The 57276-nt window shown below is 68.8% G+C and carries 49 protein-coding genes (2 of these 49 running past the window's edge); 29 read left to right on the top strand and 20 right to left on the bottom strand.

The annotated features are described in order from the left end of the window. From hisH to GGR64_RS16430, 5 genes are all read left to right on the top strand, one after another. Window positions 1-100, top strand: partial view of an imidazole glycerol phosphate synthase subunit HisH gene (gene hisH, locus GGR64_RS16450; protein WP_160969015.1) — the end only. 503 nt of this gene lie to the left of the window's left edge; only the last 100 of its 603 coding nucleotides appear in the window; its start codon lies beyond the left edge, outside the window; it ends in the stop codon at window positions 98-100. After that, window positions 97-831 carry a 1-(5-phosphoribosyl)-5-[(5-phosphoribosylamino)methylideneamino]imidazole-4-carboxamide isomerase gene (hisA, locus tag GGR64_RS16445; RefSeq protein ID WP_184448030.1) on the top strand — a complete coding sequence of 245 codons (735 nt, stop codon included), beginning with the start codon at window positions 97-99 and terminating at the stop codon, window positions 829-831. The genes hisH and hisA overlap by 4 nt, the downstream gene beginning before the upstream one ends. Continuing rightward, window positions 825-1601, top strand: a complete 777-nt coding sequence (gene hisF / locus GGR64_RS16440) for an imidazole glycerol phosphate synthase subunit HisF (protein WP_184448029.1) — start codon at window positions 825-827, stop codon at window positions 1599-1601. Before hisA ends, hisF begins: the two co-directional genes overlap by 7 nt. Next, window positions 1591-2214, top strand: a complete 624-nt coding sequence (hisIE, locus tag GGR64_RS16435) for a bifunctional phosphoribosyl-AMP cyclohydrolase/phosphoribosyl-ATP diphosphatase HisIE (RefSeq protein ID WP_184647157.1) — start codon at window positions 1591-1593, stop codon at window positions 2212-2214. Before hisF ends, hisIE begins: the two co-directional genes overlap by 11 nt. A 68-nt stretch (window positions 2215-2282) precedes the next feature. Beyond that, window positions 2283-3875: a calcineurin-like phosphoesterase family protein gene (locus GGR64_RS16430; RefSeq protein WP_184647155.1), complete on the top strand. Its 1593-nt coding sequence runs from the start codon at window positions 2283-2285 to the stop codon at window positions 3873-3875. A gap of 562 nt (window positions 3876-4437) precedes the next feature. Here GGR64_RS16430 and GGR64_RS16425 read toward each other — a convergent pair. From GGR64_RS16425 to GGR64_RS16400, 6 genes are all read right to left on the bottom strand, one after another. Beyond that, on the bottom strand, window positions 4438-5541 hold the full coding sequence (locus tag GGR64_RS16425; protein WP_221236257.1) for a C13 family peptidase: 1104 nt from the start codon (window positions 5539-5541) through the stop codon (window positions 4438-4440). A gap of 8 nt (window positions 5542-5549) precedes the next feature. Continuing rightward, entirely contained in the window at window positions 5550-6248 is a 699-nt protein-coding gene (mtnC, locus tag GGR64_RS16420; protein WP_184647153.1) for an acireductone synthase, read from the bottom strand. 3 nt (window positions 6249-6251) lie between these two features. Continuing rightward, window positions 6252-6818 carry an acireductone dioxygenase gene (locus tag GGR64_RS16415; protein ID WP_184647151.1) on the bottom strand — a complete coding sequence of 189 codons (567 nt, stop codon included), beginning with the start codon at window positions 6816-6818 and terminating at the stop codon, window positions 6252-6254. Window positions 6819-6911: 93 nt separating this feature from the next. Continuing rightward, the gene (locus tag GGR64_RS16410; RefSeq protein ID WP_184647149.1) at window positions 6912-7553 is read right to left on the bottom strand and encodes a methylthioribulose 1-phosphate dehydratase; all 642 of its coding nucleotides are present in this window, start codon (window positions 7551-7553) and stop codon (window positions 6912-6914) included. Between the two features lie 409 nt (window positions 7554-7962). Beyond that, window positions 7963-9399 (bottom strand): amino acid permease, encoded by a 1437-nt coding sequence (locus GGR64_RS16405; protein ID WP_160969031.1) that lies wholly within the window; start codon window positions 9397-9399, stop codon window positions 7963-7965. An 85-nt stretch (window positions 9400-9484) separates the two neighbouring features. Then, window positions 9485-10957, bottom strand: coding sequence for an amino acid permease (locus GGR64_RS16400; protein WP_184647147.1), 1473 nt, complete (start codon window positions 10955-10957; stop codon window positions 9485-9487). A gap of 169 nt (window positions 10958-11126) precedes the next feature. On the opposite strand from GGR64_RS16400, the gene GGR64_RS16395 reads away from it, so the two are divergent. Continuing rightward, entirely contained in the window at window positions 11127-11702 is a 576-nt protein-coding gene (locus GGR64_RS16395; RefSeq protein WP_184647145.1) for an NUDIX hydrolase, read from the top strand. A gap of 371 nt (window positions 11703-12073) precedes the next feature. Here the strand turns inward: GGR64_RS16395 and serA are convergent, their stop codons facing one another. Next, window positions 12074-13315, bottom strand: coding sequence for a phosphoglycerate dehydrogenase (gene serA, locus GGR64_RS16390; protein WP_167087637.1), 1242 nt, complete (start codon window positions 13313-13315; stop codon window positions 12074-12076). Window positions 13316-13575: 260 nt separating this feature from the next. Here serA and GGR64_RS16385 point away from each other — a divergent pair, with 260 nt between their 5' ends. From GGR64_RS16385 to GGR64_RS16375, 3 genes are all read left to right on the top strand, one after another. Further along, window positions 13576-14964 (top strand): FAD-binding oxidoreductase, encoded by a 1389-nt coding sequence (locus tag GGR64_RS16385; protein ID WP_184647143.1) that lies wholly within the window; start codon window positions 13576-13578, stop codon window positions 14962-14964. A 116-nt stretch (window positions 14965-15080) separates the two neighbouring features. Then, window positions 15081-15398 carry a DUF2388 domain-containing protein gene (locus GGR64_RS16380; RefSeq protein ID WP_160971071.1) on the top strand — a complete coding sequence of 106 codons (318 nt, stop codon included), beginning with the start codon at window positions 15081-15083 and terminating at the stop codon, window positions 15396-15398. 137 nt (window positions 15399-15535) lie between these two features. Beyond that, a complete protein-coding gene (locus GGR64_RS16375) occupies window positions 15536-17317 on the top strand; it encodes a DUF4105 domain-containing protein (RefSeq protein WP_326520361.1) in 1782 nt (593 codons plus the stop codon). A 443-nt stretch (window positions 17318-17760) separates the two neighbouring features. On the opposite strand, the gene GGR64_RS16370 is transcribed toward GGR64_RS16375, so the two are convergent. From GGR64_RS16370 to GGR64_RS16345, 6 genes are all read right to left on the bottom strand, one after another. Further along, window positions 17761-18192, bottom strand: a complete 432-nt coding sequence (locus GGR64_RS16370; protein WP_184647139.1) for a hypothetical protein — start codon at window positions 18190-18192, stop codon at window positions 17761-17763. A gap of 4 nt (window positions 18193-18196) precedes the next feature. Next, on the bottom strand, window positions 18197-18763 hold the full coding sequence (gene yeiP / locus GGR64_RS16365) for an elongation factor P-like protein YeiP (protein ID WP_184647137.1): 567 nt from the start codon (window positions 18761-18763) through the stop codon (window positions 18197-18199). A 116-nt stretch (window positions 18764-18879) separates the two neighbouring features. After that, window positions 18880-19650 (bottom strand): SDR family oxidoreductase, encoded by a 771-nt coding sequence (locus tag GGR64_RS16360; RefSeq protein ID WP_184647135.1) that lies wholly within the window; start codon window positions 19648-19650, stop codon window positions 18880-18882. A 112-nt stretch (window positions 19651-19762) separates the two neighbouring features. Next, entirely contained in the window at window positions 19763-20659 is an 897-nt protein-coding gene (locus GGR64_RS16355) for a hydroxymethylglutaryl-CoA lyase (protein ID WP_184647133.1), read from the bottom strand. A 144-nt stretch (window positions 20660-20803) separates the two neighbouring features. Then, window positions 20804-21208 carry a VOC family protein gene (locus GGR64_RS16350; protein WP_184647131.1) on the bottom strand — a complete coding sequence of 135 codons (405 nt, stop codon included), beginning with the start codon at window positions 21206-21208 and terminating at the stop codon, window positions 20804-20806. Then, the gene (locus tag GGR64_RS16345) at window positions 21205-21993 is read right to left on the bottom strand and encodes an enoyl-CoA hydratase-related protein (protein WP_184647129.1); all 789 of its coding nucleotides are present in this window, start codon (window positions 21991-21993) and stop codon (window positions 21205-21207) included. The genes GGR64_RS16350 and GGR64_RS16345 overlap by 4 nt, the downstream gene beginning before the upstream one ends. A 124-nt stretch (window positions 21994-22117) precedes the next feature. Between GGR64_RS16345 and GGR64_RS16340 the strand changes: the two genes are divergently transcribed. The 17 genes from GGR64_RS16340 to GGR64_RS16260 all read left to right on the top strand — a co-directional run bounded on the left by GGR64_RS16340 (window position 22118) and on the right by GGR64_RS16260 (window position 43197). Then, window positions 22118-22369: a FeoA family protein gene (locus tag GGR64_RS16340; RefSeq protein ID WP_184448016.1), complete on the top strand. Its 252-nt coding sequence runs from the start codon at window positions 22118-22120 to the stop codon at window positions 22367-22369. Further along, the gene (locus tag GGR64_RS16335; protein ID WP_184647127.1) at window positions 22366-24225 is read left to right on the top strand and encodes a ferrous iron transporter B; all 1860 of its coding nucleotides are present in this window, start codon (window positions 22366-22368) and stop codon (window positions 24223-24225) included. The genes GGR64_RS16340 and GGR64_RS16335 overlap by 4 nt, the downstream gene beginning before the upstream one ends. A 1-nt stretch (window position 24226) precedes the next feature. Next, a complete protein-coding gene (locus GGR64_RS16330) occupies window positions 24227-24481 on the top strand; it encodes a DUF6587 family protein (RefSeq protein ID WP_184647125.1) in 255 nt (84 codons plus the stop codon). Between the two features lie 73 nt (window positions 24482-24554). Next, on the top strand, window positions 24555-25763 hold the full coding sequence (locus tag GGR64_RS16325) for a PLP-dependent aminotransferase family protein (protein WP_160967739.1): 1209 nt from the start codon (window positions 24555-24557) through the stop codon (window positions 25761-25763). A gap of 20 nt (window positions 25764-25783) precedes the next feature. Further along, entirely contained in the window at window positions 25784-26497 is a 714-nt protein-coding gene (locus GGR64_RS16320) for an MOSC domain-containing protein (RefSeq protein WP_184647123.1), read from the top strand. 285 nt (window positions 26498-26782) lie between these two features. Continuing rightward, window positions 26783-27499, top strand: coding sequence for a 4-hydroxy-tetrahydrodipicolinate reductase (gene dapB / locus GGR64_RS16315; protein ID WP_184647121.1), 717 nt, complete (start codon window positions 26783-26785; stop codon window positions 27497-27499). Between the two features lie 162 nt (window positions 27500-27661). Further along, complete coding sequence (gene carA, locus GGR64_RS16310; protein WP_184448010.1) at window positions 27662-28786, top strand: glutamine-hydrolyzing carbamoyl-phosphate synthase small subunit; 1125 nt, start codon at window positions 27662-27664, stop codon at window positions 28784-28786. Continuing rightward, window positions 28786-29229 (top strand): hypothetical protein, encoded by a 444-nt coding sequence (locus GGR64_RS16305; protein WP_184647119.1) that lies wholly within the window; start codon window positions 28786-28788, stop codon window positions 29227-29229. Before carA ends, GGR64_RS16305 begins: the two co-directional genes overlap by 1 nt. 8 nt (window positions 29230-29237) lie before the next feature. Further along, window positions 29238-32480, top strand: a complete 3243-nt coding sequence (gene carB / locus GGR64_RS16300; RefSeq protein ID WP_184647117.1) for a carbamoyl-phosphate synthase large subunit — start codon at window positions 29238-29240, stop codon at window positions 32478-32480. 8 nt (window positions 32481-32488) lie between these two features. Then, the gene (gene greA / locus GGR64_RS16295) at window positions 32489-32953 is read left to right on the top strand and encodes a transcription elongation factor GreA (RefSeq protein ID WP_026143501.1); all 465 of its coding nucleotides are present in this window, start codon (window positions 32489-32491) and stop codon (window positions 32951-32953) included. Window positions 32954-32957: 4 nt separating this feature from the next. After that, entirely contained in the window at window positions 32958-33878 is a 921-nt protein-coding gene (locus GGR64_RS16290; protein WP_184647115.1) for a phosphoglycerate mutase, read from the top strand. Then, window positions 33875-35608: a single-stranded-DNA-specific exonuclease RecJ gene (gene recJ, locus GGR64_RS16285; RefSeq protein WP_184647113.1), complete on the top strand. Its 1734-nt coding sequence runs from the start codon at window positions 33875-33877 to the stop codon at window positions 35606-35608. Before GGR64_RS16290 ends, recJ begins: the two co-directional genes overlap by 4 nt. A gap of 426 nt (window positions 35609-36034) precedes the next feature. After that, window positions 36035-36931 carry a LytTR family DNA-binding domain-containing protein gene (locus GGR64_RS16280; protein WP_260303053.1) on the top strand — a complete coding sequence of 299 codons (897 nt, stop codon included), beginning with the start codon at window positions 36035-36037 and terminating at the stop codon, window positions 36929-36931. Window positions 36932-37000: 69 nt separating this feature from the next. Then, window positions 37001-38126 (top strand): peptide chain release factor 2 gene (prfB, locus tag GGR64_RS16275; RefSeq protein WP_160967761.1). Its coding sequence is split into 2 segments (ribosomal slippage): window positions 37001-37075 and window positions 37077-38126, totalling 1125 coding nucleotides; the frame shifts between segments, so codons are not numbered across the junction. A 94-nt stretch (window positions 38127-38220) separates the two neighbouring features. After that, window positions 38221-39738, top strand: coding sequence for a lysine--tRNA ligase (gene lysS, locus GGR64_RS16270; RefSeq protein WP_184647109.1), 1518 nt, complete (start codon window positions 38221-38223; stop codon window positions 39736-39738). 140 nt (window positions 39739-39878) lie between these two features. Next, a complete protein-coding gene (locus GGR64_RS16265) occupies window positions 39879-41015 on the top strand; it encodes a two-component system response regulator (RefSeq protein WP_043086876.1) in 1137 nt (378 codons plus the stop codon). A 1-nt stretch (window position 41016) separates the two neighbouring features. Next, entirely contained in the window at window positions 41017-43197 is a 2181-nt protein-coding gene (locus tag GGR64_RS16260; protein WP_184647107.1) for an ATP-binding protein, read from the top strand. A gap of 59 nt (window positions 43198-43256) precedes the next feature. Here the strand turns inward: GGR64_RS16260 and GGR64_RS16255 are convergent, their stop codons facing one another. The 3 genes from GGR64_RS16255 to acnA form a co-directional block, all read right to left on the bottom strand. Further along, the gene (locus GGR64_RS16255; protein ID WP_184647105.1) at window positions 43257-44126 is read right to left on the bottom strand and encodes a crotonase/enoyl-CoA hydratase family protein; all 870 of its coding nucleotides are present in this window, start codon (window positions 44124-44126) and stop codon (window positions 43257-43259) included. 149 nt (window positions 44127-44275) lie between these two features. Further along, window positions 44276-45961: a long-chain fatty acid--CoA ligase gene (locus GGR64_RS16250; RefSeq protein ID WP_160967769.1), complete on the bottom strand. Its 1686-nt coding sequence runs from the start codon at window positions 45959-45961 to the stop codon at window positions 44276-44278. A 520-nt stretch (window positions 45962-46481) separates the two neighbouring features. Continuing rightward, window positions 46482-49241, bottom strand: coding sequence for an aconitate hydratase AcnA (acnA, locus tag GGR64_RS16245; RefSeq protein ID WP_184647103.1), 2760 nt, complete (start codon window positions 49239-49241; stop codon window positions 46482-46484). 149 nt (window positions 49242-49390) lie between these two features. Between acnA and GGR64_RS16240 the strand changes: the two genes are divergently transcribed. The 3 genes from GGR64_RS16240 to acnB are packed head-to-tail and all read left to right on the top strand — an operon-like array spanning window position 49391 to window position 52702. Then, window positions 49391-49654, top strand: coding sequence for an AbrB/MazE/SpoVT family DNA-binding domain-containing protein (locus tag GGR64_RS16240; protein ID WP_010343322.1), 264 nt, complete (start codon window positions 49391-49393; stop codon window positions 49652-49654). Continuing rightward, entirely contained in the window at window positions 49651-50058 is a 408-nt protein-coding gene (locus tag GGR64_RS16235) for a type II toxin-antitoxin system VapC family toxin (RefSeq protein ID WP_019798091.1), read from the top strand. Before GGR64_RS16240 ends, GGR64_RS16235 begins: the two co-directional genes overlap by 4 nt. Window positions 50059-50110: 52 nt before the next feature. After that, window positions 50111-52702 carry a bifunctional aconitate hydratase 2/2-methylisocitrate dehydratase gene (gene acnB / locus GGR64_RS16230; RefSeq protein ID WP_184647101.1) on the top strand — a complete coding sequence of 864 codons (2592 nt, stop codon included), beginning with the start codon at window positions 50111-50113 and terminating at the stop codon, window positions 52700-52702. A 136-nt stretch (window positions 52703-52838) separates the two neighbouring features. Here the strand turns inward: acnB and GGR64_RS16225 are convergent, their stop codons facing one another. The 4 genes in view from GGR64_RS16225 to GGR64_RS16210 are tightly spaced (at most 4 nt apart) and all read right to left on the bottom strand, a layout consistent with a single transcriptional unit that may run on beyond the window. Continuing rightward, entirely contained in the window at window positions 52839-55436 is a 2598-nt protein-coding gene (locus GGR64_RS16225) for an EAL domain-containing protein (protein ID WP_184647099.1), read from the bottom strand. 4 nt (window positions 55437-55440) lie between these two features. Next, window positions 55441-56514 (bottom strand): chemotaxis response regulator protein-glutamate methylesterase, encoded by a 1074-nt coding sequence (locus GGR64_RS16220; protein WP_184447997.1) that lies wholly within the window; start codon window positions 56512-56514, stop codon window positions 55441-55443. Continuing rightward, window positions 56511-57113: a chemoreceptor glutamine deamidase CheD gene (gene cheD / locus GGR64_RS16215; protein ID WP_160958665.1), complete on the bottom strand. Its 603-nt coding sequence runs from the start codon at window positions 57111-57113 to the stop codon at window positions 56511-56513. Before cheD ends, GGR64_RS16220 begins: the two co-directional genes overlap by 4 nt. Then, a protein-coding gene (locus GGR64_RS16210) for a CheR family methyltransferase (RefSeq protein WP_160967778.1) crosses the window boundary here: on the bottom strand, window positions 57110-57276 show its final stretch. 700 nt of this gene lie beyond the right edge of the window; only the last 167 of its 867 coding nucleotides appear in the window; its start codon lies off the right edge, out of view; the stop codon is at window positions 57110-57112. The genes cheD and GGR64_RS16210 overlap by 4 nt, the downstream gene beginning before the upstream one ends.

Raw genomic sequence — 57276 nt, 5'->3', positions numbered from 1 at the left:
GCAGCACGGCCGCCGTTGCGGCGCGCAATTCCATCCCGAGCGCTCGGCCGATACCGGCGCGCGCATCCTGCGCAACTTCCTCGAGACCGATTTCCCATGAGCTTCGTCGTCTATCCCGCGCTGGACATCCGCGACGGCCGCGTGGTGCGGCTGGCGCAGGGCGACTACGCCCGCGAGACCCACTACGGCGACGATCCGCTGCGCCGCGCGCAGGCCTTCGCCGACGCCGGTGCGCAGTGGATGCACCTGGTCGACCTGGATGCGGCCCGCGCCGGCGGCTACACCCTGGCGCCGCTGCTGCAGCGGATCCGCAGTGAGACCGGGCTGCAGGTGCAGACCGGCGGCGGCGTGCGCTCGCGCGCCGATGTGCAACGCCTGCTCGATGCCGGCGCCAGCCGCGTGGTGATCGGTTCGCTGGCGGTGCGCGACCGCGAGTCGGTGCTGGAGTGGCTGGCCGAGTTCGGCCCCGACCGCATCACCGTGGCGCTGGACAGCCGCCAGGACGCGCACGGCGTGTGGCGCTTGCCGGTGCACGGCTGGACCGAGACCTCGTCGCTGAGCCTGGATGCGCTGGCCGGCGAGTACGCCGCGGCCGGCCTGATCCATCTGCTGTGCACCGACATCGCCCGCGACGGCATGCTGTCCGGGCCGAATCTGGCGCTGTACACGCACCTGCGGCAACTCGCGCCGGCGCTGGCCGTGCAGGCCTCCGGCGGCATCCGCGACGCCGCCGACGTGCGCGGCGCGCGCGAGGCCGGCTGCGCCGGTGCGGTCCTCGGCAAGGCGCTGCTGGAAGGGCGGTTGCGCCTGGACGAGGCGCTGGCATGCTGAGCCGGCGCATCATTCCGTGCCTGGACGTGCGCGAGGGGCGCGTGGTCAAGGGCGTCAAGTTCCGCGACCACGTGGACATGGGCGACATCGCCGAACTGGCGCTGCGCTACCGCGACCAGGGCGCCGACGAACTGGTGTTCTACGACATCGGCGCCAGCCCGGAAGGGCGCTCGGTGGACTACGCCTGGGTCGAGAAGGTGGCGCGGCTGCTGGACATCCCGTTCTGCGTGGCCGGCGGCATCCGCGACGTCGCCACCGCGCGCGCGGTGCTGCACGCCGGCGCCGACAAGATCTCGATCAATTCGCCGGCGCTGGAGCGGCCGGCGCTGATCGCCGAGCTGGCCGAGGCGTTCGGCGTGCAGTGCGTGGTGGTCGGCATCGATTCGATCCGCGAGGACGACGGCCAGTGGCGCGTGCGCCGCTTCACCGGCGACCCCAGCAAGACCCAGGCGCTGCGCATGCGCACCCTGGACTGGGTGGTGGAGGCGCAGCGCCTGGGCGCCGGCGAGATCGTGCTCAACTGCATGGACAGCGACGGCGTGCGCCGCGGCTACGACATCGCCCAACTGCATGAGGTGCGCGCCCTGTGCAAGGTACCGCTGGTGGCGTCCGGCGGCGCCGGCGAGATGCAGCACTTCGCCGACGTGTTCGAGCGCGCCGACGTCGATGGCGCGCTGGCCGCCAGCGTGTTCCACAGCGGCGCCATCGCCATTCCCGAACTCAAGCGCTTCCTGCGCCAACAACAGATCGAGGTGCGCGATGGCGCATGAACACTCCCACGACGCGGATGCCGCCGATGCGGCACTGGACTGGGGCAAGGGCGACGGCCTGCTGCCGGTGGTGGTGCAGGACGCCGCCACTCTGCGCGTGCTGATGCTGGGCTACATGAACCAGGAGGCGCTGGCGCAGACGCGACGCAGCGGCCAGGTCACCTTCTACAGCCGCAGCAAGCAGCGGCTGTGGACCAAGGGCGAAAGCTCCGGGCACGTCCTCGAGGTGGTGGCGATCGACACCGATTGCGATGGCGATACCTTGCTGGTCCTGGCGCATCCGCACGGTCCGACCTGCCACCTGGGCCGCGACAGCTGCTTCCCGCAGGCGCCGGGCCAGTTCCTGGGCGCGCTCGATCGCCTGGTCGCCCAGCGCGAGCGCGAACGGCCGGCGGGCAGCTACACCACGCAGCTGTTCGAGAAAGGCACGCGGCGCATTGCGCAGAAAGTGGGCGAGGAGGGCGTGGAGACCGCGCTGGCCGGCGTCGCCCAGGGCGACGACGAACTGCTCGGCGAATCCGCCGATCTGCTCTACCACCTGACCGTGTTGTTGCGCGCGCGCGGCCTGGGCCTGGCCGACGCGGTGGCGGTGCTGGAAGCGCGGCACCGCTGAGCCTGTCCGGCGCGGTCATCGCCGCGTCGGCATAGCTGGCTACAATCGGGGGCCCTCGGTTTCCCCGGATGTTCCGCATGCTGCGCACCGTCGTCCTTGCCTGCCTGTTGGCTGCCGCCGCTCCTGCCGTGGCGCAGACCGCGACGATCAGCGGCAGCGTCTATCAGGAACGCGACAACGCCCCGGGCCGCGGCCCGAGCGATGTCGGCATCGCCGGCGTGCAGGTGTCCGACGGCGTGCACATCGTCCGCACCGACGCGCAGGGCCGCTACCGACTGCAGGTGGAGCCAGGCCGCACGGTGTTCGTGATCAAGCCCGACGACTACAACTTCGCCAGCGCCGGCAACGGCCTGCCGGACTACTGGCGGCATTACGCACCGGCTGGCTCGCCCAAGCTCAAGTATCCGGGCATCGCCCCGACCAGCGGCGCCACCGACCACTGGGACTTCGCGTTGCGCGCGCAGCCCAAGGCCGACAGCACCGAGGTGCTGGTGTTCGCCGATACCCAGACCGCGTCGATGACCGACGTCGGCTACTACGCCCGCGACATCGTCGCGCCCCTGCGCGGCAAGACCCATGCGCGCATCGGTACCACGCTGGGCGACGTGGTCAGCGACGACCTGTCGCTGTATCCGGCGCTGAATGCGGAAACCGCCAAGCTCGGCGTGCCGTGGTTCCACGTGCCCGGCAACCACGACCTCAACTTCGACGCGAGCGACGATGTGGATTCGCTGTCGAGCTGGCGTGCGGTCTACGGCCCCGACACCTACGCGGTGGAAGAGGGCGGGGCCAGCTTCGTGTTCCTGGACGACGTGGTCTACCAGCCGACGCAGCAGCCCAAGTATGTCGGCGGCCTGCGCGAAGACCAGTTCGCGTTCCTGCAGGCCTATTTGGCCAGCGTGCCCAAGGATCGACTGCTGGTGCTGGGGATGCATATCCATCTGTTCGATGCGGTCCCGGGCAAGGAGACCTTCCGCCACACCGATCGTGCGCGCCTGTTCGCGCTGCTGAAGGACTTCCCGCACGTGCTGGTGCTCACCGGGCACAGCCATACCCAGCGGCACGTGTACTACACCGCGGCCGACGGCTGGCATGGCGCGCAGCCGCTGCACGAGTACAACGTCGGCGCGGCCTGCGGCGCGTTCTGGTCCGGGGTCAAGGATGCCGACGGCATCCCCGCCGCGACGATGGCCGACGGCACCCCGAACGGCTACGCGCTGCTGACCGTGCGCCGCGACGGCGGCTACGCGCTGGCCTACCACGCCGCGCGTGCCGCCGACGACGCGCAGATCGGCCTGCATGCGCCGAAGGTGTTGCGCCGCGGCGCCTATCCGGCCTGGGGCGTGTACGCGAACGTGTACATGGGCGAGGACGACACGCGCGTCGAGTACCGCGTGGACGACGGCGCCTGGAAGCCGATGCAGCGGGTCGAACAGCCCGACCCGACACTGCTCGCCGAGAACGCGCGCGACGATGCCGCCGACGCGCTGCGCGGCTACGACCGTTCGCCGGAAGCGACTCCCTCGCAGCATCTGTGGCGCGGCGCCTTGCCGACCGACCTGAAAGTGGGTGCGCACCGCATCGAGGTCCGCGCATTCGACCGCTGGCGCGGCGAGCAGCGAGCCGGCGGTAGCTACCGCTTGCAGGATGCGAGCCCTTGATGAAGTGGCGGCGGTAGGCGGTGGTCGGCAGATAAGCGCGCAGTGATGCTGCATGCTCGATCACCGTCACTGCCGCGACAAGGGTTTAGGCAGCCATGTGTTCCAGGCATCGGGACTGAAGTCCCTCCCACAGTGCGTCCATCAACACCTCACAGTGTCGGACCCATGTGGGAGCGGCTTCAGCCGCGACAGGCGCGGTGAGGCGGTCGCGCCATCCACCGCCAACGCCAAGAGACGCGTGCTCGCGTTCTGCACGCACCACGACGACCCCAGAAACAAAAAAACCTCCACGAAGGAGGCAGACGAACCGAAGGATCCTGGCTGGCGAGCGAAGGCTGGCGGGCGGTTGGATCGGAGCGCAGCTGGCTGGCGAAACGCGGGCGGGCTTGCTGCGGGAGAGATTCTAGCGATCGCGCAGGCGTCGCGATCGAACGCGAATCACTCTCATCTTTTCGGCCTGCTGCACGGGTTCGGGCGTGCAGGGTCGGGAGCAGGATGGCCGGCAAGCACGAGGGTGCGCGCACGCCCCTCGCATGCAGTCGACCTCACGCCCTGCGCGGCATCACCGCGCGGGCGTGCGCTTCGTCGGCGATGCCGGGTCCTGCGCGCGCATCACCGCGGCGGGCGCGGGCGCTGCGCCATGCGCGTGGGTCTGCTCGCCATCGGCCGCATCCGCCGCGTCGTCCGCATCGGGTTCCGGATACGGATAGGGCGGTGCCGCCGCGTTCGGCAACTGCGCGCGCCAGTGCTGCAGCCATGGGCCGATGCGCGCGCCTACGTACAGTTGCGGATACGACGGCGCCTCGCCTTCGGCCTGTTCGCGTGCGCTGATCTCGGCACTGGCCAGGCGATAGCTTTCGACGACATCGGTGGTGCGCGCCAGCGCGTCGATCAACCAGGCGCGGCCGAAATAGGTGGCGCTGGCGGTGTTGCCGCAGCCGAACGAGGGCCGGTCGCGGCGTGCGGCGGTGATCACCAGGGTGTCGGCGGTCTTCAGCGCCGGCACGAAGCCGCCGGAGTAGCAGGCCGAGATCACGATGATGCGGTTGCGGATGCCGGCGTCGTCGAGCAGGCGGCGCAGTTCCTGTGGGGTGATGGTGTCGTACTCGGCATCCTCGCCGGGGCCGAACTGCAGATACAGCTCGTGCTGGTCGGTGCCGTGGCTGGTCAGGAACAGCAGCAATGCGTCCTCACGCGGGTCCATCAGCTTGCCGACGCGGTCCAGGGTATCGGCCAGGTTGTCGTACGAGGCCTGCGGCGCGTAGGTGTGCGCGCCGAGATTGTCGCCGTGGTTGATCAGGGTGGCGATGCGACCGGCAGCGCCGAAGCGCTGCGCGAACAGCTGACGCAGGTACAGCACTTCGTTGCGGAACACGTCCTCGCTGGCGTCGCCGGCGAAGCCGACCACGTACAGGTCGGGGATGCCGGGGCGCTGCGCCTGCAGCGATCCCAGCGCCTGGCGCAGCTGCGCCTGGTCGAACGGGTCCTGCGCCGCGTCGTCCTGCGCGGTGTCGGCCGCGCCGCCCGGCATGGCACCGGCATCGGAATGGCAGGCGGGCAGCGCCAGCGCCAGCAGCGCGGCCGGCAGCAGCCGGCGTCTCAGCACGGCGAGCGGGCGCCGCAACGCCGCCAGGGCGGCGATCAAGGCAGCGATGGGCCTGCGCATGCGCGGGCTCAGAAGCCCAGGTCGGCGAAGCTCTCCGCGCGGCGGTGGCCGTTGCAGGCCTCGCCCTGGCGCGGTTGCGGGTAATCGTCGCGGCGGTCGATCAGCACCGTGTCCACGCCGGCGGCGCGCGCCGCATCCAGTTCGGCGACCACGTCGGACAGGAACACGATCTGCGCCGGCGCCACGCCGATCGCTTCGGCGATGCGCGCATAGCTGGGCTGCTCGCGCTTGCCGCCGATCTCGGTGTCGAACCAGCCGGAGAACAGCCCGCGCAGGTCGCCGGCGTCGCTGTGGCCGAAGAACAGCTTCTGCGCCGGCACCGAGCCGGACGAGTACACGTACAGTGCACGGCCCTGGTCATGCCAGCGGCGCAGTGCCGGCGCGGCATCGGGATAGATGTGCGCGGTGAAGTCGGCATCGCGATAGCCGGCCTCCCAGATCATGCCCTGCAGCGCCTTCAGCGCGGTGTGCTTGCGGTCCTGGTCGATCCAGCCCTGCAGGGTCTCCACGATCACCGCATCGGTGCAGATGCCGCCGCATTCGGTGGCGACCGCGTCCAGCCACTGCCGTACCTGCGGCTGCTGGCCGTGTTCGCGCACGAAGCCGGGCAGGGCGCGGCGCGCGTAGGGGAACAGCACGTCCTTGACGAAGGAAATGCTGCTGGTGGTGCCTTCGATGTCGGTGAGAACGACGCGCGGATCGGTCATCGCTCAGTGCGCCTCGCCGCGCAGCTTCGCCTCGTAGCGCGGGAAGCGCTGGGCGATATCGGTGCCGGTGAAGTGGCCGACCCAGCCATCCGGCTCGGTGAAGAAGCGGATCGCGACGAAGCGCGGCTCCGGCCCCATGTCGAACCAGTGGTGGGTGCCGTCCGGCACGGCGATCAGGTCGTTCTGCACGCACTCGATCTCGTAGACCTTGCCATCCACGTGCAAGGTGAACAGGCCAGAGCCGGCGACGAAGAAGCGCACCTCGTCTTCCTTGTGGAAGTGCTCCTCGAGGAACTTCTTGCGCATCTCCTCGCGCTGCGGGTTGTCCGGGGCGATGCTGACCACGTCCACGGTCTTGAAGCCGTTGGAGGCGACCAGGCGGTCGATGTCGGTTTTGTAGGCGGCCATCACCGCTTCCGGCGAGGCACCGGGCTCGATCGGCTGGTTGGCCTGCCAGCGCTCGAAGGTGACGCCGATCTTGCGCAGTTCGGCGGCGATCGCGTCGCCCTCGCGGCTGTCGAACAGCGGCGCGTCGGGAGTGGTGTCGGCGAAGATACGGAGTCGGCTCATGGCGGCGGGCGAAAGCGGCAGGGGGACGAAAAGGGTAGCAGGTGCGCGGCCGGCGGCCGTTGCGGCGCTGGAACGCTGTCGCGCCGCGGCGGATCAGCCGGCGGCGCGCAGCTTGCGCAGTTCCAGCTCGCAATGCAGCAGGAATTCGAAGGCTTCCAGGTGGCGGCGCGCCTCGGCCATGTCGCGGCCCCAGGCGTACAGGCCGTGGCCGTCGATCAGGTAGCCCCACAACGGCGTGCGGTCGAGCAGGGCGTCGACCTGCGCCGCTAGCACGGTCATGTCCTGGGTGTTGGCGAACACCGGCAGGTCCACCGCGGTCTCGTGGGTCTGGTTGCCGTGCAGCGCCTTCAGCAACTCGTAGCCTTCCAGGCGGATATGGCCCTGCGGCGCGTACAGGCGCGAGGCGATGGTCTGCACCGGCGAATGCGTGTGCAGGATGCAGCCTATCTCCGGGGAGCGCCGGTACAGCTGGGTGTGCAGCAGGGTCTCGGCGGATGGGCGCAGCGGCCGGCCGACGGCCTGGCCGTCGAAATCCACCACCATGATGTCGTCCTCCACCAGCCGGCCCTTGTCGCGGCCGGAGACGGTGATCGCGGCATGGCGATCGTCCAGGCGGTGCGAGAAGTTGCTGCTGGTGGCGGGGGTCCAGCCGGCCTGCGAGAGCTCGCGGATGTTGTCGATCAGCAGGTGCGCCAGCGTGCGCAGGCGCTCGGAATCGTAGGGCAGTGCGTTCATGCGGGTAGTTTAGGGCTTGATGGCTGGATTGGGATGACAGGCGGCCGCACCCTCACCCCAACCCCTCTCCCGGGGGGAGAGGGGCTAAGCCATCCAACCGAAGCCGGCGCTTCCTTCTCCCCTCGGGAGAAGGTGCCCCGCAGGGGCGGATGAGGGTACGGGCGGAGCCTCGTGCAGCCGAACACCGCGCGCGCTTTGCGGCCGTACCCTCACCCCAACCCCTCTCCCGCGGGGAGAGGGGCTAAGCCATCCAACCGAAGCCGGCGCTTCCTTCTCCCCTCGGGAGAAGGTGCCCCGAAGGGGCGGATGAGGGTACGAGCGAAGCCTCGTGCACACAAACCCAGCGGGTCGCTTTCGCGCCGTACCCTCACCCCAACCCCTCTCCCGACGGGAGAGGGGCTCTTGCGGCTCAACCTTTACCGATGCGGCGCAGCCGGCTGTGGCGGTAGCCGTAGCCGAAGTAGATTGCCAGGCCGATCACCGTCCAGCCGGCCATCAGCATCCAGTTGTGTGCGGTCATCGCCGACAGCAGCGCCAGGCAGCTGAGCACGCCGGCGATGCAGATCGGCCAGGCGAACGGGATGCGGAACGGGCGCGGCAGGTCCGGCTGGGTGCGGCGCAGGATCAGCACCCCGGCGCAGACCGCGGCGAAGGCGATCAGGGTGCCCATCGAGGTCAGTTCGCCGAGCACGTCCAGCGGGAACAGCGCCGCCAGCAGGGCGATGCCGATGCCGGTGATCACGGTGTTGACGTGCGGGGTGCGGTAGGTCGGGTGGATCTTGGTGAACACCGGCGGCAGCAGGCCGTCGCGGGCGATGATCATGAAGATGCGCGGCTGGCCGATGATCATCACCAGCACCACCGAGGACAGACCGATCAGCGCGCCGATCTCGACCACCACGCGCAGCCAGGCCAGCTGCGGATGCGCCGCTACCGCGGTCACCACCGGCTCGTCGGTGCCCAATTGGGTGTAAGGCAGCAGCCCGGTCATCACCGCGGCCATGGCGATGTACAGCACGGTGCAGATCACCAGCGACAGGATCATGCCGATCGGCAGGTCGCGCTGCGGCCGGTGCGATTCCTGCGCCGCCACCGAGACTGCCTCGAAGCCGATGTAGGCGAAGAACACCATCGCCGCGCCACGCAGCACGCCGTCCATGCCGTACTTGCCCGGGCCTTCGTTGGCGGGGATGAACGGATGCCAGTTGGCCGGGTCCACGTACTTCCAGCCGGCGGCGATGACGAGCACGATCAGGCCGCTCTTCAGCACCACCATCGCCATGTTCATCGCCGAGGACTTGCGGATGCCGACGTAGCACAGCCAGGTCAGCAGCAGCACGATGCCGGCGGCGGGCAGGTTGGCGATCGCCCCGGTGGGCTGCAGCTTGCCGTCCAGCGGCGCGTTGACCAGGGCCGCGGGCAGGTGGATGTTGAAGTGGTCGAGCAGGCTGAGGAAATAGCCGGTCCAGCTGACCGCCACCGCCGAGGCCGACACGCCGTACTCGAGCACCAGCATCCAGCCGATGAACCAGGCCGCCAGCTCGCCGAAGGTGGCGTAGGTATAGGTGTATGCGCTGCCGGAGACCGGCACCATCGCCGCGAACTCGGCATAGGCCAGCGCGCAGAACGCGCAGCACACCGCGGCCAGCACGAACGAGAGCATGATCGCCGGCCCGGCGTGGTTGGCCGCGGCCTGCCCGGTGATGACGAAGATGCCGCCGCCGATCACCGCGCCGATGCCCAGCGCGGTCAGGCCCCAGGGGCCGAGCGCACGTTGCAGGCCCAGCCCGCCGGCGTCCTCGTGGCTGGCATGGGGGTGTTTGGTGGCCAAGAGTTGTTTGAGCATGGAGCGGTTCCAGCCGGGCGCTGCGCGCGAGGAAGAGGGGACGAACGCGAAGACCGGCGCGGACGCCGGTCTTCGGGGGAGCGGATCAGGCCTTGGCGGCCAGGCGGCTGTTGCGGATGCCGTAGAAGAAGTAGATGCACAGGCCGACCAGGGTCCAGCCGACGAACACCTTCCAGTGCTCCTGGAACGCCTGGAAGAACAGGCCGACGCAGAACAGCGCGCCCAGCGGGCACACCGCCCAGAACAGCGGCACCCGGAACGGACGCGGCAGATCGGGACGGGTGAAGCGCAGCACCATCACGCCGACGCAGACCGTGGCGAAGGCCAGCAGGGTGCCCATCGACACCAGCTCGCCGAGCACGTCCAGCGGGATCAAGCCGGCCAGCAGCGCGGCCAGCACGCCCACCACCACGGTGCCGACGTACGGGGTGTGGAAGCGGCGATGGACCTTGCCGAACAACTTCGGCAGCAGGCCGTCGCGGGCCATGGTGTAGAAAATGCGCGGCTGCGCCATCAGCATCACCAGCACCACCGAGGACAGGCCGGCGATGGCGCCGATCTCGACGAAGGTCTTCAGCCAGGCCAGGTGCGGGTAGTGCTCCAGCGCGGTGGCCACCGGCTTGGCGGTGCCCAGCTGGGTATACGGCAGCAGGCCGGTCAGCACCGCGCAGACGATGATGTAGATGATGGTGCAGATGGCCAGCGACACCAGGATGCCGATCGGCATGTTCTTCTGCGGGTCCTTGGTCTCGCCGGCCGAGGTGGAGACCGCATCGAAGCCGATGTAGGAGAAGAACACGATCGATGCCGCGCGGAAGATGCCGCTCCAGCCGAACTCGCCGGGGCCGGTGTTTTCCGGGATGAACGGATGCCAGTTGTCCGGGTTGATGTAGAAGACGCCGACGCCGACGAACAGGCAGATCACCAGCACCTTGATCGCCACCACGATGGCGTTGACGAAGGCCGACTGGGTGACGCCGACGTAGCACAGCGCGCTGACCGCGGCCACGATCAGTACCGCCGGCAGGTTGACGATGTTGCCGGAGGCGACGAAGGCGTGACCGGTCCAGGTCAGCGGCGCACTGGCCAGTTCCGTGGGGAAGGGCAGGCCGAGGGTGCCGGTGACGAAGCTGATCAGGTAGGCCGACCAGCCGACCGCGACGCTGGAGCCGGCGAACAGGTACTCCAGCACCAGGCACCAGCCGATGAACCAGGCCACGCCTTCGCCGAGCGTGGCGTAGGAATACGAATAGGCGCTGCCGGAGACCGGCAGCATCGCCGCGAACTCGGCGTAGCAAAGGCCGGCGAAGGCGCAGGCCAGGCCGGCGAACACGAACGACAGCATCACTGCCGGGCCGGCATGATTGGCCGCGGCCTGGCCGGTGAGCACGAAGATGCCGGCGCCGATCACCGCGCCGATGCCGAGCAGGATCAGGTGTCTGGCGGTGAGGGTGCGTTTGAGGGTGCCTTCGCCCTCCAGACTGCCTTCGAACGGTTCGCCGGCATCGACGTGACCGGCAGGTTCGATCGGCTTGACCCTCAGCAGAGACTTGAGCATTCGGTGCATCCCCAGGTGGCGGTACGGGGCAAGCGGCCCCGGCAATGGTGAAGCGCCGGGCCCTTGGTGGGCGACGCAAGCGTCGTACCATGCCAAAGCCAGCCGGCCGCCACAAGCGGCGCTGCACCGTGGACGGCGATAATAGTGGCCCCCGAACGCGAGAACGCCGATGCCGGAGTCGTCCCTACGCCAGCAGTTGCAGGCCCATGCCCGGCAGTGCCCGGACCAGGCCGACGTCGCCGCGCAGTTCCTGGCCTTGCTGGACGATGCCGCCGATCCGTTCGTGCGCGCACGCCTGGATGGCCATTTCACCGGCTCGGCCTGGCTGGTCAGCGCCGACGGCACGCGCACCTTGCTGACCCATCACCGCAAGCTGCAGCGCTGGCTGCAACTGGGCGGGCACGCCGACGGCGACCGCGATCTGGCGCGGGTGGCGTTGAAGGAGGCCGAGGAAGAATCCGGGCTGCCTGGCCTGGCACTGGAGGATGGCGCGATCTTCGACCTGGACCGGCACTGGATTCCCGCCCGCGGCGAGGTGCCGGGGCACTGGCATTACGACGCCCGCTACGTGGTCCGTGCCGGCGCCGACGAAGCCTTTGCGGTCAGCGCCGAGTCGCTGGCCCTGGCCTGGCGCCCGATCGCCGAATTGCGGGACGACGCGGACCTGGACCCGTCGCTGCGGCGCATGGCGTACAAATGGCTGCAGCGGCAAGCCCCTCTCCCCCCGGGAGAGGGGTTGGGGTGAGGGTCGGGGCGCGCAGCGCACGCCGTGTTTCAGCTGAATGAGGCTGCGCCCGGACCCTCATCCGCCCCTTCGGGGCACCTTCTCCCGGTGGGAGAAGGAAGTGCCGGCTCCGGTTGGATTGCTTGGCCCCTCTCCCCCCGGGAGAGGGGTTGGGGTGAGGGTGGGGGCGCGCAGCGCACGCGGTGTTTCAGCTGCACGAGGCTGCGCCCGGACCCTCATCCGCCCCTGCGGGGCACCTTCTCCCGGCGGGAGAAGGAAGAGCCGGCTCCGATCGGATGGCTAAGCCCCTCTCCCTCCGGGAGAGGGGTTGGGGTGAGGGTACGGGCGCGCAGCGCACCCACGAATCCCCAATCCCAAATCCCCAATCCCCGCTAGTAAAGAATGCGCGTCCGCAACGTCCCCGCCACCTGCGCCAGTTCGTCCTTCAGCACCGCGGCCAGTTCCTCGCTGGCGGCAACGTCGATCACCACGTAGCCGACCTTGGGGTCGGTGCGCAGGAACTGGCCGTCGATGTTGACGTTGTGGCGCGAGAACAGTTCGTTGATCTGCGACAGCACGCCCGGCACGTTGCGATGGATGTGCAGCAGGCGCAGGCTCTCGGCGTGCTCGGGCAGGGTCACCTCGGGGAAGTTCACCGCCGACAGGGTGCTGCCGTTGTCGCTGTAGCGCACCAGCTTGGCCGCCACTTCCACGCCGATGTTGTCCTGCGCCTCCAGCGTGCTGCCGCCGACGTGCGGGGTCAGGATCACGTTGTCGTGCGCGGCCAGCGGCGATTCGAATGCATCGCCGTTGCCCTTGGGCTCGATCGGGAACACGTCCACCGCGGCGCCGCCGATGTGGCCGCTGCGCAGCGCCGCGTCCAGCGCGTCGATGTCGATCACGGTGCCGCGCGAGGCGTTGATCAGGTGTGCGCCCGGTTTCATCTGCGCCAGTTGCGTGGCGCCGATCATGTTGCGGGTGGCCGCGGTTTCCGGCACGTGCAGGGTGACCACGTCGGCACGTGCGAGCAGGTCGTCCAGATCGGTGGCGGTGCGCGCGTTGCCCAGCGACAGCTTGGTCTCGATGTCGTGGAAGATCACCTGCATGCCCAGCGACTCGGCCAGCACGCCGACCTGGGTGCCGATGTGGCCGTAGCCGACGATGCCCAGCACCTTGCCGCGGGTCTCGTGGCTGCCGGTGGCGGACTTCGACCAGCCGCCGCGGTGGCATTCGGCGTTCTTCTGCGGAATGCCGCGCAACAGCAGGATGGCCTCTGCGATCACCAGCTCGGCGACGCTGCGGGTGTTGGAGTAGGGCGCATTGAACACCGGGATGCCGGCCAGTTCGGCGGCGTCCAGGTCGACCTGGTTGGTGCCGATGCAGAAGCAACCGACCGCGATCAGGCGCTTGGCGTGGGCCAGCACCTCGGCGCTGAGTTGGGTGCGCGAGCGGATGCCGACAATGTGCGCTTCGGCGATGCGCTGCTTGAGCTCGTCTTCCGGCAGCGACTTGGCATGCAGCTCGATCTGCGAGTAACCGGCCGCGCGGAACACGTCGACGGCGGTCTGGCTGACGCCTTCGAGCAGCAGCACGCGGATATCCTGCTTCGGAAACGAGGTCTTCTTGGGCGACATTGCGGTGAGAGAGCGATGGCCAACGGGCCGGTCACTATGCCAGATGGCTCCATGCTTTGGTGCGCCGCAATAGGATGGCGGGGGACCGTGGATGCAACGCCGGTGGAAGGTTTCAGGTGTATCGATCGCCGCAGCCGCGGCGCGGGATTCGAGAGTCGGGATTGGGGATTCGCAAGAGCAGCAGTGTCCTCGTCCAACTGGACGACATCGCACAACGCTGGCACGCTTGAACGCTTATCTACGCTTCGACCTCTCCGCCCATGACCGACCCGCGCCTGGATGCCCTGGCCCTTGCCGTTCCCGGCCTGCGCCTGAAGACCGATCCCGCCGACCTGGAGCACTACGGTCGCGACTGGACCCGGCGCTGGACCCCGGCGCCGCTGGCGATCGCGTTGCCGGCGACGGTGGAAGAGGTGCAGGCGGTGCTGCGCTGGGCCAACGACCATGCGGTGGCGGTGGTGCCGTCCGGCGGCCGCACCGGCCTGTCCGGCGGCGCGGTGGCCGCGCACGGCGAACTGGTGCTGAGCCTGGAGCGGATGAACAAGGCGCTGGCCTTCGACCCGGTCGACCGCACCCTCACCGTGCAGGCCGGCATGCCGCTGGAAGCGGTGCACAACGCCGCGCGCGAGCATGGCCTGCTGTACCCGGTGGACTTCGCCGCGCGCGGGTCGTGCTCGATCGGCGGCAACATCGCCACCAACGCCGGCGGCATCCGCGTGATTCGCTACGGCAACACCCGCGAGTGGATCGCCGGGCTGAAGGTAGTCACCGGCAGCGGCGAGCTGCTCGAGCTCAACCGCGGGTTGATCAAGAATTCCAGCGGCTACGATTTCCGCCAGTTGCTGATCGGCTCCGAAGGCACCCTGGGCATCGTGGTCGAGGCCACCCTGCGGCTCACCGACCCGCCGCCGCCGAGCAACGTGATGCTGCTGGCGCTGCCCTCGTTCGAGGTGCTGATGCAGGTGTTCGCCGCGTTCCGCAGCCGGCTGCAGCTGGAGGCGTTCGAGTTCTTCACCGACTGCGCGCTGCAACACGTGCTCGCACATGGCGCGCAGGCGCCGTTCGACACGGTGTATCCGTACTACGTGGTCACCGAGTACGCCAGCGGCAACGAGGCGCAGGAGGCCGCGGCGCTGGCCGCGTTCGAGGCCTGCATGGAGCAGGGCTGGGTGCTGGACGGGGTGATCAGCCAGAGCGAGGCGCAGGCCGCGCAGCTGTGGCGCCTGCGCGAGGGCATCACCGAGGCGGTGGCGCGCTACACCCCGTACAAGAACGACGTGTCGGTGCGGATCTCGGCGATGCCGGCGTTCCTGGCGCGGACCCAGGCGCTGCTCGGCGAGGCCTACCCGCAGTTCGAGGTGGTGTGGTTCGGCCATATCGGCGACGGCAACCTGCATATCAACGTGCTCAAGCCCGATGCCACCGCGCCGGCAGACTTCATTGCCGCCTGCGAGCAGGTCACCAAGCTGCTGGCGCAGGTACTGGCCGAGCACGGCGGCAGCATCTCCGCCGAGCACGGCATCGGCCTGGTCAAGAAGCCGTACCTGGACAGCACCCGCAGCGCCGAAGAGATCGCGCTGATGCGCGCGGTCAAGCGCGTGTTCGATCCGTCCGGGCTGCTCAATCCCGGGAAGCTGTTCGATCCTTGAGACCGGCCGCCCCACTGCCGCGCGACCCGTTCAGGCGCTGCGCGCGACGGACCGCTAGGCTATGCGGCGCGGCGCTGGCCGTCCCCCCTTTCATGATCCTGTTTGGAACGATTGCGATGACCCGAGTGACCGCGCGCTGCGCCCTGCTGTTCGCCCTGATCCTGCCCGCGTTCGCGCAGGCGTCCAGCTTCGCCGGCAGCTCCGCCGGTTCGGCCTCGGCCGGCTCGGCCGGCAGCTCGGCGTCCTCGGACAGCAGTTCCAACAACGACAAGGTGGTGCTGCAGGCGCGCGACGACGCGGCCGGTTTCGTCGCCAGCGCCGGGCGCATCCGCGGCGTGCAACTGGAAGCGGCGCTGCGTGTGCTGCGCGAGGCCAACCCGCAGGCGCAGCAGGCCAGCGACCTGGAACTGGCGCAGGCGATCCTGGCACTGTGATCCCGCGCCGGCCACGGCGCCCAGGCGCGCGGTGGCTGGCGTTGCTGGCCCTGGCCGGTGCGGTGCACGCAGCGGCCGCGCCACTGTCTGTCGACGAGACCGGGCTGAGTCCCGCCGAACATACGGCCAGCGAGGCCGTGCTGGCGGCCGCGCAGGCACGGTTGCCCGCAGCCTGGGCCGCGGCGCTGCCCGCAGGGCTGCCGCTGCAGTGGCGCGACGATTTGCCGGCGCAGGTGCACGGGCGTGCGCAGGCCAAGCGCCTGCTGTTGAACAAGCGCCTGCTGCGCGACTGGATGGCGGCGACGGGGGGCGACACCGATCCGGCCGCCGACCCGGCGCGGCGGCCGGCACTGGCTGCCTTGCTGCATGAACTGGCGCATTTCTACGATCGTTCCGCGGCAGGAAGGTTGTCGTCCGATCCGCGGCTGCTGGATCTGGCCGGCTGGCAGGTCAGCCCGATGCGCCTGGGCCTGCGCCGCGGCCAGAACCGGTTCACCGAGCGCAGTCCGGACCGCTACGAATTGCAATCGCCGGCCGAGTTCGTGGCGGTGAATCTCGAGCATTTCCTGCTCGATCCGGACTACGCCTGCCGGCGGCCGGCGCTGGCCCGCTACTTCGCCGCGCGCCTGGCATGGACGCCGCCGTCGGCCGCGTGCGCGCCCGGCCAGGTCTTCGTGCAGGACCCGCTGGCCGACGCGGCCGCCTTGCTGCAGGTGGACCCGGCACGGGTCTACGCGGTGGACTATCTGCTGGCCGAGGGCAATGCGCAGCCGATGAGCCACTGGGGCCACAGCATGCTGCGCCTGGTGATCTGTGCACCCGGGCGGCCGCTGGGCCCGGCATGCCGGCTGGATCTGGCCGAGCACCGGGTGCTGTCGTTCCGCGCCTTCGTCGACGACGTGCAGATCTCCAACCTGCGCGGGCTGACCGGCTCGTACCCGTCGCGGCTGTTCGTGCTGCCGCTGCGGCAGGTGGTGGACGACTACACCCAGGTGCAGCTGCGCGGCCTGCAGTCGCTGCCGCTGCGGCTGTCGCGCGAGGAGATCGCGGCGCTGCTGGAGCGCGCCGCGCAACTGCACTGGAGCTACGACGGCCGCTACTACTTCCTCAGCAACAACTGCGCGGTGGAGACCTACGCCTTGCTGCACGACGGCGTGCCGCGGCTGGCAGCCGCGCATCTGTCCGGGATCAGCCCGACCGGATTGCGCCGGCGCCTGGTGCGTGCCGGCATCGCCGATGCGTCGGTGTTCGACGACGCCGACGCGGCGGTGCGCAATGGCTACTCCTTCCCGGCGGCGAGCGCGCATTTTGCGCAGATGTTCGCGGTGGCGCGCGATTCCTTGGCGCTGCCGGCGCGCAATGCCGAGGCGTGGCTGGACCTGCCGGCCGCGCAGCGCGCGCCGTGGCTGCAGCGCGGCGACCTGCGCGCCAGCGCCGCCTTGCTGCTGCTGGAGAACGCCGCCCGTCGCCGCGCCGAACAGCGCGGTCGCGATGCGCTCAAGCGCCGCTATCTGGGCAAGCCGTTGACGTCCGCGGTTGACGGGGCGGGCGAGGGCAATGCGAGTGCCGACACCCGCGATGCCGCCAGTGCGGTACGTGCGGTGCTGGCCGAGCAAGGCGTGCTGAGCCAACCGGCGAGCCTGCTGCAGGGGCAGCCGGGCTATGGCCTGCCGCAGGCGCAGGAGCGCGCCTGGCTGCAAGTCCAGGGACAGGCACGGATCGCGGCGCTGCATGACGACGGCGCCGCGCTGCAGACGCGCCTGCGCGGGTTGCTGCCGGCGCCGCTGCAGGCGGACCTGGCGCAGATCGATGCCAACCTGGCGACGCTGGGCGAACGCCTGCGCACGCTCAATCGCGAGGGTGGTGGGCTGCAGTTGCGGTCGCCTTCGGTGTTGCAGGAGGGCGGTGCGACGCCGTAGTGCGGCGTGCGAGGTTGGTCAGGGAGGCCGAAGGGGCATCTCGCGTTTGGTTGAGGATGTCGTGGTCGCGGCTGAAGCCGCTCCTACGATGTGGCTGACGGTGCGTCCGCTGCATCGGCTGGTTGCAGGCGCAGCCTTTCTTCATGAAAGGAGGCCGATAGGTCCAGTCGTCGGGACTGAAGTCCCTCCCACAGAAGCGTCGCACCTTCCGCCCATTTTTGTATGAGCGGCTTCAGCCGCGACGAGCGAAGCGGTGAGGCGATTCGTCCAGGATAGCTACCGGGACCGAAGGTATTCCCACAGGTGCCGCACAGCGTGGCCAACACCTGTAGGAGCGGCTTCAGCCGCGACGAGCGAAGCCGCGAAACTCGTCGATATCGACTGCTCTCAGGGCTGAGGTCCGTTCCCGCAAGGGCGCGACCTTGCCGGCCTGAAAGCCGCCATCAGGGCTGTTCGAGATCGGCATCCTCGCCGTAGCGGCGCAGCCAGGCGTCGCGCGGCGGATGCTGGCGGTAATGCGCGCGCAGTTTCGCCCAGGTCTGTGCATTGCCGTCGCAGTACCTGGCCATCGCCTTTTCCAGTTCGCGACGCCGCGCCGCGTCGTAGGGCTCCTCGCCCGCGAAGTGGTTGCAGGTGTCCTGGCGCGCGACGAAGGCGCGGATCGGCTCGGGCAGCGCGCAGAAACCGGCGTAGTGCTCGGGGTCGACCGCGTCCGGAATCGTGCACGCGGGCTTGGCCGCAGCTGTGGCGGCCGGCGTCACCGGCGCGGCGAGCGCCAGCGCCGGCAGCGCCAGCAGCAGGCCGAGGCAGGCGCGCCGTGACGCGCGCTCGGCGCTGCCTGCGCGGGAGGCGTGGTTGGCACGGCGCCCGCGCATCGGGTCAGTCGGCGCGGCCGGCGAATTCGCCGGTGGAGGTGTTGACCAGCACGCGCTCGCCGTTGCCGATGTACTCCGGCACCATGATCTCGATGCCGGTGTTGAGCTTGGCCGGCTTGGGCCGCTTGGTGGCGGTGCCGCCCTTGAGTTCCGGCGGGGTCTCGATCACTTCCAGGGTCACGCTCTGCGGCAGCTGGATCGCCACCGGCTGGTCGTCGATGACCTGCACGTAGATGCCGCTGAGGCCCTCGGTGATGTAGCCGGCATCGGTGCCGATCACATCGGCGTCCAGGGTGTACGGCGTGTAGTCCTCGTCGTCGAGGAATACGAAGGCCTCGCCATCCTTGTAGGAGAAGGTGGCCTGGCGACGCATCAGCTCGACCTCGCGCAGGTCGTCGTCGCCGTCGAAGCTGGCATCGAGCTTGTTGCCGCCCGGCACGCTGTACATCACGAAGCGGAAGCGCACGTTGCCGCCGCGGCCCTGCGGCGAGCTGCGCTCGATGTCGCGGATCTGGTACACGCCGTTGTTGTATTCGACGACGTTGCCTTTCTTGATTTCGTTGGCTTTCATGGGTGTGGGGCCGGGATTGGGGATTGGGGATTGGGGAGTCGGGATTGGAGAGCGCCGGGCAGGGACGAGGGACGGGGAGCGCTTACGAATCCCCAATGCCGAATCCCCAATCCCGGCTACTTCGGCGCCAACCGCACCGCGCCGTCCAGGCGGATGGTTTCGCCGTTGAGGTAGCGGTTGCGCAGCAGGAACATCACCGTGTCGGCGAATTCGTCTGGGCGGCCGAGACGCGAAGGATACGGGATCGATGCGGCCAGCGACTGCTGCACGGCCTCGGGCATGCCGTCGACCATCGGGGTCCAGAAGATGCCCGGGGCGATGGTGTTGACGCGGATGCCGAAGCGCGCCAGTTCGCGTGCCATCGGCAGGGTCATCGCCACCACGCCGCCCTTGGACGCGGCGTAGGCGGCCTGGCCGATCTGGCCTTCGTAGGCGGCGACGCTGGCGGTGTTGACGATGGCGCCGCGCTCGCCGTCCTCGCCCGGGGCGTTGTGCTGCATCAGGTCGGCGGCGGCCTTGGCGACGTTGAAGCTGCCGACCAGGTTGACCATCACCGTGCCCTGGAAGGTGGCCAGCGGCATCGGCGCTTCCTTGCCGAGCACGCGGCCGGCGCCGAGGATGCCGGCGCAGTTGATCGCGGCATTGAGTCCGCCGAGGAAGTCGCGCGCCGCGCCGAGCTGCGCGGCCACCTGGGCCTCGTCGCTGACGTCGGTGCGCAGATAGCGGGCCCGGTCCGCGCCCAGGGCGGCGACCGCGGCCGCGCCCTTGTCGTCGTTCAGATCGAACAGCGCCACCTTGCCGCCTTCGGCGACGATGCGTTGCGCCACCGCCAGGCCGAGGCCGGACACGCCGCCGGTGACCACCGCTTTGAGATCGGCAAGCTGCATGGATGTTCCCTCCCAGGAAAACGCCCAGTTTAGAGGGTGCCGCCCCATCGCGGCGAGATTGGCGACGGGCCGCGGCATGCAGGCCCGTCACGGGGTACGGACCTGCAGTGGCTCAGGCCTCGGCGGCCAGCGCCTGGCCGACCTTGCTGCCGGTGGGCCGGCCGAGTTTCTGCGCCAGCCAGCGTCCGGTCGCGGCCAGCGCCGGCAGGTCGATGCCGGTCTCCACGCCGTTGCCGTGCAGCAGGTAGACAACATCCTCGCTGGCCACATTGCCGCTGGCGCCCTTGGCATACGGGCAGCCGCCGGCGCCGGAGACGGCGGCATCGACCACGCGCACGCCTTCTTCCAGGCAGGCGGCGATGTTGGCCAGGGCCTGGCCGTAGGTGTCGTGGAAATGCACCGCCAGCGCCGCCATCGGTACCGCCGCGGCGACCGCGCGCAGCATCGCCCGCGCCTTGCCCGGCGTGCCCACGCCGATGGTGTCGCCCAGCGAGATCTCGTAGCAGCCCATCGCATGCAGCCGCTGCGCCACGCGCACCACGTCGGCCAGCGGGACCTCGCCCTGGTAGGGGCAGCCGAGCACGGTGGAGACGTAGCCGCGCACCTTCACCCCGTCCGCGGCCGCGCGCTCCAGCACCGGCGCGAAGCGTGCCAGCGATTCGTCGATGCCGGCATTGGTATTGGTGCGGTTGAAGGTCTCCGAGGCGGCGGTGAACACCGCGACCTCGCGTGCGCCGACCGCGGCGGCGCGCTCGTAGCCCTGCAGGTTCGGCACCAGCACCGGATAGTCCACGCCCGGCACCTGCGCGATGCCGGCGTAGACCTCGGCCGCATCGGCCAGTTGCGGGACCCATTTGGGGCTGACGAAGCTGGTCGCCTCGATGCTGCGCAGGCCGGTGCGCCCCAGCCGCGCGATCAGCTCGATCTTGTCTTCTGTCGCGACCCAGGCCTTCTCGTTCTGCAGGCCGTCGCGCGGGCCGACTTCGACGATGCGCACGCGGTCGCTCATCCGCGAAGTTCCTGTGCGGTTGTCCGCGCACTGCGCACGTGACGAGAAGCGATGATGGTCATGGGGATTCCTGATAGGGCAGATGGGGAAACGTCAGCAGGCACGGCCAGCGCCGTAGGCGCCAGCGTGACACCGTAGTGCGGATCAGGCCGACGCCGGGCGGTGGCAGACCGCTTCGATGTTGTGGCCGTCCGGATCCAGCAGGAACGCACCGTAGTAGTCGGGGTGATAGTGCGGTCGCAGGCCCGGTGCGCCGTGGTCGCGGCCGCCGGCGGCCAGGCCGGCGCGATGGAACGCGTCCACCTGTGCGCGGCTGGCGGCGACGAAGGCCACGTGCACGCCGTTGTCGCCGGCGTCGCGGCCGCCGTCGGCGATCCAGAAGCTGGGCTTGCCGTCGCGGCCGAAACCGACGTGGCGCTGGCCGCCGCTTTCCTCGGCGCTCACCTGCATCACCACGTCCATGTCCAGCGCAGCCAGGGCGGCGCGGTAGAAGGCCAGGCTGCGGTCGAGGTCGCTGCAGCGCAGGCCGAGATGGTCGATCGGATTCATGGGCTGGCCCTCCAGGCCGGTTCGCGCTTCTCCAGGAACGCATTCAGCCCTTCCTGGCCCTCGGCCGAGACCCGCAATTGCGCGATCAGGGCCGCGTTGGCCTGGTCCAGCGCATCGCGCTCGCCGCCGGCGGCGACCCGCCGCACCAGGGCCTTGGCGCCGGCGGCGGCCAGAGGACCGGCCTGGCCGAGTAGGACGACCTGGCGCTGCACCGCCGCGTCCAGCGCGTCCGGCGCCACCGCCTGGTGGACCAGGCCGATCTGCGCCGCGGTGGCGGCGTCGAAGGTCTCGGCGCTGGCGAACCAGCGCCGCGCCTGGCGCGCGCCGATCGCGGCGATCACGTACGGCGAGATCACCGCCGGCAGCAGGCCCAGCCGGCTTTCGCTGAGCGCGAAACGCGCATCGGTGGCGGCCACGGCGATGTCGCAGCAGGCGACCAGGCCCACCGCGCCGCCGAACGCGGCCCCCTGTACCCGCACCACGGTGGGCTTGGGCAGTTCGTCGAGCAGGCGCATCAGCCGCGCCAGGGCCAGCGCATCGTCCAGGTTTTCCTGTTCGCCGGCGCCGGCCATCGAGCGCATCCACTGCAGGTCGGCGCCGGCCGAGAACGCCGCGCCGGCGCCGGCCAGGACCAGCACCTGCACCTGCGGGTCGGCGCCGATCTGCAGCAGCGCGTCGCTGAGCTGGGCGATCAGCGCGGCGTCGAAGGCGTTGCGGACCTCGGGTCGGTTCAACTGCAGGGTCAGGACCTTGCCGGATCGTTGCAACAACAGGGCATCGCTCATCGAACACTCTCGTACGCAGGGAAAACGGCAGCCATACGGCGATCATAGCCGGCCGTGCCGGCGCCGCCATGACGCGCCGCGGCGATGCTACAATTGATAACCATTCTTATCGACGGAACGTGCTGTGACGTTGTCCGACATGCCGTTGCGCAGCAGCGCCCTCGTGGAATCCGTGCACGACCGCCAGCCCAACGACGCCATTGCCCGGCGTCTGCGCGAGCTGGGCTTCGTCGCCGGCGAGCAGGTGCAGATGCTGGCCAGCGGGCCGATCGGCGGCGAGCCGTTGCTGGTGCAGGTGGGCTATACGCGCTTCGCGCTGCGCCGTAGCGAGGCGGCGCGGGTGCAGGTCAGTGCGCTGGACGAGGTGCGCCCGTGAGCGCGGTGGCCGCGCCGCTGCGCCTGGCCCTGGTCGGCAACCCGAACTGCGGCAAGACCGCGCTGTTCAACCAGTTGACCGGCAGCAAGCAGAAGGTCGCCAATTACGCCGGCGTCACCGTCGAGCGCAAGGAAGGCCGCTTCCGCGCGCCGTCCGGGCGCGAGTTCGCGGTGCTGGACCTGCCCGGCGCCTACAGCCTGCAGCCGGCCAGCCTGGACGAGGCGATCACCCGCGACCTGTGCCGCGGCTTCTACCCGGGCGAGCCGGCGCCGGACGTGCTGGTCTGCGTGGTCGACGCCACCAACCTGCGCCTGCACCTGCGATTCGCGCTGGAACTGCGCGAGCTGGGCAAGCCGATGGTGGTGGCCTTGAACATGGTCGACGCGGCGCAGCGCCGCGGCATCCAGATCGACCGCCAGGCGCTGGAGCAGGCGCTGGGCGTGCCGGTGATCGAGACCGTGGCGGTGCGCCGCAATGGTGCTCGTGCCCTGGTCGAGCGGCTGGACACGCTGGCGCCGGCAATGCCGCCGGCGGTGGCGCCGAGCGAGGGGCAGGGCGACTACCACCAGCAGGTGCGCGCGATCCTGGCCTCGGCGGTGTCGATGCCGACCCGCACCTCGCGCATCGACGACGCGCTGGACCGCTGGCTGCTGCACCCGGTGGCCGGGCTGCTGACCCTTGCGGTGGTGATGTTCCTGATCTTCCAGGCGGTCTACGCCTGGGCCGCGCCGTTGATGGACCTGATCGAAGGCGGCACCAAGGGGCTGGGCGCCTGGGTCGGCGCGACGCTGCCGGAGGGTCCGCTCAACAGCCTGCTGGTGGACGGCATCATCGCCGGCCTCGGCGGCGTGGTGATCTTCCTGCCGCAGATCCTGATCCTGTTCGCCTTCATCCTGGCGCTGGAGGAATCGGGCTACCTGCCGCGCGCGGCGTTCCTGCTCGACCGCATGATGGCCGCGGCCGGCCTGTCCGGGCGCTCGTTCATCCCGCTGCTGTCCAGCTTCGCCTGCGCCGTGCCCGGGATCATGTCCACCCGCAGCATCCAGGACCCGCGCGACCGCCTGGCCACCATCCTGGTCGCGCCGCTGATGACCTGTTCGGCGCGCCTGCCGGTGTATGCCTTGTTGATCGGTGCGTTCATCCCGCAGAAGCAGGTGTGGGGCGTGTTCAACCAGCAGGGGTTGGTGCTGTTCGGCCTGTACTTCGCCGCCATCGCCAGCGCGCTGGCGGTGTCGTGGACGATGAAGAAGTGGCGCCGCGACAAGGGCGAGCACCCGCTGCTGCTGGAGCTGCCGTCCTACCGCGTGCCGCACCTGCGCGACCTGGCGCTGGGCCTGTGGGAGCGCGCGGCGATCTTCCTCAAGCGCGTCGGCGGCATCATCCTGGCGCTGACCATCCTGCTGTGGTTCCTGCTGTCGTTCCCGGCGCCGCCGGCCGACGCCACCTTGCCGGCCATCGACTACAGCTTCGCCGGTCGCATCGGCCACGCCATGACCACGGTGTTTTCGCCGCTGGGCTTCAACTGGCAGATCTGCATCGCGCTGATTCCCGGCCTGGCCGCGCGCGAGGTGGCGGTGTCGTCGCTGGCGACGGTGTACGCGCTGTCGGCGGCCGACGACGATGCCGCCGCGCAGGCGCTGTCGCCGCTGATTCATGACGGCTGGTCGCTGGCCACCGCGCTGTCGCTGCTGGTCTGGTACATCTACGCGCCAATGTGCATTTCCACCCTGGCCACGATCAAGCGCGAGACCAATTCCTGGAAGCAGATGAGCTTCGCCGCGTTCTACCTGTTCGCGCTGGCGTATCTGGCTTCGCTGGTCACCTACCAGGTCGCGGTGGCGCTGGGAGCCGGCTGAGATGAGTACCTCGCTGCTGCTGCAGTACCTGGTGATCGCGCTGGCGGTGCTGGTCAGCGCCTGGGTGGTGCTGAAGAAGCAGTTCCCCGGCACCGCGCGCAAGCTGCGCGGCGCCATCGCCGTGCGCCTGCTCAAACCGAACCGTGCGGCGTGGCTGCAGGCCCTCGGTCGCAGCATCGCACCGGCGCCCACCGCGGGCGCAGGCGCTTGCGGCGGTTGCGACAGCTGCGGGCCGACGCCGCCGCGGCGGCACTGAGCCGCGCCACGCGTTGCCGGCCGGCGCCGGCTTGTGCGCCGCACATGCGCGCCGTGAAGGCGGCGACTATCCTATGCCGATGACCAGCCCATTCCAGTTCTCCCGCCGTGCGCAGGCGCTGACCAGTTCGGCGATCCGCGAAATCCTCAAGGTCACCGAACGTCCGGAAGTGATCTCCTTCGCCGGCGGCCTGCCGTCGCCGGATACCTTCCCGGTCGAGCGCATGCGCGAGGCCTGCGCCAAGGTACTGCGCGACGCGCCACAGGCGGCGCTGCAGTACGGCCCGACCGAAGGCTATCTGCTGCTGCGCGAATGGGTGGCGGCGCGGCTGAGCCGCGACGGTGCCCACATCCGGCCAAGCCAGGTGCTGATCACCACCGGTTCGCAGCAGGGCCTGGACCTGCTCGGCAAGGTGTTCATCGACGAAGGCAGCAAGGTGCTGGTGGAAACGCCCAGCTATCTCGGCGCGCTGCAGGCGTTCTCGCTGTTCCAGCCTGCGTTCGCGGCGATGCAATCGGACGACGATGGCGTGGTGGTGGACGCGCTGGACGATGCGCAGCTGGCCGGCGCGCGCTTCATGTACGTGCTGCCGAACTTCCAGAATCCGACCGGGCGGCGCCTGCCGCTGCACCGGCGGCAGGCACTGGTGGCGCGTGCGGCCGAGGCCGGCGTGCCGATCGTCGAGGACGATCCCTACGGCGAGCTGTGCTACAGCGGCGACACGCTGCCGAGCCTGCTGTCGATGAACCCGGACGGCGCCATCTACATGGGCTCGTTCTCCAAGGTGTTCGCACCCGGCCTGCGCCTGGGCTACGTGGTCGCGCCCGAAGCGGTGCACGCCAAGCTGGTACAGGCCAAGCAGGCGGCGGACCTGCACACGCCCTCGTTCAGCCAGCGCATCGTCTACGAGGCGGTGCAGGACGGTTTCCTGGATGCGCACATCCCCGGCATCCGCGCGTTGTATGCCAGCCGTTGTGAGCAGATGCTCGCCGCCCTGGCCAGGTATTTCCCGGCGCAGGTGCGCTGGAACCGCCCGGCCGGCGGCATGTTCATCTGGGTCGAACTGCCGGAGGGCATGGACGGCAGCGCGCTGCTGAGCAAGGCGATCGAGCGCAACGTGGCCTTCGTGCCGGGCGCGCCGTTCTTCGCGGTCGCGCCGCAGCGCAATACCCTGCGGCTGTCGTTCGTGACCGTGCCGGCCGAGCGCATCGAGACCGGCGTGCGCATCCTCGGCGCGCTGTTGCAGGACGAAGTCGCCGCGCATCGGCGCGCGACGGCCTGAGTCCGGGCGCGCCTCCGTCGATGACGTCGTCCGATTCCGCCGTCGCGGCGTGGACCATCGATGCGGTGCTGGTCGGCCGCGCGCAGGCGTTCACCCGCCCAGGCAGCCGCAGCGCCATCGACAAGCGGCCGCGGGCCGGGCGCCTGCGCATCGGCCTGGAGGGACTGGAACTGGACGAGCAGGGCGACCGCCGCGTGCATGGTGGCCCCGACAAGGCCTTGCACCACTATCCGCGCGACCATTACCCGGCCTGGCGCGAGGAACTGGGCGCGCATGCCTTGCTGGACGCGCCGGGTGCGTTCGGCGAGAACCTCAGCAGCTGCGGGGTGACCGAGGCCGACCTGTGCCTGGGCGACCGGTTGCGCCTGGGCACGGCCGTGGTCGAGGTGTCGCAGTCGCGGCAGCCGTGCTGGAAGCTGTCCGACCGGTTCGGCGTGGCCGCGCTGGCGCGGCGCGTGCAGGACAGCGGCCGCACCGGCTGGTACTACCGCGTGCTGCAGCCCGGCGAGGTCGCCGCCGGCGATCGTTTGACCTTGCTGGAGCGCCCGTATCCGCAGTGGCCGCTGGCACGGTTGATCGGCCTGCTGTACCGGCGCGAGATCGATCCGGCGCAACTGCAGCAGGTGCTGGCGCTGCCGCTGGTGCCGAACTGGCGCACCTTGTTCGAGCGGCGCCTCGCACAGCATGCGGTGGAGGACTGGGACAAGCGCTTGTTGGGGCAGGCGGCCGAGTAGGGCTTGCTTGCTGCTGCGCGGGTGCGGTCTCGGCGTCGGGGCTGAGCTCCTCCCACAGCTGGGCGATCGGCTGCGATTGCGTTGTGGTGCCAGGTGCCAAGCGCCTCGCGCGCCAGCTTTTCTGTCGCTTCAAAGGGCCGCCACACCGTTGTGTGAGCGGCTTCAGCCGCGACGAGTGAACTATCCCCACTTCCTAGGTAGCGCACTGGCTGCTCGTCGGGCGCTTGCGTCTCTGGTGCACGCACCCTCTGTCGCACCCGCCCGCAAACCGCTAGCCTTGTGCCGATGACGACTTCTCCGCTGCGTGTGTTGATCCATGGTGCGTCCGGCCGCATGGGCCAGGCGTTGTTGAGGCTGGCCGCGCATGACGCGGCATTGCAGGTGGTGGCCGCGGTAGTGCGCCGCGCGCCGGCGCAGCGGGTGATCGACGGCGTGCCGTATTTCGCTGCGGCCGAGTTGGGTGGGGTGCCGGTCTTCGACGTGGCGATCGATTTCAGCCTGCCGCAAGGCTTCGATCCGGTATTGGCCTTGTGCACGGCGCGCGGCGCGGCGCTGGTGTCCGGCACCACCGGGCTGGAGGAGGCGCAGCGGCAGGCACTGACCGCCGCCGCCGAACGCATTCCCTTGATATGGGCATCGAACTTCAGCCTGGGCGTGGCGGTACTGCACGATCTGGTCGAGCGTGCCGCCGCGGCGCTGCCGGGTTGGGACTGCGACATCGTCGAATCCCACCACGTGCACAAGCAGGACGCGCCCTCCGGCACCGCGCTGACCCTCGGCGACGCCGCGCAACAGGGCGGCGCCACCCCGCACTACGCCAGCCTGCGCGCCGGCGATATCGTCGGCGAGCATCTGGTGCAGTTCGCCGGACTCGGCGAGCGGGTGGAACTGGTGCACCGCGCCAGCAACCGCGACATCTTCGCCCGCGGCGCGCTGCATGCCGCCGCGCGCCTGCCGGGGCGTGCACCCGGGGCCTACCGGCTGCGCGACCTGCTCGGCTGAACAGGCGCTTCACCCAAACGGCTGGCGCGGACCGCCCCGCGCCGGTACAATTCTCGCTCGCCTGTTACCCATCGCCACGGACCCGGAGAAGCGCCGAGTTCGCGGTTTCTTGCAGCCTGCAAGTTGGTGGGGCAGGGTTCCTCTCTCCCCAAGGCGAACCCCGTGACTCAACCCGCAATCCTTGTCCTTGAAGACGGCACCGTGTTCGAGGGCGAATCCGTAGGCGCTGCCGGCCTGTCCGTCGGCGAAGTGGTGTTCAACACCGCCATGACCGGCTACCAGGAGATCCTCACCGATCCCTCCTACGCCCGCCAACTGGTCACGCTGACGTATCCGCATATCGGCAACACCGGCTGCACCGACCAGGACGACGAGGCCGCCCAGGTCTGGTCGGCCGGCCTGATCGTGCGCGACGTGCCGCGCCGTCCCAGCAACTGGCGCAACCAGGTGGCGCTGCCGGACTGGCTGATCCAGCGCGGCGTGGTCGCCATTGCCGGCATCGACACCCGCAAGCTGACCCGCATCCTGCGCGAGAAGGGCTCGCAGAACGGCGCGTTGATGGCCGGTGAGGTCGACGTGGACACCGCGCTGGAAGCGGCGCGCAAGTTCCCCGGACTGAAGGGCATGGATCTGGCCAAGGTGGTCTCCACCGACAAGGCCTATCCCTGGCACGACGGCCAGCTCGACCTGGACAGCAACGCCTTCGTGCAGGCCGAACCCAAGTTCAAGGTCGTCGCCTACGACTACGGGGTCAAGCACAACATCCTGCGCATGCTCGCCGAGCGCGGCTGCGAAGTGACCGTGGTGCCGGCGCAGACGCCGGTCGCCGAGGTGCTGGCGATGAATCCGCACGGCGTGTTCCTGTCCAACGGTCCCGGTGACCCGGCGCCGTGCGACTACGCGATCGCCGCGATCAAGGAATTGCTGGCGCGCAAGATTCCGACCTTCGGCATCTGCCTGGGCCACCAGCTGCTGGCGCTGGCCGCCGGCGCGCAGACCCTGAAGATGGGGCACGGCCACCACGGCGCCAACCACCCGGTGCAGGACCTGGACAGCGGCCGGGTGATGATCACCTCGCAGAACCACGGCTTCGCGGTGGACGAGGCGACCTTGCCGGCCAACGTGCGCGTCACCCATCGCTCGCTGTTCGACGGCAGCAACCAGGGCATCGCGCTCACCGACGCGCCGGCCTTCAGCTTCCAGGGTCACCCGGAAGCCTCGCCGGGCCCGCGCGACGTGGCGCCGCTGTTCGATCGCTTCACCGCGCTGATGGCGGCCGCCGCCTGATGGCCGTAGCGCCGGCCATGCCGCTGCCGACCCGCCGCTGGCGGTGGCCGGCTGCGGCGTTGCTGGTGCTGGCCGCGTATCCGGCCTTCGTGCTGGGCGCGGTGTACCCGCAGTGGCTCAGCGCCGGCCTGCCGGGCGGGCGCGATGGCCCTGCCGATGCGTACCGCCACAGCCTGGCCAGCGCCGTGGTCGCCTACACCCTGTCGCCACGCTGTGTGGACTGGGTCACGGCGGTCATGGAGCGCGACGGCCGCGGCTCCGCGAGCCGGGCGATGGACGCCCACAACAACCGGATCGGCGCGCGCATCGGCGCCACCGCCAGCAGTTGGGCCGCGATGCAGCGCGAGGTTCGCGCCGCGGTCGACCATGGCGCGATCGATGCGCGTTCGTCCGATCAGATCACCTGGCGCGCCCCCGCGGCGTGGCAGGACCGCCTCTACTGAGAATCCCCATGCCCAAGCGCACCGACCTCCAAACCATCCTCATCATCGGCGCCGGCCCGATCGTCATCGGCCAGGCCTGCGAGTTCGACTACTCCGGCGCGCAGGCGTGCAAGGCGCTGCGCGACGAGGGCTACCGCGTGGTGCTGGTCAACAGCAACCCGGCCACGATCATGACCGACCCCAACATGGCCGACGCCGTGTACATCGAGCCGATCAACTGGCAGACGGTCGAGAAGATCATCGCCAAGGAAAAGCCCGATGCGCTGCTGCCGACCATGGGCGGGCAGACCGCGTTGAACTGTGCGCTGGACCTGGCCGACCACGGCGTGCTGGAGAAGTACGGCGTCGAACTGATCGGTGCCAAGCGCGAGGCCATCCGCATGGCCGAGGACCGCGAGCTGTTCCGCGTGGCGATGGGCGAGATCGGCCTGGAGTGCCCGAAGGCGGCGGTGGCCCACACCCTGGAAGAGGCGCTGGAGATCCAGACCACGGTCGGCTACCCGACCATCATCCGCCCCAGCTTCACCCTCGGCGGCAGCGGCGGCGGCATCGCCTACAACCGCGAAGAGCTGATCGAGATCGTCGGCCGCGGTCTGGAACTGTCGCCGACCAGCGAAGTGCTGGTCGAGGAGTCGGTGCTGGGCTGGAAGGAGTTCGAGATGGAAGTGGTCCGCGACACCGCGGACAACTGCATCATCGTCTGCTCGATCGAGAACCTGGACCCGATGGGCGTGCACACCGGCGACTCGATCACCGTCGCCCCGGCGCAAACCCTCACCGACAAGGAATACCAGCGCCTGCGCGACGCCTCGATCGCCGTGCTGCGCAAGATCGGCGTGGACACCGGCGGCTCCAACGTGCAGTTCGGCATCAATGCGCAGACCGGCCGCGTGGTGGTGATCGAGATGAACCCGCGCGTGTCGCGCTCCTCGGCGCTGGCCTCCAAGGCCACCGGCTTCCCGATCGCCAAGGTCGCGGCCAAGCTGGCGGTCGGCTACACCCTGGATGAACTGAAGAACGAAATCACCGGCGGCCTGACCCCGGCCTCGTTCGAGCCGTCGATCGACTACGTGGTCACCAAGATCCCGCGCTTTGCCTTCGAGAAGTTCCCGCAGGCCGACGCGCGCCTGACCACGCAGATGAAGTCGGTGGGCGAAGTGATGGCGATGGGCCGCACCTTCTCCGAATCGCTGCAGAAGGCGCTGCGCGGGCTGGAGACCGGCAAGATCGGGCTCGATCCGACCGGCCTGAACCTGACCAGCGAAGACGACCTGGCCGCGCTCAAGCGCGAACTGAAGGCGCCGGGTCCGGAGCGGCTGTTCTACGTCGCCGACGCCTTCCGCGCCGGCATGAGCGTGGAGCAGGTGCACGCGCTGTCGTTCATCGACCCCTGGTTCCTGGACCAGATCGAAGACCTGATGGCGCAGGAAGCGCAGGTGGCCGCCGACGGCCTCGCCGCGCTGGACGCGGCACGCCTGCGCACGCTCAAGCGCGCCGGCTTCTCCGATGCGCGCCTGGCCGAGCTGTGCGGCACCAACGAGGCCGCGGTGCGCGCGTTGCGCCGCGCGCACAAGGTGCGGCCGGTGTACAAGCGGGTGGACTCGTGCGCGGCGGAATTCGCCACCGACACCGCCTACCTGTACTCGACCTACGAGGACGAGTGCGAGGCCAAGCCCAGCAACCGCGACAAGATCATGATCCTTGGCGGCGGTCCCAACCGCATCGGCCAGGGTATCGAGTTCGATTACTGCTGTGTGCACGCGGCGCTGGCGCTGCGCGAGGACGGTTACGAGACCATCATGGTCAACTGCAATCCGGAGACCGTGTCCACCGACTACGACACCTCCGATCGCCTGTACTTCGAACCGCTGACCCTGGAAGACGTGCTGGAGATCGTCGAGCTGGAGCAGCCCAAGGGCGTGATCGTGCAGTACGGCGGGCAGACCCCGCTGAAGCTGGCGCGTGCGCTGGAAGCCAATGGCGTGCCGGTGATCGGCACTTCGCCGGACTCGATCGACCTGGCCGAGGATCGCGAGCGCTTCCAGCAACTGGTCGACAAGCTCGGCCTGAAGCAGCCGCCGAACCGCATCGCCCGCAACGCCGAGGAAGCATTGGTGCTGGCGCGCGAGATCGGCTACCCGCTGGTGGTGCGCCCGAGCTACGTGCTCGGCGGCCGCGCCATGGAAATCGTCTACGGCGAATCCGACCTGGCGCGCTACGTGCGCGACGCGGTCAAGGTCTCCAACGATTCGCCGGTGCTGCTGGACCGCTTCCTCGACAACGCGGTGGAAGTGGACGTGGACATCATCGCCGACCAGGACGGCCAGGTGCTGATCGGCGGCGTGATGGAGCACATCGAGGAAGCCGGCGTGCATTCGGGCGATTCGTCCTGCTCGCTGCCGCCGTACTCGCTGTCGCCGGCCACCCAGGCCGAGCTGCGTCGCCAGGTGGTCGAACTGGCCAAGGCGCTGAACGTGGTCGGGCTGATGAACACGCAGTTCGCGGTGCAGGTGAACGATGCCGGCGACGACATCGTGTATCTGCTGGAAGTGAACCCGCGCGCCTCGCGCACCGTGCCGTTCGTGTCCAAGGCCATCGGCGTGCCGCTGGCCAAGATCGCCGCGCGCTGCATGGCCGGCAAGACCCTGGCCGAGCAGGGCGCGCTGAAGGAGATCGTGCCCGACTACTACTCGGTGAAGGAGGCGATCTTCCCGTTCGCCAAGTTCCAGGGCGTCGATCCGATCCTCGGCCCGGAGATGCGTTCCACTGGTGAGGTGATGGGCGTGGGCCGCAGCTTCGGCGCGGCGTTCGCGCGCGCGCAGGAAGCCGGCGGCATCAAGGCACCGCCGCTGGGCAAGGCCTTCGTGTCGGTGCGCGATCCGGACAAGCAGCGCGTGCTGCCGGTGGCGCAGGCGCTGGTCGAGCGCGGCTACACCCTGGTCGCCACCCGCGGCACCTGCGCCTGGCTGCAGCAGCACGGTCTGCAGTGTGAACAGGTGAACAAGGTGGCCGAAGGCCGTCCGCACATCGTCGATCTGATCAAGAATGGCGAAATCGTGTATATCGTCAACACCACCGAGGGCCGGGCGGCGATCTCCGACTCGTTCTCGATCCGTCGCGAAGCCCTGCAGCATCGCGTCACCTATTCGACCACGGTCGCCGGCGCGCGTGCGCTGGTGCATTCATTGGAATTCCGCGGCACCGGTCCGGTCTGGGCGCTGCAGGAACTGCACAAGGAGCTGGAAGCGTGAGAGCCCCGATCACCATGCAAGGCGCGCAGCGGTTGCGCGAGGAACTGGATCACCTGAAGTCGGTCAAGCGTCCCGAGGTCATTACTGCCATCGCCGAGGCGCGTGCGCACGGCGACCTCAAGGAGAACGCCGAGTATCACGCCGCGCGCGAGCAGCAGGGTTTCATCGAAGGCCGCATCAAGCAGCTGGAGAGCGAGCTGTCGCACGCCGAGGTCATCGACGTCAGCAAGCTGGCGGTCGGCAGCAAGGTGGTGTTCGGCGCCACCGTGACGCTGGCCGACGTCGAGACCGACGAAGAGAAGCGCTACCAGTTGGTCGGCGACCTGGAAGCGGACATCAAGCTCGGCCTGATCGCGATCTCCTCGCCGCTGGCGCGTGCGCTGATCGGCAAGATGGAAGGCGACAGCGTCAGCATCGATGCCCCGGCCGGTCGCCGCGAGTACGAGATCGTCAGCGTCGCCTACGTCGGCTGATCCCATGGCGGTCGCCACCTTGCTGTTGCCGGAGCGGGTCCGCCTGGCCGGCGCCGTGCTGGCCGGCGAGGTGGCGCGTGCGTTCGGCTGTGCCGACCGCACGCAGGCCGCGCCGGGCGGCGAGGCGCAGTTGCGCCGCCATTTCGCGCTGCCGGAGGCATCGCTGCCGGCCGCGGCGCTGACCCGGCAGCTTGACGCTGGCGATGCCGGCGATGGTCTGTGGCTGCGCGCCGATCCCGCGTACGTGGTGCCGGACATGCAGGGCGCGCGGCTGATGGCGCATGGCGACATGCTGCCGCTCGACGCGGTGGACCTGGACGCGCTGCTACCGGCGGTGCAGGGCCTGTTCGCCGAGAGCGGGCTGACCCTGGACGCGCCCGATCCCACCCGCTGGTATCTGCGCCTGCCGGCCGACAGCGTGCTGCCGGTCTTCGCGGCGCCGGCGCAGGTGCTCGGGGCGGACCTGTTCGATCATCTGCCGCAGGGCGAGGACGCGCGCCGCTGGCGTGCGCTGCTGACCGAGGCGCAGATTGTGCTGCATCAGCATCCGTGGAACCGCGAGCGCGTCGCGCGCGGCCAGCCGGCGATCAATTCGCTGTGGTTCTGGGGCGGCGGCCGCCTGCCGGCCACGGTCGGCACCGCGCATGCGCAGGTGCGCAGTCGCGATCCGCTGTTGCGTGCCTTGGCCCAGGCCGCCGGCGTCGTCGATGCGCAGGCGCCACGGGTCGATGCACTGGTCGACCTGCGCCAGCTGCGCGCGCCCGAACAGTTCGTCGGCGAGGTGGTGCAACCATTGCTGCAGGCGCTGCGCGATGGCGAGCTGCAGCAACTGCAGCTGGATTTCGAGGACGGCACCTGTTTCCGCATCGCCCCCGCGCAACGCTGGCGCCTGTGGCGGCGGCCGCTGTCGCGCCTGGACGCATGAGTTCGATCGCGCGCATCGTGCGGCGGCCCGCGGCGGCCGCGGCTGGCCCGTGGCACGAGGCCACATTGCCGCTGCTGCGGCGCATCTACGCCGCGCGCGGCGCGCACCACAGCGGACTGGCCCAGCCCAAGCTGGCGCAGCTGCTGCCGCCGGATGCGCTGAGCGGCATCGACGCCGCAGTGGCATTGCTGGCCGAGGCGATCGCCGCGGGCAAGCGCATTCTGGTGGTCGGCGATTTCGATTGCGACGGCGCCACCGCCTGCGCGGTGGCGGTGCGCGGGCTGCGCCTGCTCGGCGCCGCGCAGGTGCTGCACGCGGTGCCCAACCGCATGGTCCATGGTTACGGCCTGTCGCCGGCTCTGGTCGCGGAACTGGCGCCGTTGCAGCCGGACCTGCTGGTCACCGTGGACCACGGCATCGCCTGCCATGCCGGCGTCGCCGCGGCCAAGGCGCTGGGTTGGCAGGTACTGGTCACCGACCACCACCTGCCGGGTCCGGCGCTGCCGCCGGCCGATGCCATCGTCGATCCGAACCTGGCCGGCGACGCGTTCCCGAGCAAGATGCTGGCCGGCGTCGGCGTGATCTTCTATGTGCTGCTGGCATTGCGCCGGCACCTGCGCGCGCACGGCGCGTTCGCCGCGGCGCCGCCGGATCTGGGCGTGCTGCTGGATCTGGTCGCCGTCGGCACCGTCGCCGACCTGGTGCCGCTGGACCCGAACAACCGTGCACTGGTCTCGGCCGGCCTGCGCCGGCTGCAGCGTGGCGAGGGCTGCCTCGGCCTGCGCGCCTTGATCGAAGCCAGCGGTCGCGACCCGGCGCGGCTCAGCGCCAGCGACATCGGCTTCGCCCTGGCCCCGCGGCTCAACGCCGCCGGCCGGCTCGAGGACATGGCCCTGGGCATCGAGCTGCTGTTGTGCGAGGACCCGCAGCAGGCGCGTGCGATCGCCGCGACGCTGGAAGAGATCAACGCCGAACGCCGCGCCGTGCAGCAGCAGATGACCGACGAGGCCGAGGCGGTGGTGGCGCAGGCGCTGCTGGCCGCGCCCGAGCAGCCGCCGGTGGCGGTGTGCCTGTTCGATGCGCAGTGGCATCCCGGCGTGATCGGCCTGGTCGCCTCGAAGATGAAGGACCGCCTGCACCGGCCGGTGATTGCCTTCGCCCCGGCCGAGCCGGGCAGCACGCAGTTGCGCGGCTCGGCGCGTTCGATTCCCGGTTTCCACATTCGTGACGCGATGGCAGCGGTGGAGGCGCAGCGGCCGGGTCTGATGGAGAAGTTCGGCGGCCACGCCATGGCCGCGGGCCTGAGCCTGCCCCAGGACGCGCTGGCCGAGTTCGAACAGGTGTTCCGCGCGCATGCGCTGGCCAGCCTGGACGCGGAACTGCTGCAGGCCGAACTGCTCAGCGATGGTGCGCTGGACCCGCACGAACTCGACCATCACCATGCCGAGGCGTTGCGCCAGGGCGGGCCGTGGGGGCAGGGCTTCCCCGAACCGCTGTTCGACGGCGAATTCGAGGTGCTGCAGTGGCGCGTGCTGAAGGAGCGCCACCTCAAGCTGAGCCTGCGCTGCCCCGGCCGCGACGAGCCCCTGAACGCGATCCATTTCAACGGCTGGCACGGCCGCGAACCTGGCCGCCGCGTACACATCGCCTATCGCCTGGTAGCCGACGATTATCGCGGCGGCAATGCGGTGCAACTGGTGGTGGAGCACTGTCTGCCATTGGGGAACTGAATATCTGGCGGTCTGCAGATGCAGATCGCGTCGCGTGTGCCGACCCTCACCCCAACCCCTCTCCCGGCGGGAGAGGGGCTTTGCTGTTCCCTTCTCCCACCGGGAGAAGGTGCCCCGAAGGGGCGGATGAGGGTAGGGCGAAGCCTCGTTTAGTTTCATCGCACCGCGCGTGCGGGTACCCTCACCCCACTCCTCTCCCGATGGGAGAGACGCTTTTGCTTCCCTTCTCCCGCCGGGAGAAGGTGCCCCGAAGGGGCGGATGAGGGTAGGGCGAAGCCTCGTTTAGTTCATCGCACCGCGCGTGCGGGGCACCCTCACCCCGACCCCTCTCCCGGTGGGAGAGGGGCTGCTCGCTCGCGAGTTCGCGGTGCGCAGGTCTAGTCCTGGCGCGCCGGCGCGGCAATGCCGGCGCGCTACACTTTGGCGATGTCCGATCCGTCCGGCGCCAGCGCCTACTCCCGTTTCCAGCCCTGGCGCCGCAGCTTCGAGATCGGCTTCTGGGTCGCGCTCACCCTGATCAACGCCACCGCCAACAGCGTCACGGTGCTGATCGACATACGCAACACCGGGCTGCACTTCGCCGCGTGGGAGCCGGTGGTCTGGGAGTGGTCCAGCAACCTGATGTTCCTGCTGATCGTGCCGCTGGTGGTGGTGCTGACCCGACGCTACCCGCTGCACTGGGACACCTGGCGACGCCGGTTGCCGGGTTATCTGCTGGGCAGCGTGGCGCTGTCGGTGTTGCACGTGGTGGGGATGGTCGCCCTGCGCAGCCTGGTCTACCGCCTGCAGGGCCAGCACTACGATTTCGGCCCGTGGCCGCAGGGGCTGGTCTACGAATACCTCAAGGACGTGCGCAGCCTGGCCTCGATCGCGCTGTGCGTGGAGATGTACCGGTTCCTGCTGCGGCGCTGGCAGGGCGAGGCGGCGCTGCTCGGCGCGCCCGACGCCGGCCCGCCGATGGGCTCGCTGGAGCGGCCGGAGCGCTTCCTGGTGCGCAAGCTGGGCCGCGACTTCCTGGTCGCCGCGGCCGACATCGAATGGCTGCAGGCCTCGGGTAACTACGTCAACTTGCGCGTGCGCGGCCACGACTATCCGCTGCGCAGCACCATGGCCGCGATCGAGGCAAGGCTGGACCCGGCGCGGTTCGTGCGCATCCACCGCAGCTACATCGTCAACCTGGCCAGCGTGGTTTCGATCGAGCCGCTGGAGGCGGGTGAGGCGCGGGTGCATCTGCGCGACGGCAGCCAGGTGCCGTGCAGCCGCCGCTATCGCGCCGCGCTGCGCATGGCGGCCGGCGAGGGCGAGGCCGCAACCGTCGAGTAGGCAGGCGGCGCTGTGGCGCGGCGGCCGGAATTGCTAGAATCGCGCTCTTGTCTGCCGGAAAAAGCCGCAATGATCGAACTCAATCCGATTCGCCACCGCATCGCCGATCTGTCCGATCGGGTGCTGTCGCTACGGGGGTTTCTTTGACTACGACGCCAAGAAGGAGCGTCTAGAGGAAGTCACCCGGGAGCTGGAAAGCCCTGACGTCTGGAACGACCCCGAGCGTGCCCAGGGCCTGGGCCGCGAACGCGCCGGCCTGGAGAAGACCGTCGGCGGCATCGCCAGCGTGCTTGATGGGCTGAACGAATCGCTGGAATTCCTGGAACTGGCCGAGAGCGAGAACGATGAGGCCACCGCGCAGGCGGTGCTGGCCGATGTCGACCGCTTCCAGGCGCAGGTGGAGAAGCTGGAATTCCAGCGCATGTTCTCCGGGCAGATGGACGCCAGTAACGCCTTCGTCGACATCCAGGCCGGGGCCGGCGGCACCGAGGCCCAGGACTGGGCCGAGATCCTGCTGCGCATGTACCTGCGCTGGTGCGAATCGCGCGGCTGGAAGACCGAGCTGATGGAAGTCTCCGGCGGCGAAGTGGCCGGGATCAAGTCGGCCACGCTGCGCGTGGAAGGCGACTTCGCCTACGGCTGGCTGAAGACCGAGACCGGCGTGCACCGGCTGGTGCGCAAGTCGCCGTTCGACTCGGACAACCGCCGCCATACCAGCTTCACCTCGGTGTTCGTGTCGCCGGAAGTGGACGACAACATCGACATCGACATCAATCCGGCCGACCTCAAGACCGACGTGTACCGGTCCTCCGGCGCCGGCGGCCAGCACGTCAACAAGACCGAGTCGGCGGTGCGCATCACCCACGTGCCCACCGGCATCGTGGTGGCCTGCCAGACCGGGCGCAGCCAGCACCAGAACCGCGACAACGCGATGAAGATGCTGGCCGCCAAGCTGTACGAGTTGGAGATCCAGAAGCGCAACGCCGAACGCGATGCGGTGGAGGCGACCAAGTCCGACATCGGCTGGGGCAGCCAGATCCGCAACTACGTGCTCGACCAGAGCCGGATCAAGGACCTGCGCACCGGCGTGGAGCGCTCGGACACCCAGAAGGTGCTCGACGGCGACCTGGACGAGTTCGTCGAGGCCAGCCTCAAGTCCGGTCTGGAAGTCGGCTCCAAACGCAGCGACGCCTGAACCGGCGGCCTCCGTCCTGGCGACGGAGGCCGTGCGGCGGCACACGGCCCGCCGGCTGGTGCATTCTTTCCCTTCCTCACGCATCCCCCATCCCATGACCGAGCAGACCCCCGCGCCGTCCCTTGCTGTCGACGAGAACAGCCTCATCGCCGAACGGCGCGCCAAACTCGCCACGCTGCGCGCGCAGGGCGTGGCCTATCCGAACGATTTCCGCCGCAGCGACTTCGCCGGCGATCTGCAGGCCGAGTTCGCCGATACCGAGCGCTGGACCGCCGAGGCGCTGGAGGCCCAGGGCCGCAGCCTGCGCCTGGCCGGGCGCCTGCTGGCCAAGCGGGTGATGGGCAAGGCCAGCTTCGTGCAGTTGCAGGACGAGTCCGGGCGCATCCAGCTGTTCCTGCAGGCCAACGCCCTGGGCGAGGCCTACGACGCCTTCAAGGGCTGGGACATCGGCGACATCATCGGTGTGGAGGGCGGGCTGACCCGCACCAAGACCGGCGAGCTGTCGATCAAGGCCACCGGCCTGCGGTTGCTGACCAAGGCGCTGCGGCCGCTGCCGGACAAGTGGCACGGCCTGTCGGACGTGGAGCAGCGCTATCGCCAGCGCTACGTCGACCTGATCGTGTCGCCGGAGGCGCGCGAGGTGTTCGTCAAGCGCTCCAAGATCATCCGCGCCATGCGCGCCTGGCTGGACGCGCGCCGCTTCCTGGAAGTGGAGACGCCGATGATGCACTACATCCCCGGCGGCGCCACGGCCAAGCCGTTCACCACCCACCACAACGCGTTGGACTTGGATCTGTACCTGCGGGTGGCCCCGGAGCTGTACCTGAAGCGCCTGGTGGTCGGCGGCCTGGAACGGGTCTACGAAATCAACCGCAATTTCCGCAACGAAGGCGTCAGCACCCGGCACAATCCGGAATTCACCATGATGGAGCTGTACGAGGCTTACGCCACGTACCACGAGGTGATGGACCTGACCGAGAACGTCATTCGCGATGTCGCCCGTGAAGTGTTGGGCACTACCCAGGTGCACTGGGACGGCGCCGACATCGACCTGGCGCCGGCGTTCCGCCGCTGGCGCATGGACGAGGCGGTGCGCCACCACAACCCGGAGATCAGCGCCGCCGACTGCACCGACCGCGAGGCCCTGCTGCGCCATTGCGAGCGGCTGAAGATCCGCACCAAGCCGTCCTACGGCTGGGGCAAGCTGCTGCTGGAGATCTTCGAGGCCACGGTCGAGCACACTTTGATCCAGCCGACCTTCATCACCGACCATCCGGTCGAGGTGTCGCCGCTGGCCCGCTCCAGCGACACCGAGCCGGGCTATACCGACCGCTTCGAGCTGTTCATCAACGGCAAGGAAATCGCCAACGGCTTCTCCGAGCTCAACGACCCGGAAGACCAGGCGGCGCGGTTCCAGGCCCAGGTGGCGGCCAAGGACGGCGGAGACGACGAGGCGATGCATTTCGACGCCGACTACATCCGCGCACTGGAAGTCGGGCTGCCGCCGACCGGCGGCCTGGGCATCGGCATCGACCGGCTGGTAATGTTGCTCACCGGCAGCAGCTCGATCCGTGACGTGCTGCTGTTTCCGTATATGCGTCCGGAGGCTTAACCTAGCCCCGCTGGCGCGGTTCTTGCACCAGGCGTTGCACGCAAAAGGAAGTGAGGTGGACGGGTCGGCGTGATGCGCGTCGGCGCGTTCCCGTTGTCGTCTCAGCAGCCCGCGCAGATGCGACGGGCGGAGGATTGCAGATGCATGATGCCAGCATGAGCCTCTCCGGCGCGTCCTCGAACGGGGACCGTCTCCACTGGGCCGACGGAAGCGACAATCGTTTGAACATCGTCATCGTCGACGATCAGACCTCCGCGCGGACGATGCTGCGGCATGTCATCGAGGACATCGCCCCGGAACTGACCGTGCGCGATTTCGGCGATTCGCAGGCCGCGCTGGCCTGGTGCGAGGCCGGCAAGGTCGATCTGTTGCTGCTCGACTACCGCATGCCGGGCATGGACGGGCTGGAGTTCGCGCGGCGCCTGCGCCGGCTGCCCAAGCACCGCGACATCCCGATCATCCTGATCACCGTGGTCGGCGACGAGCCGATCCGCCAGGCCGCCCTGGAGGCGGGGGTGATCGACTTCCTGGTCAAGCCGATCCGCCCGCGCGAACTGCGTGCGCGCTGCCATAACCTGCTGCAGTTGCGGCTGCAGAGCGAGAACATCAAGCAGCGCGCGATGTCGCTGGAGCAGCGCCTGCTGGCCAGCATGCGCGAGGTCGAGGAACGCGAACGCGAGACCCTGTCGCGGCTGGCGCGGGCCATCGAGTACCGCGACGTCGGCACCAGCGCCTACCTGGAGCGCATGGCCCACGTGGCCGGGCTGATCGCCGAGCAACTGGGCCTGTCCGAGGACGAGGTGCGGGTCATCGAGATGGCGGCGAGCCTGCACGACATGGGCAAGATCGCCATTCCCGATGCGGTGCTGCTCAAGCCGGGCAAGCTCAACGAGGACGAGATGGCGGTGATGCGCATGCACCCGCGCATCGGCTACGAACTGCTCAGCGGCAGCCAGAACCGCTTCATCCAGGTCGGCGCGCTGATCGCCCTGCGCCACCATGAGCGCTACGACGGCAGCGGCTACCCGGACGGCCTGGTCGGCGAGGCGATTCCGCTGGAAGCGCGGATCGTGGCGGTCGCCGACGTGTTCGACGCGCTGATCTCGCCGCGCCCTTACAAGGAAGCCTGGACCATGGATGCGACGCTGGCCTACCTCTACGCCCAGCGCGGCCGCCTGTTCGACCCGCGCTGCGTGGACGCGCTGTTCCGCGGCCGCGAGCAGTTGCAGGTGATCTGCGAGAAATTCTCCACCGCCTCGGCGCGACCAGGGGTCTGACATGATCGCGGCGATCAGGTGGGTGCGGCAACGGTTCGCGGAGCGCAAGGATACCGAGCACGCGCAGGCCCTGGTGCGGATCGCCTTGATCTCTATCATCCTGAGCTATGTGCTGTTGCCGGGTCCGCGCGCGACCTTGCCCATGCGCGAGTACCTGAACGTGGTCGCCGTGGTGTCGTCCGGTCTGGTGCTGTCGCTGGGCGTGCTGGCCTGGTTGCTGTGGCGGCCTGAACGTTGCGATACGCGACGGATCATCGGCATGATCGCCGACTACGGCCTGATCGCTGCGGCGATGATCGGCATGGGCGAGCCGCTGGCCTGGATGTACGTCGTGGTCCTGTGGGTGACGGTTGGCAACGGTTTGCGCTACGGCAACCGGTATCTTTATCTGGCGGTGGCCATGGGGGTGGCCAGCTTCGGCACCACCGTGCTGGTAACGTCTTACTGGCGCAACAATTTTGGACTGGGCGTTGGTCTGGTCATCGGCCTGTTGGCGGTGCCGGTTTATCTGTCAGGGCTGTTGCGGCAATTGACTCAGGCGACGAAGGAGGCGCAGCGCGCCAACGAGGCAAAGAGCCGCTTTCTGGCCAACATGAGCCACGAATTCCGTACCCCACTCAACGGCCTGTCCGGCATGACAGAGGTGTTGTCGACGACCAGGCTCGATGCCGAGCAGCGCGAGTGCGTCAGCACCATCCAGGCGTCTGCCAAGAGCCTGCTCTCGCTGGTCGAGGAAGTGCTCGACATCTCGGCGATCGAGGCCGGAAAGATCCGCATCGACAACAGTGCCTTCTCTCTGCGCGAAACCGTGGAGCAGATCGGTTTGATCCTGCAGCCGCAGGCGCGGGCCAAGGCGATCGGCTATTTCGTCGACATCGCCGCTGAAGTGCCGAATCATCTCCTCGGCGATGCAGGCCACCTGCGCCAAGTGCTGCTGAATTTGGCAGGGAACGCGATCAAGTTCACCGACTTCGGTCGAGTCGACGTGCGGGTCAAGCTGCTGCGCACCGACATGGATCGGACATGGCTGAGTTTCGATATCGTCGACACGGGCATCGGTGTGCCGGAGTCGATGCGATCGCGGCTGTTCGATGCGTTCGAGCAGGCGGATGTGGGATTGGCCCGCCGTTACGAAGGAACCGGACTGGGCACCACGATCGCCAAAGGCTTGGTGGAGTCGATGGGCGGCAGTATCGGCTATCAGGAGAACCTGCCGCGCGGAAGCCGGTTCTGGTTCGATCTGCCGTTCGAGATTCCTGTAAGCACTGTCGAGGAAGAGCCGCAGGCGGAGGCGGCTTCCGTCGAACGCCCCGAGGAGAGCGGCCAGCCTGGGAACGTCATTGCCTTTTCGGATCCCTTCCTGCGCCACCGTGCGCGCATCCGCAGCATGCGCATTCTGGTGGCCGATGACCATGCCGCCAATCGCATGGTGCTACAGCGCCTGCTGCAGAAGGCGGGTCACCGTCCGATCTGCGTCGAGGGGGCCGAATCGGTGCTGGACGCCTTGGCGGAGAGCGAGTTCGATGGGGTCATTGTCGATTTGCACATGCCCGGCATGAGCGGGTTGGACATGCTGAAGCAGCTGCGGATCATGCAGGCTGGCGGCCCGCGCACGCCCGTGGTGGTGCTCAGCGCGGACGTCACACCCGACGCGATCCAGCGTTGTGAGCAGGCCGGTGCGCACACGTTCCTGGCCAAGCCGGTCGTCGCCAGCCGTCTGCTGGATACGTTGGCCGACATTGCCGCGGAGGGGCGCCTGCGCGGCTCTGGCGAGGCTCAGGTCAGGCAGTTGATCGCCACCACGTCCGAAGGTGTGCTGGATTCCTCCGTGCTCGATGAATTGGCCGGGCTGGGCATGGGCGAAGGATTCGAACGCGAGTTCATTTCGCAGTGTCTCAACGATGCCGAGGGCTGCCTGGGTGGCATGCAGATCGCAGGCGACGCGGAGCATTGGGAACGTCTGCGCGAACATGCTCACGCGATCAAGGGCGTGGCGAGCAATCTGGGCCTGATCCGGCTGGCCAGCCTTGGTGGCGAGTTGATGCAGATGGCGGAATGGCAGATGCGCAGCGAATGGCGCTCCCGGTTGATGGCACTCAACGCCAGTCTGACCGAGGGCAGGGAAGTGCTCGAGGCGCGTGCGCGCCGCAGCGCAAGTTCCGAAGAAAACGAATTGCGCTGAGGCCGACGGTAAGGCCCGGGCGTGATACCGGGCCGACCGCTGACCACTGCGTTTTCCAGCTAGGCTGCAACATCCCGCGCACGGCGGGTCTGCGCGCGCACCAGCCGATCCATCGTGCGCAGCGATTTCTCGTCCAGCGCCAACGCGGAATCGACCCAGATTTCGGTGATCGCCTGCAGTTCCTGCAGGGTCACGGGTTGCGCCAGATTGCGCACCGTGTTCATCGCCAGGTACGACTGCGGGCTGCGGCGCTGGTGGTGGATGAGCTGTTTCACGCGGTCGATGCCCTGGTTCCGCGGGACCAGTACATCGACGATGCCCATCGCGTGCATCTGCTCGCTGCTGTACAGGTCGGCACCCAGGATGATCTGTTCGGCCACATGCGGAGCGACGCGCTTGCACAGGAAGGAATAAGCGCCCATGCCGGGAATCAGTCCGAAAATCGCCTCCGGCAACCCCATCGTGACGCCTTCTTCTGCGACGATCGTGTGGCAGGCCAATGCCATCTCCAGACCTCCGCCCAGGGTATCGCCTTGCAGCAGGGCGATGGTGCGCACGTCGCCCGCCAGGCCTCGCTGCAGTTGATGGACGCCGCTCACGCAGCGATAGGCGTAGTCGAGCAGTTGCTCGCGGTCTTTGCGGCGGATGAGGTCGGAAAAGAGCGCAAGATCGCCGCCGAGATTGAAGACATTGGCGTCGGAGGCGATAACCAGATGCTTCAGTGCGCCCTTCCTGAGCGTATTCGCACGCGTTGTCATCGCCTCCAGTGCTGCCAGTACGTCATCCAGCATCTGGCTATGGAAGCATGGGCGCGTGCCGAGCTGTGGATTCGCATGCATGTACAACCAATGGCTATCGTCGTCGCCGTCCGCATCGATGCGGATGCTGGAATAGGTGCGGTTACGGGGCAGCGTGTCGATCGTGCTCATGGCGGGCTCTCGGAAAGACGCCCGCGGAGATGGCGTGGCGCAGCGGGCGAGTGCGTTTCCACCCGGCGGATGCTACACCCGGGTGCCGTGGCCGGAACTCGCCCCGCCAGCGCCTGCACGGGCGCCGCGTGGGCGCCCGCTGGACCTGCTTATTGCGGCGGCGGTGCGTCGCGCAACTCGCGCCGCAGGATCTTCCCGACGTTGGTCTTGGGCAGCTCCTTGCGGAACTCGACGATGCGCGGGTGCTTGTAGCCGGTGAGGTTGGCGCGGGCGTGCGCCTTCACCTCGTCGGCGGTCAGGTTGGGGTCCTTCTTGACGATGACCACCTTGACCGCTTCGCCGGATTTTTCGTCCGGCACACCGACCGCGGCCACTTCCAGCACGCCCGGCATCATCGCGATGACGTCCTCGACCTCGTTCGGATACACGTTGAAGCCGGACACCAGGATCATGTCCTTCTTGCGGTCGACGATATAGAAGAAGCCCTGCGGATCCATCCGCGCCATGTCGCCGGTGTGCAGCCAGCCGTCGGCATCGATGGCGCTGGCGGTGTCCTCCGGCCGGCGCCAGTAGCCCTTCATCACCTGCGGCCCGCGGATGCACAGCTCACCGACCTCGCCATGGGCGAGGGTCTGGCCCTGGTCGTCCTTGACGCAGGCGTCGGTGGAGGGGATCGGCAGGCCGATCGCGCCGTTGTATTCGGTCAGGGTCAGCGGGTTGATGCAGGCCGCCGGCGAGGTCTCGGTCAGGCCGTAGGCCTCGACCAGAGTGACGCCGGTGACCTGCTTCCAGCGTTCGGCCACCGCGCGTTGCACCGCCATGCCGCCGCCGAGGGTGAACTTCAGCGAGGAGAAATCCACCTTGTCGAAGCCAGGGGTGTTGAGCAGGCCGTTGAACAGGGTGTTGACGCCGGTGAAGGCGGTGAAGCGGGTCTTCTGCAGTTCCTTGACGAAGCCCGGCATGTCGCGCGGATTGCTGATCAGGTGATTGAGCCCGCCGAGCTTCATGAAGACCAGCCCGTTCGCGGTCAGCGCGAAGATGTGGTACAGCGGCAGCGCGGTGATGATGACTTCCTTGCCTTCCTCCAGCTTGCCGGTCGCCGAGATCCAGGCGCCTGCCTGCAGCATGTTGGCGACCAGGTTGCGGTGGGTCAGCATCGCGCCCTTGGCCACGCCGGTGGTGCCGCCGGTGTACTGCAGGAAGGCGATGTCGTCCGGCGCGATGTCGATCGGCGGCAGCGTGTGCAGGCGGCCGAGGGTCAGCGCGTCGCGGAAGCGGATCGCGTTGGGGAGGTCGTAGTCCGGCACCAGCTTCTTGACGTACTTCAGGACGAAGTTGACCAGCGGCCCCTTGGGGAAGCCGAGCATGTCGCCCAGGCCGGTGGTGATGACCTGCTTGATCGGTGTGTCGGCAAGCACTTCCTGCACGGTGGTGCCGAAGTTGTCGATCACCACCAGCGCGCTGGCACCGGAGTCGATCAACTGGTGGCGCAGTTCGCGCGGGGTGTACAGCGGGTTGACGTTGACCACGGTCATGCCGGCCAGCAGCACGCCGAAGGTGGCGATGGGGTACTGCAGGCAGTTGGGCATCATCAGGGCGACGCGGTCGCCCTTCTTGAGCTGCAGTTCGCCCAGCAGGTAGCCGGCGAATTGCCGGGCCAGTTCGCCGGCCTCGCGGTAGGTCAGGGTCTTGCCGAAGTTGCAGTAGGCGGGGCGGTCGCCGAACTTGGCCACGGAGCTTTCGAAGACGGCGGCGACGGAGCGGTATTCATCGACATCGATGTCGGCGCCAACGCCGGCCGGATAACTCTGCAACCACGGACGATCCAGACTCATATTCCCCCTCCAGGAAATGTATTGATGGGCGCGCAGCGGACAGTATCCGCCGGAATCCCGTAATGGGAGCATACCGTTCCGTAGGGGAGAAAGGCGAACAGGGGCGGGGGGATGCCTTGTGGGCGAGCGTGTTTTTGTGCCGGTAGGGCAAGAGTGCCGAAGGCTATCTGCTGTTGCTGTTGCTTTTACCGGTTCCCTTCCGAAGCGGCGGCCAGCACGGGGAAAAACCCCGAAGGGGCGGCGCACAGGGACGTGCGCCGTCCGCGGCAGGGGCAGGATGCCCCTTCCGCGGATCCCCGGGCTGGACGCGGACCCGGAGCGCGCAGCGCGTAGGGCGCGAGGCAGGGTGTGCTTTCTTTTGGTTACTTTTCTTTGCACAAGCAAAGAAAAGTAACTCGCCGAAAGGCGAAAGCCTTTGCTCTCGAGTGCGCGCGTATGCAAGTGTCAATTCGCGTACCCGAGCATCGCCCCCGCCCTAGGCGCGGGGGCCAGGGTTCCGTGTGGGAAACCCGTACGGCTGTCAGCGTGCAGCCAACTGCCGCAGCACGTACTGCAGCAGGCCACCATGGCGGAAGTACTCCACTTCCTTCGGGGTCAGCAGCATCACCGCCACCTCGAAGGACTGCGCGCTGCCGTCGGCCTTGGTCGCCACGACCTTGGCGCGCTTGCTGGCACCGTCCTGCAGGCCGGTGATCTCGAACACTTCCGAGCCGTCCAGGCCCAGGCTCTGTGCGTTCTGGCCGTCGAGGAACTGCAGCGGCAGCACGCCCATGCCGACCAGGTTGGAGCGGTGGATGCGTTCGAAGCTTTCGGCGATCACCGCCTTGACCCCGAGCAGATTGGTGCCCTTGGCCGCCCAGTCGCGCGAGGAGCCGGTGCCGTATTCCTTGCCGCCGATCACCACCAGCGGCACGCCGTCGGCCTTGTACTTCATCGCCGCGTCGTAGATCGCCAGCTTTTCCGGCTGGCCGCCGCCGGGCGGGTGGTACAGGGTGTTGCCGCCTTCCTCGCCGCCGAACATCAGGTTCTTGATGCGGATGTTGGCGAAGGTGCCGCGGACCATGACGTCGTCGTTGCCGCGGCGGCTGCCGTAGCTGTTGAAGTCGGCCGGCTGCACGCCGCGTTCCTGCAGGAAGCGGCCCGCCGGCGAGTCCTTCTTGATGTTGCCGGCCGGGGAGATGTGGTCGGTGGTGATCGAGTCGCCGAACAGGCCGAGCACGCGCGCACCGTGCACGTCGTCGATGCGGCCGACCTGCATGGTCATGCCGTCGAAGTAGGGCGGGTTCTTGATGTAGGTGGAGGCGCCGTCCCAGGCGTACAGCTCGCCGTCGGGCGAGGCGATGGCGGCCCAGCGGCTGTCGCCCTTGAACACGTCGGCGTAGTTCTGCTTGAACATCTCCGGGCCGACCGTGGCGGCGATGGTGTCGCCGATCTCCTTGTTGCTCGGCCAGATGTCGCGCAGGTACACCGGCTGGCCGTCGCTGCCGGTGCCCAGCGGGTCGCGGGTCAGGTCGATGTCGGTGGTGCCGGCGATGGCGTAGGCGACTACCAGCGGCGGGGAGGCCAGGTAGTTCATCTTCACTTCCGGATGCACACGGCCTTCGAAGTTGCGGTTGCCCGACAGCACCGACGCCACCACCAGGTCGTCCTGGGCGATGGCCGCCGACACGTCCTCCGGCAGCGGGCCGGAGTTGCCGATGCAGGTGGTGCAGCCATAGCCGACCACGTAGAAGCCGAGCTGTTCCAGGTCGTCCATCAGCCCGGCCTTCTTCAGGTAATCGGTGACCACCAGCGAGCCCGGCCCGAGCGAGGTCTTGACCCACGGCTGCGCCTTCAGGCCCTTGGCCACGGCGTTGCGCGCGAGCAGGCCGGCGCCGAGCATCACCGCCGGGTTGGAGGTGTTGGTGCAGGAGGTGATCGCCGCGATCACCACCGCGCCGTCGCGCAGCTGCCAGCCGGCGCCGCTGGCCTCGGCCTCCTGCGCATGCGCCGCCTGGGCGCCGACCGCGGTGCCGCCGCCGCCTTCGTTCTTGAGCCGGTCTTCCTGTTTCGCATCGCTGTGGCGCTTGCTGCGCGCGTCGGCGAACGGCACCAGGCTGTCGCGGAAGTTGCGCTGCATGTCTTCCAGCAGCACGCGGTCCTGCGGGCGCTTGGGGCCGGCCAGCGAGGGCTTGACCTGGCCCATGTCCAGTTCCAGGGTGGCGCTGTACGCGGCATGTGCGCTGTCGGCGTCGTGCCACAGGCCCTGCGCCTTGGCGTAGGCCTCGACCAGCGCGATCTGCTCCTCGCTGCGCCCGGACAGGCGCAGGTAGGTCAGCGATTCGGCGTCGATCGGGAAGATGCCGCAGGTGGCGCCGTACTCGGGCGCCATGTTGCCGATGGTGGCGCGGTCGGCCAGCGGCAGGTGCTGCAGGCCGTCGCCGAAGAATTCGACGAACTTGCCGACCACGCCGTGCTTGCGCAGCATCTGCGTCACCGTCAGCACCAGGTCGGTGGCGGTGGCGCCTTCGGGCAGCTTGCCGGTGAGCTTGAAGCCCACCACCTGCGGGATCAGCATCGACGAAGGCTGGCCGAGCATCGCCGCTTCCGCCTCGATGCCGCCCACGCCCCAGCCGAGCACGCCGATGCCGTTGATCATGGTGGTGTGGCTATCGGTGCCGAACACGGTGTCCGGGTAGGCGATCGCCTCGCCGTCACGCTCGCCGGTCATCACCACCCGCGCCAGGTGCTCCAGGTTGACCTGGTGCACGATGCCGGTGTTCGGCGGCACCACCTTGAAGTTGTCGAAGGCCTTCTGGCCCCAGCGCAGGAAGCCGTAGCGCTCCTTGTTGCGCTGGAATTCGATCTTGCCGTTGAGGTCCAGCGCGTCGGGCTTGCCGAACACGTCCACCTGCACCGAATGGTCGATCACCAGTTCCGAGGGAATCAGCGGGTTGATCTGTTCCGGGCGCCCGCCGAGCTTGACCACCGCGTCGCGCATTGCGGCCAGGTCGACCACGCACGGTACGCCGGTGAAGTCCTGCAGCACCACGCGCGCCGGCATGAAGGCGATCTCGGTATCCGGCTCGGCCTTGGGATCCCACTTCGCCACTGCCTCGATGTGGTCCTTGCCCACGGTCACGCCGCCGTCTTCGTGGCGCAACAGGTTTTCCAGCAGGATCTTCAGCGAGTAGGGCAGGCGGGCGATGTCGAAGCGCTCGGCGAGCTTGGGCAGGCTGTAGTAGGCGTAGCGTTGGCCGTTGACCTCGAGCGAGGCACGGGTGGAAAAGGAATCGCTCATCACGGAACTCCTATGGCATCGCGGCTGTAGGGACTGCGGTCATTCTGACCGATTCAGTGTGTATGGCAGGTGTGACCTGCGCTGTATGCGGGCTTGAGTATGACGCTTCAAGTATGTAAAATTCGTGCATACCTTGTGGAGCCCGCCCCATGGAAGCCACTGTCGCCGAGCGCGGTCAGATCACCTTGCCCAAGGCCGTGCGCGACGCACTGGGCCTGAGCAAGGGCACCATCCTGAAAGTGGAACTGGACGGCGGCCGGATCATCCTGCGCAAGAGCGTGGACGATGCCATCTCGCGCGCGCGCGGCCGCTTCAAGCTCGACGGCTTCGCCAGTACCGACGAGGCGATGCGCGCCATCCGCGGCCGCGCCCCGGGCGATCCGTTCGAACCCGAGCCCGACGCCGGCGCATGATCGCCATCGACTCGTCCGTGCTGGTGGACCTGCTGGCCGACGGCCCCCAGGCCGACGCCGCCGAAGCCTGCCTGCGGCAGTGCCTGAGCACCGGTCCGGTGGTGGTCTGCGACATCGTCCTGGCCGAAGTGTGCAGCGCGCTGCGCGACGGCGCCGAGGCGTTGTCGGTGTTGGAGGACATGAGCATCCGCTTCAGCGCGCTGGAGGCCAAGTCGGCCTTGCGCGCCGGCGAGATGCAGCGCCGCTTCCGCGCCCGCGGCGGCAAGCGCGAGCGGGTGGTGGCCGATTTCCTGATCGGTGCGCATGCGTTGCTGCAATGCGATGGCCTGATCACCCGCGACGACCGTTTTTTCCGCGATTACTTCAAGGGCCTGAAGATCATCGTCCCCAAGCCTGCCGGCTGACGCCGCGCCGCCGCTACCGCACATCCCCACCGTATTTTTCCGGAGAACCCGCATGTTGGAAGCCTACCGCCACCACGTTGCAGAGCGCGCCGCGCTCGGAATCCCGCCGCTGCCGCTGAGCGCGCAGCAGACCGCGCAGGTCATCGAACTGCTGAAGAACCCGCCGGCCGGCGAGGAGCAGTTCCTGGTCGAACTGCTGAGCCATCGCGTGCCGGCGGGCGTCGACGACGCCGCCAAGGTCAAGGCCTCGTACCTGGCCGCGGTCGCCTTCGGCAGCGAGAAGACCCCGCTGATCTCGCCCACCCGCGCCACCGAACTGCTGGGCACCATGCTCGGCGGCTACAACATCCATCCGCTGATCGAGCTGCTGGACAACGCCGAACTCGGTGCAGTCGCCGCCGAGGGCCTGAAGCACACACTGCTGATCTTCGACGCCTTCCACGACGTGCAGGAGAAGGCCGAGGCCGGCAACGCGCACGCCAAGGCGGTGCTGCAGAGCTGGGCCGAGGCCGAGTGGTTCACCAGCAAGCCGGAAGTGCCGCAGAGCCTGACCATCACCGTGTTCAAGGTGCCGGGCGAGACCAACACCGACGACCTGTCGCCGGCGCCGGACGCCACCACCCGTCCCGACATCCCGCTGCACGCGCTGGCGATGCTCAAGAACAAGCGCGACGGCGCCCCGTTCGAGCCGGAAGAAGACGGCAAGCGCGGCCCGATCCAGGCCATCGCCGACCTCAAGGCCAAGGGCCATCTGGTCGCCTACGTCGGCGACGTGGTCGGCACCGGTTCCTCGCGCAAGTCGGCGACCAACTCGGTGCTGTGGTGGACCGGCGAGGACATCCCCTACATCCCCAACAAGCGCTTCGGCGGCGTGTGCCTGGGCTCGAAGATCGCGCCGATCTTCTACAACACCATGGAAGACGCCGGCGCGCTGCCGATCGAGCTGGACGTGTCGCAGATGGAGCACGGCGAGGTGGTCGAGCTGCGTCCGTACGAGGGCAAGGCGCTGAAGAACGGGCAGGTGATCGCCGAGTTCGCGATGAAGTCGGACGTGCTGTTCGACGAAGTGCGCGCCGGCGGCCGCATCCCGCTGATCGTCGGCCGCGGCCTCACCGCCAAGGCGCGCGAGTTCCTGGGCCTGCCGGCCTCGGACCTGTTCCGCCTGCCGATGGACCCGCCGGATACCGGCAAGGGCTTCTCGCTGGCGCAGAAGATGGTCGGCCGCGCCTGTGGCCTGCCGGAAGGCCAGGGCATGCGCCCGGGCACCTACTGCGAACCGAAGATGACCTCGGTGGGCTCGCAGGACACCACCGGCCCGATGACCCGCGACGAGCTGAAGGACCTGGCCTGCCTGGGCTTCTCCGCCGACCTGGTGATGCAGTCGTTCTGCCACACCGCCGCGTACCCGAAGCCGGTCGACGTCAAGACCCACCACACCCTGCCGGAGTTCATCTCCACCCGCGGCGGCGTGTCGCTGCGTCCGGGCGACGGCGTCATCCACAGCTGGCTCAACCGCATGCTGCTGCCCGACACCGTCGGCACCGGCGGCGACTCGCACACCCGCTTCCCGATCGGCATCTCGTTCCCGGCCGGCTCCGGCCTGGTCGCCTTCGCCGCCGCCACCGGCGTCATGCCGCTGGACATGCCCGAGAGCGTGCTGGTGCGCTTCAAGGGGCAGATGCAGCCGGGCGTGACCCTGCGCGATCTGGTCAACGCGATCCCGCTGTACGCGATCAAGCAGGGCCTGCTGACCGTGGCCAAGCAGGGCAAGAAGAACATCTTCTCCGGCCGCATCCTGGAGATCGAAGGCCTGCCGGAACTGAAGGTGGAGCAGGCGTTCGAACTGTCCGACGCCTCCGCCGAGCGTTCGGCCGCCGGTTGCACGGTGCGCCTGAACAAGGAGCCGATCGTCGAGTACCTGACCAGCAACATCACCCTGCTGAAGTGGATGATCGCCGAAGGCTATGCCGACGCGCGTTCGCTGGCGCGGCGGATCAAGAAGATGGAGGAGTGGCTGGCCGACCCGCAGCTGCTCGAGCCCGATGCCGATGCCGAATACGCGGCGGTGATCGAGATCGACCTGGCCGACATCCACGAGCCGATCGTGGCCTGCCCGAACGACCCGGACGACGTGAAGACCCTGTCCGACGTGGCCGGCGCGGCGATCGACGAAGTGTTCATCGGCTCGTGCATGACCAACATCGGCCACTTCCGTGCCGCGGCCAAGCTGCTGGAAGGCAAGCGCGACATCCCGACCCGCCTGTGGGTCGCGCCGCCGACCAAGATGGACGCCTCGGAGCTGACCAAGGAAGGCCACTACGGCACCTTCGGCGCCGCCGGCGCGCGCATGGAAATGCCGGGCTGCTCGCTGTGCATGGGCAACCAGGCGCAGGCGCGCGAGGGCGCCACGGTGTTCTCCACCTCCACCCGCAACTTCCCCAACCGCCTGGGCCGCAACACCAACGTGTACCTGGGCTCGGCGGAACTGGCGGCGATCTGCTCGCGCCTGGGCCGGATCCCGACCAAGGACGAGTACATGGCCGACGTGGGCGTGATCAAGACCAGTGGCGAGCAGATCTATCGCTACATGAACTTCGATCAGATCCAGGACTATCAGGACGTGGCCGCCACGGTCGCCGCCTGATCGCCCCGGCGATGCACTGACGCGACGTGCCGCCCATGCGGCACTGTCGCAAACGAGAAGCCCGGCATTGCCGGGCTTTTTTCTTGGGGGTTGCAGGCGTTTCCCGACGCGGCGGTCTTGCCGCGCTCGCGAGCGCTTACGTCGGCTGTGCGGACGCACGCCCCTGCAGCCAGTGCTCCAGCGCCGCCGGTGTGAGCGCCGGGGCGAACAGGAAGCCCTGCAGCACGCGGCAGCCCAGCCGCGCCAGGAACGCGCGCTGCGCCTCGGTCTCCACGCCCTCGGCGACGGTATGCAGGCCGAGGGTCTCGCCAATGCGCAGCACCGAGGTGGTCAGCGCGCGCGAGGTCTGGCAGTGCTCCAGGTCGCTGACGAAGCTCATGTCCAGCTTCAGTTCGTTGACCGGCAATTGATGCAGATGGCTGAGGCTGGAATAGCCGGTGCCGAAGTCGTCCAGCGACAGCAGCACGCCGCTGGCCTGCAGTTGGCGCAGGTTGGCCAGCACGGCGCTGGGGTTGGAGAGCATGACGCTCTCGGTCATCTCCAGCGCCAGGTCCGCTGGTTGCAGGCCGGCGGTGGCGAGCAGATCCTCCACCCGCGCGGGCAGCTGCGGGTCGGCGAAATTGTTGGCCGACAGGTTCACCGCCACGCGCGGCACCGGGATACCGCGCAGGCGCCAGTCGGCCATCTGCCGGCAGGTCTCGCGCAGGACCCAATGTCCGAGCTCGTCGATCAGCCCGCATTCCTCGGCCATCGGTACGAAGCGGGCGGGGGAGATCGCGCCGAGGTTGGGATGTTCCCAGCGCAGCAGCGCTTCCACGCCGTACAGCGCATGCGGCGCCTGGCTGTGCAACTGCGGCTGGTAGTGCAGTTGCAGCTTGTTGCGGTGCAGGGCGTCGCGCAGCGCGGTCTCCATCGCCACGCGTTCCTGCGCCATGCGGTTCATGTCGGAACTGAAGTAGCACACGCTGTTGCCGCCCTCGCGCTTGGCCCGGAACATCGCCAGGTCGGCATGGCGCAGCAAGGTCTCGATGTCGCCGCCGTCCTCGGGGAACATCGCCACGCCGATGCTGGCGCTGGGGTGCAGGGTCACCTGGCCGACCACCAGCGGCTCGGCCAGCGCCAGCAACAGGCGCTCGGCGACGCCGGCGGCCTGTTCGACGCTGCAGTTCGGCAGCATCAGCACGAATTCGTCGCCGGCCTGGCGGCCGATGAGGTCGGTCACGCCCAGGGTGTCGCCGATGCGATGGGCGATGTCGCGCAACAGGCCGTCGCCGGCGGCATGGCCCTGGGTCTCGTTGACGCGCTTGAAGCGGTCGATGTCCACGAACAGGATCGCCACCGGCGCGCCCTGGTGCTCGGCGGCGGCGAGCGCCTGCTCGGCGCGGGCGCTGAACATCACCCGGTTGGGCAGGCCGGTGAGCGAGTCGTAGAAGGCGAGCTGGTGCACGCGCGCCCTGGTCTGCTCGCGTTCCAGCGCCAATGCGCACAGATGCACGCAGAGTTCGATCAGGCGCAGGTGCCAGGCCAACGGCTCGCGCACCTGCCGGTAGCACAGCGCGAAGCTGCCGAGGACGCGGCCGCTGCTGGACTTGATCGGGGTGGCCACGCAGGTGCCCAACTGCACGTACTGCACCAGCCCCATGTAGTCGGCGAACAGCGGGTCGGTGCGCGGGTCGAGCACCAGCACCTGCTTGCCGCGCCAGATCGAGGTGCCGAGGGCGCCGGCACGCGGTCCGGCGCGCATGTTGCTCATGGTCTCGCCGAACCGCGCCGGCATGCTCGGCGCCGCCAGCGGCTGCAGGCAGCCGCTGCCGTCGACGCTGACGATCGCGGCCATCAGTTCCGGCGCGATGCGCTCGACCTCATTGCAGATCAGCGTGGCGACCTCGACCAGCGGCTGTTCGCGGACCAGCGCCTCCAGCACGTTCTTGTGCAGCACCTCGTGCATCTTGCTCTGGGTGATGTCGGTGAACGAGAGGATGTAGCGCCGTTGGTCGCCGTTCTCGCCGGCGATGGGGGTGGCCACCAGGGTGGCCCACAGCGGGGTGCCGTCCTTGCGGTACGCCAGGATGTCGGCCTGGTGGCCGAAGCCGGCGCGTACGCGTTCGCGGGTCTGCTGCACGGTCTGCAGGTCGGTACCGGGGCCGGTCAGCACGTTGCTGGGCAGGTGCCCCAGCACTTCGCTCTCGGCATAGCCGAACACCTGGCTGAAGCCGGCGTTGACGTAGAGGATGTTCAATTCCGGATCGCACACGACGATCGCGTTGTCGCTGGAGTCCAGCGCCAGCGACAGCAGCCGCATCCTGGCATCGCGGGCGCGTTCGGCGCTGATGTCGCGCACGAACAGCACCTGTAGCTGGCTGGTGTTCTCAGGCACCCGTGCCGCGCTCACCGCCAGCCAGCGTGCCCTACCGTCGGGGTCGCGCAACGTCAGTTCGTAGCTGCCGCTGCCGTCGTGGTGCAGGCAACTGGCGAGGAAGTCCGCGCGGTTCTCCGCGTCGACCAGCTCGCCGAGCGGATGGCCCAGCACCTGCGCGCGTGGCCGGTTCCACAGCGCTTCGGCGGTGTGGTTGAAGGCGACCACGCGTGCCTTCGCATCGATCACCAGCACCCCTTGCGGGGCGTAGTGCAGGCAGTGCAGCAGATCGAGTTCGGAGCAGGCCGCGGCCGCCCGCGCCGTTTCCACACTGGGGTCGCTGGAGACGCTCGAGGTGGTGGCGCGGCGGCCCGGCATGCTGTCAGCGGGCCTGCACGGACAGCGCGATCAGGCGCTCGGCGATCTTGTCCAGGGGCAGCACCTCCTGCGCCGCGCCCAGCCGGAAGGCCGTGCCGGGCATGCCCCAGACCACGCTGGTGGCCTCGTCCTGGACCAGGGTGCTGGCGCCGGCCTGCAGCATTTCCAGCAGGCCGCGCGCGCCGTCGTCGCCCATGCCGGTGAGGATCGCACCGATGGCGTTGGCGCCGGCGTTGCGCGCCACCGACTGGAACAGCACGTCCACCGCCGGCTTGTGCCGGTTGACCGGCGGGCCGTCGTCGATCTTGCAGCGCCAGCGCGCGCCGTCGCGGATCACCTGCAGGTGCTTGCCGCCGGGCGGCAGGTAGGCGTGGCCGGGCAGGATCGCTTCGCCTTCGGTCGCCTCGCGCACGGCCATCGCCGAGTGCCGGTTGAGACGGTCGGCGAAGGCCGTGCTGAAGCCCGCCGGCAGATGCTGGGTCATCACCACTGCCGGGGCATCGGCCGGCATGCCTTCCAGCACCACGCGCAGCGCTTCGGTGCCGCCAGCGGACGCACCGATCGCGATCAGCCGGTCGGTAGTGCGGAACTTCAGCGACGACACCGCGGCGGGTGTGGCGGTGGCGCTGGCCGGTTTCGGCGTGGCCGGCCGGTCCAGAGCACGGACCTTGGCCTTGGCCGCATTCTTGACCTTGGTGATGATCTCTTCGGCGTATCCCTCCAACCCGCGGGCCACGTCGAGCTTGGGCTTGGAGACGAAGTCGACCGCGCCCAGCGACAGCGCCTGCAGCGTGGTGTCGGCGCCGCGCTCGGTGAGCGAGGAGATCATCACCACCGGCGTGGGCCGCAGCCGCATCAGGTTTTCCAGGAACGCCAGGCCGTCCATGCGCGGCATTTCCACGTCCAGGGTGATCACGTCCGGATTCAGGCGCTTGATCTTCTCGCGCGCCAGCAGCGGGTCGGCGGCCGAGCCGACCACTTCCACGCCGGGCGCGCCCGACAGGATCTCGGTGAGGATCTGCCGCACGACCGCGGAGTCGTCGACGATCAGGACACGGCAAGGGGCTTCCAGGCTCATTCGAACAACTCCACGGCGCCGGTGACAGGGGCTTTGGCCAGACGGGCGCGCACCGCCGACTCGGCCGCGGCGATCTCGGCTTCCTCGTGCGCGTGCGGCAGGCGCTGCACGACCACGCGGCCGGTGCCGGGAAAGAACCAGATCTTGCGCGGATGGATGCCGCGCAGATCCTCGGCCACCACCGGGATCTGTTCGGCCTTGAGGTAGTTCAGCACGAAGTCGGCGTTGCGCGTGCCGACCGGGTTGTTGGTGAAGCCCTTGAGCACGTTGCCGCCGCCGAACACCTTGGCTTCCAGGCGGTTGCGGGCGGCGCCGCGCTTGAGCAGGTCGTTGATCAGCACTTCCATCGCGTAGCTGCCGTAGCGTGCCGGCGCGCCGTCGCCGCTCTGGCCGTCGGGCAGCATGAAGTGGTTCATGCCACCGATCTTCAGCAACGGGTCGCGGATGCAGGCGGCCACGCACGAGCCCAGGATGGTGGTCAGCGCGGTGTCGTCGTCCACCACCAGGTATTGGGTCGGCAACAGCTTGGCCGCGATCGTCTGGAAGCGCGTGTCGTGATAGCGCATCACCTGGTCCAGGGCCATGGCGGCGGGGCTCATGCGCGATCCTTTTGCGCCCGACGGTACAGCGTGCGGCCACAGGGCTGGATCAGGTCGGCCGCATGCAGATAGTTCTCCGAATGGCCGGTGTAGAGCATGCCGTCGTCGTCCAGGTGCGGGATCAGCCGCGACAGGATGCCGCGCTGGGTGGGCTTGTCGAAAT

It is taken from the genome of Xanthomonas sp. 3307 (genome assembly GCF_014199735.1).
Classification (GTDB): Bacteria; Pseudomonadota; Gammaproteobacteria; order Xanthomonadales; family Xanthomonadaceae; genus Xanthomonas_A; species Xanthomonas_A rydalmerensis.
The sequence above is the reverse complement of the archived record's forward strand: the minus strand, read 5'-3'. Positions and strand labels throughout refer to the sequence as shown.

Coding starts and splice junctions, on each gene's coding strand:
- hisA (WP_184448030.1), top strand. CDS start 97: ATGAGCTTCGTCGTCTATCCCGCGCTGGACATCCGCGACGGCCGCGTG.
- hisF (WP_184448029.1), top strand. CDS start 825: ATGCTGAGCCGGCGCATCATTCCGTGCCTGGACGTGCGCGAGGGGCGC.
- hisIE (WP_184647157.1), top strand. CDS start 1,591: ATGGCGCATGAACACTCCCACGACGCGGATGCCGCCGATGCGGCACTG.
- GGR64_RS16430 (WP_184647155.1), top strand. CDS start 2,283: ATGTTCCGCATGCTGCGCACCGTCGTCCTTGCCTGCCTGTTGGCTGCC.
- GGR64_RS16425 (WP_221236257.1), bottom strand. CDS start 5,541: ATGCGCAGGCCCATCGCTGCCTTGATCGCCGCCCTGGCGGCGTTGCGG.
- mtnC (WP_184647153.1), bottom strand. CDS start 6,248: ATGACCGATCCGCGCGTCGTTCTCACCGACATCGAAGGCACCACCAGC.
- GGR64_RS16415 (WP_184647151.1), bottom strand. CDS start 6,818: ATGAGCCGACTCCGTATCTTCGCCGACACCACTCCCGACGCGCCGCTG.
- GGR64_RS16410 (WP_184647149.1), bottom strand. CDS start 7,553: ATGAACGCACTGCCCTACGATTCCGAGCGCCTGCGCACGCTGGCGCAC.
- GGR64_RS16405 (WP_160969031.1), bottom strand. CDS start 9,399: ATGCTCAAACAACTCTTGGCCACCAAACACCCCCATGCCAGCCACGAG.
- GGR64_RS16400 (WP_184647147.1), bottom strand. CDS start 10,957: ATGCTCAAGTCTCTGCTGAGGGTCAAGCCGATCGAACCTGCCGGTCAC.
- GGR64_RS16395 (WP_184647145.1), top strand. CDS start 11,127: ATGCCGGAGTCGTCCCTACGCCAGCAGTTGCAGGCCCATGCCCGGCAG.
- serA (WP_167087637.1), bottom strand. CDS start 13,315: ATGTCGCCCAAGAAGACCTCGTTTCCGAAGCAGGATATCCGCGTGCTG.
- GGR64_RS16385 (WP_184647143.1), top strand. CDS start 13,576: ATGACCGACCCGCGCCTGGATGCCCTGGCCCTTGCCGTTCCCGGCCTG.
- GGR64_RS16380 (WP_160971071.1), top strand. CDS start 15,081: ATGACCCGAGTGACCGCGCGCTGCGCCCTGCTGTTCGCCCTGATCCTG.
- GGR64_RS16370 (WP_184647139.1), bottom strand. CDS start 18,192: ATGCGCGGGCGCCGTGCCAACCACGCCTCCCGCGCAGGCAGCGCCGAG.
- yeiP (WP_184647137.1), bottom strand. CDS start 18,763: ATGAAAGCCAACGAAATCAAGAAAGGCAACGTCGTCGAATACAACAAC.
- GGR64_RS16360 (WP_184647135.1), bottom strand. CDS start 19,650: ATGCAGCTTGCCGATCTCAAAGCGGTGGTCACCGGCGGCGTGTCCGGC.
- GGR64_RS16355 (WP_184647133.1), bottom strand. CDS start 20,659: ATGAGCGACCGCGTGCGCATCGTCGAAGTCGGCCCGCGCGACGGCCTG.
- GGR64_RS16350 (WP_184647131.1), bottom strand. CDS start 21,208: ATGAATCCGATCGACCATCTCGGCCTGCGCTGCAGCGACCTCGACCGC.
- GGR64_RS16345 (WP_184647129.1), bottom strand. CDS start 21,993: ATGAGCGATGCCCTGTTGTTGCAACGATCCGGCAAGGTCCTGACCCTG.
- GGR64_RS16330 (WP_184647125.1), top strand. CDS start 24,227: ATGAGTACCTCGCTGCTGCTGCAGTACCTGGTGATCGCGCTGGCGGTG.
- GGR64_RS16325 (WP_160967739.1), top strand. CDS start 24,555: ATGCCGATGACCAGCCCATTCCAGTTCTCCCGCCGTGCGCAGGCGCTG.
- GGR64_RS16320 (WP_184647123.1), top strand. CDS start 25,784: ATGACGTCGTCCGATTCCGCCGTCGCGGCGTGGACCATCGATGCGGTG.
- dapB (WP_184647121.1), top strand. CDS start 26,783: ATGACGACTTCTCCGCTGCGTGTGTTGATCCATGGTGCGTCCGGCCGC.
- GGR64_RS16305 (WP_184647119.1), top strand. CDS start 28,786: ATGGCCGTAGCGCCGGCCATGCCGCTGCCGACCCGCCGCTGGCGGTGG.
- carB (WP_184647117.1), top strand. CDS start 29,238: ATGCCCAAGCGCACCGACCTCCAAACCATCCTCATCATCGGCGCCGGC.
- GGR64_RS16290 (WP_184647115.1), top strand. CDS start 32,958: ATGGCGGTCGCCACCTTGCTGTTGCCGGAGCGGGTCCGCCTGGCCGGC.
- recJ (WP_184647113.1), top strand. CDS start 33,875: ATGAGTTCGATCGCGCGCATCGTGCGGCGGCCCGCGGCGGCCGCGGCT.
- GGR64_RS16280 (WP_260303053.1), top strand. CDS start 36,035: ATGTCCGATCCGTCCGGCGCCAGCGCCTACTCCCGTTTCCAGCCCTGG.
- lysS (WP_184647109.1), top strand. CDS start 38,221: ATGACCGAGCAGACCCCCGCGCCGTCCCTTGCTGTCGACGAGAACAGC.
- GGR64_RS16265 (WP_043086876.1), top strand. CDS start 39,879: ATGCATGATGCCAGCATGAGCCTCTCCGGCGCGTCCTCGAACGGGGAC.
- GGR64_RS16260 (WP_184647107.1), top strand. CDS start 41,017: ATGATCGCGGCGATCAGGTGGGTGCGGCAACGGTTCGCGGAGCGCAAG.
- GGR64_RS16255 (WP_184647105.1), bottom strand. CDS start 44,126: ATGAGCACGATCGACACGCTGCCCCGTAACCGCACCTATTCCAGCATC.
- GGR64_RS16250 (WP_160967769.1), bottom strand. CDS start 45,961: ATGAGTCTGGATCGTCCGTGGTTGCAGAGTTATCCGGCCGGCGTTGGC.
- acnA (WP_184647103.1), bottom strand. CDS start 49,241: ATGAGCGATTCCTTTTCCACCCGTGCCTCGCTCGAGGTCAACGGCCAA.
- GGR64_RS16240 (WP_010343322.1), top strand. CDS start 49,391: ATGGAAGCCACTGTCGCCGAGCGCGGTCAGATCACCTTGCCCAAGGCC.
- GGR64_RS16235 (WP_019798091.1), top strand. CDS start 49,651: ATGATCGCCATCGACTCGTCCGTGCTGGTGGACCTGCTGGCCGACGGC.
- acnB (WP_184647101.1), top strand. CDS start 50,111: ATGTTGGAAGCCTACCGCCACCACGTTGCAGAGCGCGCCGCGCTCGGA.
- GGR64_RS16225 (WP_184647099.1), bottom strand. CDS start 55,436: ATGCCGGGCCGCCGCGCCACCACCTCGAGCGTCTCCAGCGACCCCAGT.
- GGR64_RS16220 (WP_184447997.1), bottom strand. CDS start 56,514: ATGAGCCTGGAAGCCCCTTGCCGTGTCCTGATCGTCGACGACTCCGCG.
- cheD (WP_160958665.1), bottom strand. CDS start 57,113: ATGAGCCCCGCCGCCATGGCCCTGGACCAGGTGATGCGCTATCACGAC.